This window comes from Janthinobacterium sp. GW458P, assembly GCF_002127585.1.
Taxonomy (GTDB): domain Bacteria; phylum Pseudomonadota; class Gammaproteobacteria; order Burkholderiales; family Burkholderiaceae_D; genus Janthinobacterium.
In genome coordinates this window covers 1-55,084 of record NZ_NEGZ01000017.1, presented here as the reverse complement: position 1 = coordinate 55,084, position 55,084 = coordinate 1, and the positions used below count along the sequence as shown (strand labels likewise).

At 64.4% G+C, this 55,084-nt stretch carries 55 protein-coding genes (1 of these 55 cut by a window edge); 27 read left to right on the top strand and 28 right to left on the bottom strand.

Features of this window, described 5'->3' with window-relative positions; all coding sequences use genetic code 11:
* A protein-coding gene (locus CBW50_RS12350; protein ID WP_216356347.1) for an MFS transporter crosses the window boundary here: on the bottom strand, positions 1–621 show its 5' portion. The gene continues 525 nt to the left of window position 1, outside the view; 621 of the gene's 1,146 nt are visible here — the first part of the coding sequence; the start codon lies at positions 619–621; its stop codon lies off the left edge, out of view.
* A gap of 256 nt (positions 622–877) precedes the next feature.
* Between CBW50_RS12350 and CBW50_RS12345 the strand changes: the two genes are divergently transcribed.
* Both CBW50_RS12345 and CBW50_RS12340 read left to right on the top strand, forming a co-directional pair.
* Positions 878–1,495, top strand: a complete 618-nt coding sequence (locus CBW50_RS12345) for a TetR/AcrR family transcriptional regulator (protein ID WP_086145825.1) — start codon at positions 878–880, stop codon at positions 1,493–1,495.
* Between the two features lie 112 nt (positions 1,496–1,607).
* Complete coding sequence (locus CBW50_RS12340; protein WP_139842487.1) at positions 1,608–2,105, top strand: hypothetical protein; 498 nt, start codon at positions 1,608–1,610, stop codon at positions 2,103–2,105.
* Positions 2,106–2,178: 73 nt separating this feature from the next.
* Here the strand turns inward: CBW50_RS12340 and CBW50_RS12335 are convergent, their stop codons facing one another.
* Both CBW50_RS12335 and CBW50_RS12330 read right to left on the bottom strand, forming a co-directional pair.
* The gene (locus CBW50_RS12335; protein WP_086145823.1) at positions 2,179–2,655 is read right to left on the bottom strand and encodes a GNAT family N-acetyltransferase; all 477 of its coding nucleotides are present in this window, start codon (positions 2,653–2,655) and stop codon (positions 2,179–2,181) included.
* Between the two features lie 49 nt (positions 2,656–2,704).
* Positions 2,705–3,364 carry a hypothetical protein gene (locus CBW50_RS12330; protein WP_086145822.1) on the bottom strand — a complete coding sequence of 220 codons (660 nt, stop codon included), beginning with the start codon at positions 3,362–3,364 and terminating at the stop codon, positions 2,705–2,707.
* 164 nt (positions 3,365–3,528) lie between these two features.
* Between CBW50_RS12330 and CBW50_RS12325 the strand changes: the two genes are divergently transcribed.
* Positions 3,529–4,185 carry a tetratricopeptide repeat protein gene (locus CBW50_RS12325; protein WP_086145821.1) on the top strand — a complete coding sequence of 219 codons (657 nt, stop codon included), beginning with the start codon at positions 3,529–3,531 and terminating at the stop codon, positions 4,183–4,185.
* Positions 4,186–4,359: 174 nt separating this feature from the next.
* Entirely contained in the window at positions 4,360–5,103 is a 744-nt protein-coding gene (locus CBW50_RS12320) for a hypothetical protein (protein WP_139842486.1), read from the top strand.
* Positions 5,104–5,128: 25 nt separating this feature from the next.
* On the opposite strand, the gene CBW50_RS12315 is transcribed toward CBW50_RS12320, so the two are convergent.
* From CBW50_RS12315 to CBW50_RS12290, 6 genes are all read right to left on the bottom strand, one after another.
* Positions 5,129–6,100: a ribonuclease Z gene (locus CBW50_RS12315; RefSeq protein WP_086145856.1), complete on the bottom strand. Its 972-nt coding sequence runs from the start codon at positions 6,098–6,100 to the stop codon at positions 5,129–5,131.
* Positions 6,101–6,147: 47 nt separating this feature from the next.
* Positions 6,148–6,930: a formate dehydrogenase accessory sulfurtransferase FdhD gene (fdhD, locus tag CBW50_RS12310; RefSeq protein ID WP_226936222.1), complete on the bottom strand. Its 783-nt coding sequence runs from the start codon at positions 6,928–6,930 to the stop codon at positions 6,148–6,150.
* A 63-nt stretch (positions 6,931–6,993) separates the two neighbouring features.
* Positions 6,994–7,914, bottom strand: coding sequence for a bestrophin family protein (locus CBW50_RS12305; protein WP_086145818.1), 921 nt, complete (start codon positions 7,912–7,914; stop codon positions 6,994–6,996).
* Positions 7,915–7,927: 13 nt separating this feature from the next.
* Positions 7,928–8,908 (bottom strand): cytochrome d ubiquinol oxidase subunit II, encoded by a 981-nt coding sequence (locus CBW50_RS12300; protein ID WP_086145817.1) that lies wholly within the window; start codon positions 8,906–8,908, stop codon positions 7,928–7,930.
* Between the two features lie 30 nt (positions 8,909–8,938).
* Positions 8,939–10,318: a cytochrome ubiquinol oxidase subunit I gene (locus CBW50_RS12295; protein ID WP_086145816.1), complete on the bottom strand. Its 1,380-nt coding sequence runs from the start codon at positions 10,316–10,318 to the stop codon at positions 8,939–8,941.
* A gap of 13 nt (positions 10,319–10,331) precedes the next feature.
* Positions 10,332–12,644: an FdhF/YdeP family oxidoreductase gene (locus tag CBW50_RS12290; RefSeq protein WP_086145815.1), complete on the bottom strand. Its 2,313-nt coding sequence runs from the start codon at positions 12,642–12,644 to the stop codon at positions 10,332–10,334.
* Between the two features lie 197 nt (positions 12,645–12,841).
* On the opposite strand from CBW50_RS12290, the gene CBW50_RS12285 reads away from it, so the two are divergent.
* Complete coding sequence (locus tag CBW50_RS12285) at positions 12,842–13,117, top strand: helix-turn-helix domain-containing protein (protein WP_086145814.1); 276 nt, start codon at positions 12,842–12,844, stop codon at positions 13,115–13,117.
* Positions 13,118–13,219: 102 nt separating this feature from the next.
* Positions 13,220–14,317, top strand: coding sequence for a GTP 3',8-cyclase MoaA (moaA, locus tag CBW50_RS12280; RefSeq protein ID WP_086145813.1), 1,098 nt, complete (start codon positions 13,220–13,222; stop codon positions 14,315–14,317).
* A 5-nt stretch (positions 14,318–14,322) separates the two neighbouring features.
* Here the strand turns inward: moaA and CBW50_RS12275 are convergent, their stop codons facing one another.
* Entirely contained in the window at positions 14,323–15,744 is a 1,422-nt protein-coding gene (locus CBW50_RS12275; RefSeq protein WP_086145812.1) for a PLP-dependent aminotransferase family protein, read from the bottom strand.
* Positions 15,745–15,890: 146 nt separating this feature from the next.
* On the opposite strand from CBW50_RS12275, the gene CBW50_RS12270 reads away from it, so the two are divergent.
* Together CBW50_RS12270 and msbA are read left to right on the top strand one after the other, a co-directional pair.
* Positions 15,891–16,610, top strand: a complete 720-nt coding sequence (locus tag CBW50_RS12270; protein ID WP_086145811.1) for a hypothetical protein — start codon at positions 15,891–15,893, stop codon at positions 16,608–16,610.
* A gap of 108 nt (positions 16,611–16,718) precedes the next feature.
* Complete coding sequence (gene msbA / locus CBW50_RS12265) at positions 16,719–18,554, top strand: lipid A export permease/ATP-binding protein MsbA (protein ID WP_086145810.1); 1,836 nt, start codon at positions 16,719–16,721, stop codon at positions 18,552–18,554.
* A gap of 4 nt (positions 18,555–18,558) precedes the next feature.
* Here the strand turns inward: msbA and CBW50_RS12260 are convergent, their stop codons facing one another.
* Positions 18,559–18,954 (bottom strand): hypothetical protein, encoded by a 396-nt coding sequence (locus tag CBW50_RS12260; RefSeq protein WP_086145809.1) that lies wholly within the window; start codon positions 18,952–18,954, stop codon positions 18,559–18,561.
* Positions 18,955–19,031: 77 nt separating this feature from the next.
* Here CBW50_RS12260 and CBW50_RS12255 point away from each other — a divergent pair, with 77 nt between their 5' ends.
* The 4 genes from CBW50_RS12255 to CBW50_RS12240 all read left to right on the top strand — a co-directional run bounded on the left by CBW50_RS12255 (position 19,032) and on the right by CBW50_RS12240 (position 22,473).
* Positions 19,032–20,165, top strand: coding sequence for a toxin-antitoxin system YwqK family antitoxin (locus CBW50_RS12255; RefSeq protein ID WP_086145808.1), 1,134 nt, complete (start codon positions 19,032–19,034; stop codon positions 20,163–20,165).
* An 8-nt stretch (positions 20,166–20,173) separates the two neighbouring features.
* Positions 20,174–21,001, top strand: a complete 828-nt coding sequence (locus CBW50_RS12250; protein WP_086145807.1) for a toxin-antitoxin system YwqK family antitoxin — start codon at positions 20,174–20,176, stop codon at positions 20,999–21,001.
* Positions 21,002–21,087: 86 nt separating this feature from the next.
* On the top strand, positions 21,088–21,576 hold the full coding sequence (locus tag CBW50_RS12245) for a MarR family winged helix-turn-helix transcriptional regulator (protein ID WP_253251930.1): 489 nt from the start codon (positions 21,088–21,090) through the stop codon (positions 21,574–21,576).
* Positions 21,577–21,648: 72 nt separating this feature from the next.
* Entirely contained in the window at positions 21,649–22,473 is an 825-nt protein-coding gene (locus CBW50_RS12240) for a toxin-antitoxin system YwqK family antitoxin (RefSeq protein ID WP_086145806.1), read from the top strand.
* Here the strand turns inward: CBW50_RS12240 and CBW50_RS12235 are convergent.
* Both CBW50_RS12235 and CBW50_RS12230 read right to left on the bottom strand, forming a co-directional pair.
* Positions 22,470–23,792, bottom strand: a complete 1,323-nt coding sequence (locus CBW50_RS12235) for a chloride channel protein (RefSeq protein WP_086145805.1) — start codon at positions 23,790–23,792, stop codon at positions 22,470–22,472. The two genes, CBW50_RS12240 and CBW50_RS12235, sit on opposite strands and share 4 nt — an antisense overlap.
* A gap of 77 nt (positions 23,793–23,869) precedes the next feature.
* Positions 23,870–24,796, bottom strand: coding sequence for a LysR family transcriptional regulator (locus CBW50_RS12230; protein ID WP_226936206.1), 927 nt, complete (start codon positions 24,794–24,796; stop codon positions 23,870–23,872).
* 95 nt (positions 24,797–24,891) lie between these two features.
* Here CBW50_RS12230 and CBW50_RS12225 point away from each other — a divergent pair, with 95 nt between their 5' ends.
* Positions 24,892–25,905 carry a zinc-binding alcohol dehydrogenase family protein gene (locus CBW50_RS12225; RefSeq protein WP_086145804.1) on the top strand — a complete coding sequence of 338 codons (1,014 nt, stop codon included), beginning with the start codon at positions 24,892–24,894 and terminating at the stop codon, positions 25,903–25,905.
* A gap of 3 nt (positions 25,906–25,908) precedes the next feature.
* On the opposite strand, the gene nhaR is transcribed toward CBW50_RS12225, so the two are convergent.
* Positions 25,909–26,808, bottom strand: coding sequence for a transcriptional activator NhaR (gene nhaR / locus CBW50_RS12220; RefSeq protein WP_076570497.1), 900 nt, complete (start codon positions 26,806–26,808; stop codon positions 25,909–25,911).
* Positions 26,809–26,964: 156 nt separating this feature from the next.
* Here nhaR and CBW50_RS12215 point away from each other — a divergent pair, with 156 nt between their 5' ends.
* Together CBW50_RS12215 and CBW50_RS12210 are read left to right on the top strand one after the other, a co-directional pair.
* Positions 26,965–27,924: a TerC family protein gene (locus CBW50_RS12215; protein WP_086145803.1), complete on the top strand. Its 960-nt coding sequence runs from the start codon at positions 26,965–26,967 to the stop codon at positions 27,922–27,924.
* Between the two features lie 63 nt (positions 27,925–27,987).
* A complete protein-coding gene (locus CBW50_RS12210; protein ID WP_226936208.1) occupies positions 27,988–28,389 on the top strand; it encodes a TerB family tellurite resistance protein in 402 nt (133 codons plus the stop codon).
* On the opposite strand, the gene CBW50_RS12205 is transcribed toward CBW50_RS12210, so the two are convergent.
* Complete coding sequence (locus tag CBW50_RS12205; RefSeq protein ID WP_086145802.1) at positions 28,390–28,743, bottom strand: YnfA family protein; 354 nt, start codon at positions 28,741–28,743, stop codon at positions 28,390–28,392.
* Between the two features lie 90 nt (positions 28,744–28,833).
* Here CBW50_RS12205 and CBW50_RS12200 point away from each other — a divergent pair, with 90 nt between their 5' ends.
* Positions 28,834–30,102, top strand: a complete 1,269-nt coding sequence (locus CBW50_RS12200) for a glycerate kinase (protein WP_086145801.1) — start codon at positions 28,834–28,836, stop codon at positions 30,100–30,102.
* Here the strand turns inward: CBW50_RS12200 and CBW50_RS12195 are convergent, their stop codons facing one another.
* Positions 30,103–31,119, bottom strand: a complete 1,017-nt coding sequence (locus CBW50_RS12195) for a zinc-binding alcohol dehydrogenase family protein (protein WP_086145800.1) — start codon at positions 31,117–31,119, stop codon at positions 30,103–30,105.
* Between the two features lie 95 nt (positions 31,120–31,214).
* Between CBW50_RS12195 and CBW50_RS12190 the strand changes: the two genes are divergently transcribed.
* The 4 genes from CBW50_RS12190 (at position 31,215) to CBW50_RS12175 (ending at position 36,150) form a co-directional block, all read left to right on the top strand.
* Positions 31,215–32,117: a LysR family transcriptional regulator gene (locus CBW50_RS12190; RefSeq protein WP_086145799.1), complete on the top strand. Its 903-nt coding sequence runs from the start codon at positions 31,215–31,217 to the stop codon at positions 32,115–32,117.
* Positions 32,118–32,216: 99 nt separating this feature from the next.
* The gene (locus tag CBW50_RS12185) at positions 32,217–33,761 is read left to right on the top strand and encodes a DUF1800 domain-containing protein (protein WP_086145798.1); all 1,545 of its coding nucleotides are present in this window, start codon (positions 32,217–32,219) and stop codon (positions 33,759–33,761) included.
* A gap of 20 nt (positions 33,762–33,781) precedes the next feature.
* The gene (locus CBW50_RS12180) at positions 33,782–34,972 is read left to right on the top strand and encodes a DUF1501 domain-containing protein (protein WP_086145797.1); all 1,191 of its coding nucleotides are present in this window, start codon (positions 33,782–33,784) and stop codon (positions 34,970–34,972) included.
* A gap of 89 nt (positions 34,973–35,061) precedes the next feature.
* The gene (locus CBW50_RS12175; RefSeq protein WP_086145796.1) at positions 35,062–36,150 is read left to right on the top strand and encodes an AI-2E family transporter; all 1,089 of its coding nucleotides are present in this window, start codon (positions 35,062–35,064) and stop codon (positions 36,148–36,150) included.
* A 107-nt stretch (positions 36,151–36,257) separates the two neighbouring features.
* Here CBW50_RS12175 and CBW50_RS12170 read toward each other — a convergent pair whose 3' ends face one another.
* Positions 36,258–36,482, bottom strand: coding sequence for a hypothetical protein (locus tag CBW50_RS12170; RefSeq protein WP_010396348.1), 225 nt, complete (start codon positions 36,480–36,482; stop codon positions 36,258–36,260).
* A 146-nt stretch (positions 36,483–36,628) separates the two neighbouring features.
* On the opposite strand from CBW50_RS12170, the gene CBW50_RS12165 reads away from it, so the two are divergent.
* The 3 genes from CBW50_RS12165 to CBW50_RS12155 are packed head-to-tail and all read left to right on the top strand — an operon-like array spanning position 36,629 to position 39,123.
* A complete protein-coding gene (locus tag CBW50_RS12165; RefSeq protein WP_319017214.1) occupies positions 36,629–37,381 on the top strand; it encodes a phosphatase PAP2 family protein in 753 nt (250 codons plus the stop codon).
* An 11-nt stretch (positions 37,382–37,392) separates the two neighbouring features.
* Positions 37,393–38,301, top strand: coding sequence for a diacylglycerol kinase family protein (locus tag CBW50_RS12160; protein ID WP_086145851.1), 909 nt, complete (start codon positions 37,393–37,395; stop codon positions 38,299–38,301).
* Between the two features lie 3 nt (positions 38,302–38,304).
* Positions 38,305–39,123 carry a metallophosphoesterase gene (locus CBW50_RS12155; protein ID WP_086145795.1) on the top strand — a complete coding sequence of 273 codons (819 nt, stop codon included), beginning with the start codon at positions 38,305–38,307 and terminating at the stop codon, positions 39,121–39,123.
* A 1-nt stretch (position 39,124) separates the two neighbouring features.
* Here CBW50_RS12155 and CBW50_RS12150 read toward each other — a convergent pair whose 3' ends face one another.
* The 3 genes from CBW50_RS12150 to CBW50_RS12140 are packed head-to-tail and all read right to left on the bottom strand — an operon-like array spanning position 39,125 to position 43,067.
* Complete coding sequence (locus tag CBW50_RS12150; RefSeq protein ID WP_086145794.1) at positions 39,125–39,553, bottom strand: hypothetical protein; 429 nt, start codon at positions 39,551–39,553, stop codon at positions 39,125–39,127.
* 14 nt (positions 39,554–39,567) lie between these two features.
* Positions 39,568–40,959 carry a cardiolipin synthase gene (gene cls / locus CBW50_RS12145; RefSeq protein ID WP_086145793.1) on the bottom strand — a complete coding sequence of 464 codons (1,392 nt, stop codon included), beginning with the start codon at positions 40,957–40,959 and terminating at the stop codon, positions 39,568–39,570.
* The gene (locus CBW50_RS12140) at positions 40,956–43,067 is read right to left on the bottom strand and encodes a site-specific recombinase (RefSeq protein ID WP_086145850.1); all 2,112 of its coding nucleotides are present in this window, start codon (positions 43,065–43,067) and stop codon (positions 40,956–40,958) included. The genes cls and CBW50_RS12140 overlap by 4 nt, the downstream gene beginning before the upstream one ends.
* Before the next feature lie 355 nt (positions 43,068–43,422).
* On the opposite strand from CBW50_RS12140, the gene CBW50_RS12135 reads away from it, so the two are divergent.
* Entirely contained in the window at positions 43,423–44,496 is a 1,074-nt protein-coding gene (locus tag CBW50_RS12135) for a porin (RefSeq protein WP_319017216.1), read from the top strand.
* On the opposite strand, the gene CBW50_RS12130 is transcribed toward CBW50_RS12135, so the two are convergent.
* The 3 genes from CBW50_RS12130 to CBW50_RS12120 form a co-directional block, all read right to left on the bottom strand.
* Complete coding sequence (locus CBW50_RS12130; protein WP_086145849.1) at positions 44,484–45,062, bottom strand: DUF3617 domain-containing protein; 579 nt, start codon at positions 45,060–45,062, stop codon at positions 44,484–44,486. The genes CBW50_RS12135 and CBW50_RS12130 overlap by 13 nt on opposite strands.
* Before the next feature lie 67 nt (positions 45,063–45,129).
* The gene (locus CBW50_RS12125; RefSeq protein WP_086145791.1) at positions 45,130–46,677 is read right to left on the bottom strand and encodes a TerC family protein; all 1,548 of its coding nucleotides are present in this window, start codon (positions 46,675–46,677) and stop codon (positions 45,130–45,132) included.
* An 82-nt stretch (positions 46,678–46,759) separates the two neighbouring features.
* Entirely contained in the window at positions 46,760–47,038 is a 279-nt protein-coding gene (locus CBW50_RS12120) for a hypothetical protein (protein WP_086145790.1), read from the bottom strand.
* A gap of 277 nt (positions 47,039–47,315) precedes the next feature.
* Between CBW50_RS12120 and CBW50_RS12115 the strand changes: the two genes are divergently transcribed.
* Both CBW50_RS12115 and CBW50_RS12110 read left to right on the top strand, forming a co-directional pair.
* Positions 47,316–50,144, top strand: a complete 2,829-nt coding sequence (locus CBW50_RS12115; protein ID WP_086145789.1) for a pitrilysin family protein — start codon at positions 47,316–47,318, stop codon at positions 50,142–50,144.
* Between the two features lie 384 nt (positions 50,145–50,528).
* Positions 50,529–51,071: a GNAT family N-acetyltransferase gene (locus CBW50_RS12110; protein ID WP_172404747.1), complete on the top strand. Its 543-nt coding sequence runs from the start codon at positions 50,529–50,531 to the stop codon at positions 51,069–51,071.
* A 166-nt stretch (positions 51,072–51,237) separates the two neighbouring features.
* Here CBW50_RS12110 and CBW50_RS12105 read toward each other — a convergent pair whose 3' ends face one another.
* The 4 genes from CBW50_RS12105 to CBW50_RS12095 form a co-directional block, all read right to left on the bottom strand.
* Complete coding sequence (locus tag CBW50_RS12105; RefSeq protein ID WP_086145787.1) at positions 51,238–51,918, bottom strand: OmpA family protein; 681 nt, start codon at positions 51,916–51,918, stop codon at positions 51,238–51,240.
* 142 nt (positions 51,919–52,060) lie between these two features.
* A complete protein-coding gene (locus tag CBW50_RS28825; protein ID WP_121670992.1) occupies positions 52,061–52,207 on the bottom strand; it encodes a lmo0937 family membrane protein in 147 nt (48 codons plus the stop codon).
* 187 nt (positions 52,208–52,394) lie between these two features.
* Positions 52,395–52,667, bottom strand: coding sequence for a hypothetical protein (locus CBW50_RS12100; RefSeq protein ID WP_086145786.1), 273 nt, complete (start codon positions 52,665–52,667; stop codon positions 52,395–52,397).
* Between the two features lie 167 nt (positions 52,668–52,834).
* Entirely contained in the window at positions 52,835–53,497 is a 663-nt protein-coding gene (locus CBW50_RS12095) for a glycine zipper 2TM domain-containing protein (RefSeq protein ID WP_086145785.1), read from the bottom strand.
* 200 nt (positions 53,498–53,697) lie between these two features.
* Between CBW50_RS12095 and CBW50_RS12090 the strand changes: the two genes are divergently transcribed.
* Positions 53,698–54,462: a Crp/Fnr family transcriptional regulator gene (locus CBW50_RS12090; RefSeq protein WP_086145784.1), complete on the top strand. Its 765-nt coding sequence runs from the start codon at positions 53,698–53,700 to the stop codon at positions 54,460–54,462.
* Between the two features lie 96 nt (positions 54,463–54,558).
* Here CBW50_RS12090 and CBW50_RS12085 read toward each other — a convergent pair whose 3' ends face one another.
* Positions 54,559–54,777 carry an osmotically-inducible lipoprotein OsmB gene (locus CBW50_RS12085; protein ID WP_086145783.1) on the bottom strand — a complete coding sequence of 73 codons (219 nt, stop codon included), beginning with the start codon at positions 54,775–54,777 and terminating at the stop codon, positions 54,559–54,561.
* Positions 54,778–55,084: the final 307 nt, after the last annotated feature.

Here is a 55,084-nt window from a genome sequence, read left to right as displayed (position 1 = left end):
GTTGTGCGCCAGCATCCAGGCGATGACGACGGCCAGCACGGGGCGCACGCCCGGCGTCGTGAAGACGCGGCGCAGGGGCATGCGCTCATGCGCGGACTGGCCCGGGTAGTCCGGCACTTTGGCCAGCACCCACCCGATCAGGATGACTGTCAGGGCGGAAATGATCCAGATGGCGGCGCGCCAGCCGACCAATGAACCGAGCAAGGTGCCCAGCGGCACGCCCAGGGACAGGGCGACGGGCGCGCCCACCATGGCCAGCGCCAGGGCGCGGCCTTGCTGCTGCGGCGCCACCATGCGCCGCGCATAGCCAGCCAGCAAGCTCCACGCCAGCCCGGCCGCCATGCCGGCAAAGAAGCGGGCCGCCAGGGTCAGCCAGTAGTGCGAGGACAGGGCCGTGACGGTATTGAATACGAGAAAGCCAATGATGGTCAGCAGCAGCACGTTGCGGCGGCGCCAGCCGCGCGTGGCGATGGTCAGCGGTATGGCCGCCAGCAGGGAACCGAGCGCATAGGCCGTGACCATTTGTCCGGCCAGCGCGGCGCTGATGCCGAGCCCCGCGCTGATCTGCGGCAGCAGGCCGGCAGGCAAGGTTTCCGTGACGATGCAGATGAAACCCGTCATGGCCAGGGCTAATAAACCCGAAACGGGGAGGCGGTCGGCCAGCGCGGGGCTGGCTCCGTTGGTGAGTGTGGCGTGATTCAAAGCAACGATCCTTGGAAGTGTGACGAGATAGCCGGGCGCAGGAGTGCCCCTGACCGCCGTGGCGGCATATATGTATCGATCGGTATAAATATAGGCGATGGCGTGCCGCGTTGTCAATGACTTCTGTATCGAGTAGTATGTAAGTGGTAAATAAGGAGATGAGAAGGAGCGAAGGATGGCGCAAATGGGACGGCCGCGCACGTTCGACCGGCAGGCAGCCGTCGAGCAGGCCATGTTTTTATTCTGGCAGCAAGGGTATGAATCGACGTCCTTGAGCCAGCTCAAGGCGAGCCTGGGCGGCGGCATTTCCGCGCCCAGCTTTTATGCGGCGTTCGGCTCGAAGGAAGCGCTGTTCCGCGAAGCGGCGCAATGCTATCTGGACACCTTTGCGCGCGTGACGGAGTGTTTGTGGGACGACGGCCTGGCGCCGCGCGCGGCCATCGAGCAGGCCTTGCGCCAGTCGGCCCGCATGCAGTCCGAGCCGGGCCACCCGCCCGGCTGCATGGTGGCGCTTGGCTGCATGAGCGCGCCGACGGCCGAACATGCGGCCGTGGCCGCACCGCTCACCGCTTCGCGCGCGCGCACCCGCGCCGGCTTCGTGCATTGCGTCGAGCGGGGCATGGCTAGCGGCGAATTGCCCGCTGCTACGCATGCGGCGGCGCTGGCGGCCGTGTTCGACAGTTTTTTATCGGGCGTGGCTATCCAGGCCCGCGACGGCGTGAGTTACGCCGTGTTTGACGCCGCCATTACGCAGATCCTGCGCGTGTGGGATGCCAATCGCGGTGTTGAATAGCCGGCTGATTCATCAGACGCTTGCCGGGTATGATCTATTGCATTGATTGATAAATATTTCCACAGGGAAATTTTTGAAATTATAATATGGACATACTTTTAATGGAGTGTCCATGTTGTCTCAATTCAAAAAAACTGTATTGGCATCAACCTTGTTTTATATCGCTGGCGTATCGGCAACGTATGCGGCGGAAGAAAAGCAATATCTGATCTCGGCCAAGCCCGGCAAGGAAGTATGCGTCGCGGATGAGGCCAGCAAGTCGCAGGTATGCGTTGCAGGCGGTAATTTTTCGCATGATGTGTATAGCTTGAAAATCGATGGAAGCACGGTACTCAAAGGTATCGATGACCAGCTTTCCGTGGGATTGGCTGGTAATTACCAGAATCGGGCCATCGCCTTTGTTTGCGAAGCCCAGAACATATTCCCTAAAGAAACCCCGGAAGCAACGCTGGCGGAAGTGCAAAGACTGATGCCCAATTCGCCGCCGGAAAGAATCAAGACGATTGCGGGCCTGCTTGGGCCAGGTCCGATGGGAATGGAGATCGGCAGATTGTGCAAGGCCAGCAGCAATGGCCAAGCGTTCATCACCGTGCAAGTGATGTTCGACTGATCTGACTGCCAACTGCGGCGGCGCAGCCAGGCTGCGGCAGCATGGCCGGGCCTGCGCCGCACTTGCTTGTCACTTATGTCTCTGTGTTGAACATAAACTCCAGCACGTCGTCGCCATACTTGTCCGTCTCGCCCGTCGCCGTCCAGCCCAGGTAGCGGTAAAAGCCGTACGAGCGCGAGGCCGGGTCGCTGGAGCAGCCGAGGAACAGCCGCTGGTGGCCCTGGGCGCGCAGGTCCGCCATGACCCGGTCCAGCAGGGTCTTGCCGATGCCTTGCCCTTCAAATTGCGGCAGCAGGGCCAGGACGACGATTTCGCCCGTGTCGCGCGCGCCAAAGCAGTAGCCGGCCAGCTGGCCGTCGTCATGGCAGACGTGGCCGGGCAGGCTGCCCGAGCGCATCATGTCCGCCCAGGAATCGGCCGTGATGCCCACTTCCGCCAGGCGTTCTTTGGAAACGGCGTTTTCCCGCGTCTTGCCGCGCAAGGCGATGAAGGCCGGCGTGTCTTCTTCCCTGGCGGCATGGAAGGTAATGGAGGCTGGATGTGTCGTCATGTGTTTTATTTATAGTGCCGTATCAATGGCAAGTTAAGGTGGGGCAAGCTCACTCCCAGGGTTTGCGCATGATTTGTCCATGGCGCCGCCAGTCGTAGGCTTTGGTATGTTCGATGGCCTGCTGGTCGGAATTGCCGCTATCGATGATTTCGTCTTTCATCAGGATCAAGTCATTCTTTTCATTCAAGCCATATTCGCGATAACGCTCGCAATCCTGTGCGCGCCGGGCGATAGTGATTAATCCACCGGCCCGCCACGCATAGCTGTCTTCATAAAAGCATTGCGCCGCGCAGCCGCAATTGGCGATGCCGCCTTCGATTCTTTGCTCGGCGATGCTGATATCGAGATTCGGAATCGCGGATAAGTCTTTGTTGAAACTGTATTGTTTTGCCTGCGTATCCCACAGCCACACGTCGGAACAGCGGATGCGTCCCTGGCTATCCGTATAACCGGTGACCCACAGGTCGGCATGGCCGTCGAAATTCATGTCCAGCAGCAGCGCGTGCAAATTGCCCATGCCGCTGCTGCTGCAACTGCCATTGAGCCACTGCTTGCCGGTTTTCAGCCGGTAAGTCTGTTTTTCATCGTGATTGACATAGCGGATATCGGCCGCTTGCCGCACTGTTCCTGTCGCGGCTTTGTCCAGATGCAGCGTGCCGCCATAAGCGGAGGTGGAAAGCAGGGATAAAAGCAAAGCAATCAGTTTCATGGAGATATACTTGAACTGGCACTGTTCTGATGCCGGGATTAAATCGTGCAGTCAATGATCATAACGCAGGATCCGGGCAATGCGCCACACCGTTCCCCTATCGTGCATTCTGTGCGGAACAGTGCTGTGTACAATGCCAGAAATCCCCCAGTTAAGGAATCTTTATGACCGTTTCCACCGCATCCTTGAATGAAGCGGGCATACTCGCTTATAACGATGGCCATTATGCCGAGGCATTCCGGCAATTCGACGCCGCCGCCGCGGCCGGCGATCCCGCGGGACAGCATTTATTGGCCAGCCTGTATTACCAGGGCCATGGCGTCGAACAGGACGTGCCGAAAGCGGTGGAACTGTTCACGGCGGCCGCGCAGGCGGGCTTTCCGCCGTCGCTGGCCAATTTGGCCCTGATGTATGCGAGCGGCGATGGCGTCACGCAAGACATGGCGCAATCGCTGGCGTACGGGCGCCAGGCGGCCGAGGCGGGCGATGGCCAGTCGCAATTCAACCTGGCGCAGGCTTACCGCAAGGGTGTTGATGTAACGCAAGACTACGCCGAGGCGGCGTTCTGGTACAAGCAGGCGGCCGAGGCCGGCTCCCTGTCGGCGCAGAATGAATACGGCTTGCTGTACGCGCAAGGGCAGGGCGTGGAGCTCGATTATGTGCAGGCGTATGCGTGGATCGCCATGCCGGCCGAGGCGGGCAGCGCGCAATCGATCAAGAACCGCGACCAGCTGCTGGAAATTCTCACGCCGTCACAGCAGCAGGCGGCGCGCCTGCTGGCGGCCGAATACGCGGCGCAGTACGGCACCGATCCGCATTAATTCCTATTGTGGCCACAGCATTATTCTACTTCCCGTCAGTTCATTTATTATTCAATAAATATTTCCGCTGAGAAATTTTTACATTTACAATATAGCGATGGCGTGCCCGGCATGGGCAGGCCGGCAAGGCGAAGTCGCGCATGCGGGCCGATCACTATATAAAAGATGGATAATATGACTGTGCTGAAAGAGGGCGGTGGTTTCCGGTTCTCGATATTGATGCTGCTGCTGCTTCCCTATGTTCTGCTGTATTGCGCGGCGGGCAAGGAAGACCGGCTGCCATTGGCCGCGCTTACGGCGGCCGCGACCTGCCTGCTGTCGCTGGCGGCACATTTGTACCGCAATCGTATCGCCATCCTGGAAGGCATTGCGGGATCGTTGCTGCTGATCGGGATATTGATGCTGTGCGCCTTCATTCCCGTCGTCGGCTGGATCGCCGATGTCCTGTTGATACTGTATGCCTTGGCCAGCGTCCTGGCGGCATTGCAGGTATTGCTGCCGATCGCTTTCAAGGCAGCCTTGATACTTGTCGTGTTTATCGCCGCGCTGGCGCCGGAAATCCACCATCCCCTGTTTAGCCCGCTCGCGTATGGCGTGTTCTGTCTTTTCCTGACGGCGTGGCTGTCACGCAAAAGCGATCCGTTCAGCGAATTGCTGCTGTTATTCGCCTCGCTGCCCCTGCTGGCCATCGTGATCGCATCGCTGGGCAAAATGTTCAGATCGGGTTTTTCGGTGACAAGGAATGTGAAAGTCGGCCAGCATGTGAGCGGCTATACCACGCAAGCGGGCGTGAATGTGGCCGACTACACGCGCATGGTGACAAAGAGCGTGACCACCGCCACGACATCCGTGAATGCCACGGCGGTGGCCGTCAATACGGCGGCAGGCAAAGCGGCCGAACGGACGGACGCGGAATAGCGCCCGCGTCCGGGCTACGCGCCGCTCATTTGCTGCGCGGCGTCTCGGGTTTGCTCAGCACGCCCGCCGCGTCGAGTTCATAGCTGTCGAAATCGCGCGCCAGGAACAGTTCGCCCGAGTAATGCAGCCGGGCTTCCGCTTCCAGCTCGGCCATGCCTTCCGCATTGTGATAGCGGGCGCTGAAGTGGGTGAGGATCAAATGCGGCAGGCGGACGGATTCGGCGAATTGCGCCACGCGCTGCACGGAGCTGTGCGTGGGGCCGGGCCCCACCTTTTGCAGCATGGCTTCCGTGTAGGTGGCTTCATGCACGAGCAGCTGCGCGTCCGTGCAGGCATCCGTCAGCAACGCCGGCGTGTCGTTGTCGCCGCCGATGACCACGGCGGCGCGTTGCGTTTCCGTCTGGCGGAAAGCGGCGGCGCGCAAGACCGTGCCGTCGTCGAGCAGCGCATCCTGGCCCGCCTGCAATAAGCCCCAGGCGGGGCCGGGCGGCACGCCCGCCGCCTGCAGTGCCGCCTTGTCCAGCTTCCATCTGCTCGTTTCCAGCGCGAAACGATAACCGACGCTCGGCGCGCGGTGCGACAGCGCATGGCGCGAGACGGTCAAGCCCGCTTCCTGGTGGACTACTTGCGCGCTGTCCACGTCGATGTGGATCAGCGGATACGTCAGGAACAGTTCCGTGTGCAGCAGGGTCGCGTCGATCCACGCCTTGATGGCGGCCGGGGCGATCAGCAGCAGGGGCTTCTTGCGCCCCGTCATCGAAGCGCTGGCCAGCAGGCCCGGCAGGCCATAGCTGTGGTCGCCATGCACGTGGCTGATGCAGATGCCCACCAGGTCGTGCACGGACAGGGGCAGGCGCTGCAGCCGGTGCTGCGTCGCTTCGCCGCAATCGATCATCCACCAGTCGCGGTTGTGCGTCGTTTGCAGGGCCAGCGACGTGACGTTGCGGTGGCGCGTGGGCACGCCGGATGACGTGCCGAGAAAAGTCAGTTTGAACATGCCCGCATTATGCGGCAAGGCTTGCCCGTTTGCCAATGCTGCTGGCTTCATCCTGCCGGCGGCACGGCGTCGGCCGTGTAGTCGACAAAGCCGTCGCGGCGGCAAAAGCTGGCCAGCTGCATGCCGGCCTGGCGCGCGATGCGGATGGCCAGCGAGGTGGGCGCCGAGATGGTGGCGACGAGGCCGATATGCATGCGCGCCGACTTGCGCACCAGTTCATAGCTGGCGCGGCTCGACAGGAAGACGAAGCCGTCGTGCATGGCGATGCGGTGCAGCGCCAGGTAGCCGATCAGTTTATCGAGGCCGTTATGCCGGCCCACGTTCTCGAACACTTTTACCACCGCGCCCTCGGCCGTGCACCAGGCGGCCGCGTGCACGCCGCCCGTCTTGTGCATCAGCTCCTGCCAGGGCAGCAGTTCGCGCGCGGCGCGTCCGAGGATGGCGCTGCTGGCGACCAGCGGCGGCAGCGGCCGCGTGATCTTTTCCGGCACCAGGTCCAGCAGGGCCAGGCTTTCGATGCCGCACACGCCGCAGCCCGTGCGCCCCGTCAGCGCGCGGCGGCGGGCCTTGAGCTTGATCAAATCCGGCTGCGCGATGGTCAGCCGCACTTCCGCGCTGTCCGCGCCGCAGCACACGTCGAGGTCGTAGATGTCGCGCACGCTGCCGACGATGCCTTCGGTCAGGGTAAAGCCGACGGCGAATTCCTCGAGGTCGCGCGGCGTGGCCATCATCACGGCGTGGGCGATGCCGTTGTAGACGAGGGCCACGGGATACTCCTCGGCCACCATGTCGCGGCCCGCCGTGGCCACGCTCGCCTGGTGGCGCACCATGGGAACGTCCAGGTAGCCGTCGCGTTCGATGGTCGTCGTGTCAAAGTCCATGCTGTTCTCCGGTTAATCGATCTGATAGCGGGGGCAGGGCCGTATCGAGGGCGGCAGCGGCTCGCCGTTCAATTCCAGCAGCGAGCGTTCCGTTTCCCGCGTCATGGCGTTCAGGGCCAGGCAGCTGGGGGCCAGGCCGAACGGTTCGGCGATCTGCTGCGCGATGGCTTCCAGCGCGAACAGGGGGTAGGCAACGAAGACGGAAATGAGGGGCGTGGCCACGCCGATGGCGTCCACCAGGCCCAGCGGCAGCAAGAAGCAGTACATATAGACGGTGCGGTGCACCAGCACGCCGTACGGATACGGAATCGGCGTGTTCTTGATGCGCTCGCAGCCTGCCACCGTGGCGGCCAGGTCGTTGAGCTGGGTGTCGAGCATCCACAGCAGCTGCGTCTGGCCCGGCTGGCGCTGCACGGCCTCGTGCAGCATGGCCCGGACCGAATGGAGCACGGCGACGGGCTTGAAGTTAATGCCCTGCAAGCGCTGCACGTCGCCGGCCGGCAGGTAGCGCGCCAGGTCTTCCAGCGGGTCCGTCTGGCGCAGCTGGTGCTTGAGCGCGTAGACGAAGGCGATCAGGCGGCGCAGCAGCAACTGGTGGTCCAGGCCGCTTGTTTCCTGCGGCAAATACGTGAGCGCCTGCGAAGCGAGGGCCCGCGCGGCGATCAGCAATTGCCCCCAGATATGCCGCGCCTCGACGAAGCGCGCATAGCTGGCGTTGTTGCGAAAGCCGAGGAAGATCGCCAGGCTGATGCCGACCATGGGAAACGGCGCCGTATCGAGCGGAATTTTGACGCCGAAGATGCGGCCGTCCGTCAGCAAGGCCAGCGAACTGACGACCAGCATCAGCAGCAGTTGCGGGATGATGGCTTGCAGCACCGAGCCGTTCCAGACGAACAGCATGCGGAACCAGTTGGTGGTAGGCCGAATGATCATGATCTGATGCCGATCAATGATTGCGGGGCACGACTTTGCCCTCGAAGACGTAGTATTGGAACAGGTTGTAGCCGACCATGATCGGCAGCATGGAACCCATGCCGATCAGCATGAAGATCAGGGTCGGCTCGTCTGATGCGGCCGCCGCGATGCTCAGCTTGCCCGGCACCAGGTCGGGGAAGAAGCTGATGGCCAGGCCCGCGAACGAGGCCAGGAACAGCACGATGGCGCCGCGGAACGGTCCGCGCACGCCGTTCACATGCACGGCCCACAGGATGTAGATAAAAGCGCTGGCGGCGACGGCGGCCAGGGCCAGCAGCACGCCGAACACGCCCGGCTGCGCCCAGCGGTCGTGGCCGATGGCGCTGAAGACCATGGTGCCGGCCGACAGCACGATGGCGGCCGCGACCGTCGCCAGCACGCTGGTGGTCGCGTAGCGGCGCGCAGCCGCTTCCAGCCTGCCGCCCGTCTTCTTGATCAGGTAAGTGCTGCCCAGCAGGCAGTACCCGGCCACCACGCCCAGCGCCGTGCAGGCCGTGAAAACCGCACTCAGCGGGCCCGGCTGCAAGCCCGTGATGACCTTGCCCAGCACCACGCCCTGCGCCACGGCGGCCAGCAGGCTGCCCGCGCCGAAGACCAGGTCCCACAGGCGCTTGTTGCCGGCGGCATGGCGGAACTCGATCGAGGCGCCGCGCATGATCAGGCTGGCAATCAGCAGCATGATGGGGATGTACAGCCCTTCCAGCAGGGTGGCGTAGGCGCCGGGAAACGCGCCGAACAGGGCGCCGCCCACCACCACCAGCCAGGTTTCATTGGCGTCCCACACGTGGGCGATCGACTGGAAGATCAGGTTGCGTTCCTGCTCGCGGCGCGTGAACAGGCTGAGGATGCCCACGCCCAGGTCGAAGCCGTCCGTGACCACGTAAAACACCAGCATCAGGCCGATCAAGCCGAACCAGGCGTTGCCCAGCATGGCGTGCGAATTGATATCCATTACTTACTCCTTGATTGATGGGGGCGCATCTCAATACCCCGCGGCATGGGCGGTGTCCGGCAGCGGCAGCGCCACGTCCGGGCCTTGCTGCAGCCATTTCCTGGCAAACACAAAGAAGGTGACAAACAGCACGATGTAAAACACATAGAACATCAGCATGCTGCCGGCCACGGCATGGGCCGCCACGTCGGAGACGGCGTCGCGCGTGCGCAGCAAGCCGTACACGACCCATGGCTGGCGTCCCACTTCGCGCACGATCCAGCCGCACTCGACGGCGATGTAGGGCAGCGGTATCGTCAGCACCCAGGCCAGCAGCAGCTTGCGCTGGCGCAAAAACGCGTCCACCCGTGCGCCCGCCTTGCGCCAGGCCACGAAGGTCCAGAACGCCAGCAGCACGAACCACATGCCGATGCCGGCCATGGCGCGAAACGCGTAGTACAGCAGCGGCAGCATGGGCGGCTGGTCTGCGCGGGCGATGTCGGCCAGGCCCGTGATCTTGCCAGTGGCGCTATGCGTGGCGATCACGCTGAGCATGCCGGGCACTTCGAGCGACCAGTCGTTCTTCTGCTCCGCCTGGTTGGGCCAGGCCAGCAGGGACCAGGCGGCCCCTTCGCCATCGCGGTTCGTGTGCCAGTGGCCTTCGATGGCCGCGCCCTTGGCGGGCTGGGTCTTGAAGACGTCGACGCCGCTCGAGTCGCCCAGCCACACTTGCAACGGTGCGATGACCAGCAGCAGCATCAGCGCCAGCTTGAACGAGCGGGCGAAGAAGGCCGGTTCGCGGCGCTTGAACATATACCAGGCGGAAATGCCCGCGATGACGATCAAGCCCGTTTCCACGGCGGCCACCCACATATGGCCCACGGCCCAGGCCATGTCGGGATTGAAGATGGCGGCCACGTAATCGGTGACGATGATCTTGCCGTCAAGCACGCGCACGCCGGCCGGCGTCTGCATCCAGGAATTGGCGACCATGATCCAGAACGAGGAAATGCTCGACCCCAGCGCCACCATGCCGGTGGCAAACAGGTGCACGCCCTTCGGTACGCGGCCCCAGCCGAACATCATGACGCCGATGAAGCCCGCTTCCAGCATGAAGGCCATGGCGCCCTCGAAACCGAGGATGTTGCCGATGAACTGGCCGGAATGGTGGGAAAACGGCGCCCAGTTGGTGCCGAACTGGAATTCCAGGGGAATGCCGCTGACGACGCCGACGGCAAAGTTGAGCACCAGCAGCTTGCTCCAGAAGCGCGCGTGGCGGTAGTAGACGGGGTCGCTGGTGCGCAGCCACAGCGCCTCGACGACGAACAGGAACAGCGACAGGCTGATCGTCAAGATGGGCCACAGGATGTGGAAGATGGCCGTCATCGCAAATTGCGCGCGCGACAGGTCCAGGGTATCGAAACCGAACATGGGGTGCTCCTGATCAGCCGAGGGCGGCCGAAGGCGCCAGCAGCACGGGGATGGATTTGAAGGTCGGCGTGCGCGAACCGTGGCCCACGCTGTCGAGCGGCACCAGCGGATTGGTTTCCGGGTAGTAGGCGCCGATGCAGCCGCGCGGAATGTCGTACTCGACCAGCAGGAAGCGGTCGGCGCGGCGTGCTATGCCGTCATGCCACACGCCGATCAGGTCGACCCAGTCGCCGGCCGCAAAGCCCAGCATGGCCAGGTCGTCCTTGTTGATGAAAACGACCCTGCGCTGGCCGAACACGCCGCGGTAGCGGTCATCCATGGCGTAGATCGTCGTGTTGTACTGGTCGTGCGAACGCGTGGTCATCAGCACCATCAGGCGTTCGCCATATTGCTGGCGAGCGCGGTGGATCGGCGTATCGAGCTCGACGGCGTTGACGAGGAATTGCGCCTTGCCGCTTGCCGTCTTCCACACGCGTTCGCGCGAGGCGATTTCCAGGTGGAAGCCGCCCGGTTTGGCCACGCGCAAGTTGTAGTCGAAAAAATCGTCGAATACTTGCTCGATGGAATCGCGGATCAGCGCATAGTTGCCGGCATAGCGCAGCCAGTCGATCTTCTCGCTGCCCAGGGTCGCCTGCGCCATGCCGGCCACGATGGCGATTTCCGAGCGCAGATCGGGCGAGGCGGGCTGGTTCATGCCGAACGAGATGTGCACCATGCTCATCGAGTCTTCCACCGTCACGCCTTGCGCCACGCCTTGCTGCACGTCGATTTCCGTGCGGCCCAGGGTCGGCAGGATCAGCGCATCCTTGCCGTGCACCAGATGGCTGCGGTTGAGCTTGGTGGCGATGTGGACCGTCAGGTCGCACGACCGGAGCGCGTCCCAGGTGCGCGGCGTGTCCGGCGTGGCCATCGAGAAATTGCCGCCCAGGGCGACGAACACTTTGACCTTTTTCTCCAGCATGGCTTCGATGGTGCCGACGGCGTCGTAGCCGTGGTGGCGCGGCGGTTCAAAACCGAAGACCAGGCCCAGGCGGTCGAGGAATTCCTTGCTCGGCTGTTCCTCGATGCCCATGGTGCGGTCGCCCTGCACGTTCGAGTGGCCGCGCACGGGGCACAGGCCCGCGCCGCGCTTGCCGATATTGCCGCGCATCATCATCAAGTTCGACAGGATCTGCACGGTGGCCAGCGAATTCTTGTGCTGCGTCACGCCCATGCCCCAGGTGGCGATGACGGCCTTGCCTTTGATATAGATCTGCGTCAATTCCTCGATCTTGTCGCGCGCCACGCCCGATTCGGCCAGCAGCAAGTCCCAGCTTTCCGCGCGCAGGTCGGCGGCGAAGGCGTCGAAGCCGCGCGTGTGCTCGGCGATGAAGGCGCAGTCGAGCACGCGCTCCTGGCCGTGGGCGATGGCTTCGTCATCGAGCTCGACGACGCGCTTGGCCATGGCCTTGATCAGCGCAAAGTCGCCGCCCAGTGTCGGGCAGATGAACAGCGAACAGATGTTCGTGCTGCCGCCCGTCAGCATTTCCAGCGGATGCTGCGGGCTGGTGAAACGCTCCAGGCCCCGTTCGTGCAGCGGGTTGATGGAGACGATGGTGGCGCCGCGGCGCGACGCTTCGCGCAATTCGCCCAGCATGCGCGGGTGGTTGGTGGCCGGGTTCTGGCCGAACAGCAGCAGGGTGTCCGCATGCTCGAAATCGTCCAGCAGCACCGTGCCCTTGCCGATGCCGACCGTTTCCGGCAAGCCGCGGCTCGTCGCTTCGTGGCACAGGTTGGAGCAGTCGGGGAAATTATTCGTGCCGTAGGCGCGCACGAACAGCTGATACAAAAAGGCCGCTTCGTTGCTGGCGCGGCCAGACGTGTAGAAGGCGGCCTGGTCCGGGTCGTCCAGCGCGTGCAGGTGGCGCGCCACCAGGGCATACGCATCGTCCCAGGCAATGGCCCGGTATTTGTCGCTGGCCGCGTCGTACACCATGGGATCCGTCAAGCGGCCATGTTGTTCCAGATCATAGTCCGACTGCGCCATCAGCTCGGTGACCGTGTGTTCCTGGAAAAACTCGGGGCGCACGCGCTTGCTCGTCGATTCGGCGGCCACGGCCTTGACGCCGTTTTCGCAGAATTCAAACGTGGACGCGTGTTCGCGGTCTGGCCAGGCGCAGCCGGGGCAGTCGAAGCCGTCGGGCTGGTTTTGCTCGAACAGCGAACGGTAGTTGCCTGCGCTGACTTTTTCCTTGAACAGGTTGATGGCCACGTATTTGAGTGCTCCCCAGCCGGCCGCGGCATGGGTGTAGGGCGCGATGCGCGCGTCGGACTTTGGCTTGCTCATGATGACTCTCCTGATGATATGCGATGGGACAATCACATGGTAGGGGCGGCGGGCCGCCCCGTAGGCGCACAGTTCCGGACAAAAAAACAGAGTACAGATGGGGCGCGGGCGATTTGCGTCGCGCCGGCAAGGTCCCTGATTTATGATGCAAACGAGGGCAGTGCAGCGTGCATGCCGGATCGTGAACGGGGTAGAACATGGAGCAAGAAGACGGAATCGACGCGGCGCTGATAGCGTTGCTGGCGCTGCTGTGGCAGGCGCGCCAGGAAGCGCCCGGGAAACCGTGGTCGCTGGCCAAGCTGGCCAAGCGGGCAGGGGTACAGATGAGCACTTTGTTGCGCCAGCTCAATGCGCTGTCCAGCGCGGGACTGGTGACACTCGCCACGGCGGAGAGCGGCGGCGGCAGCGCATCCTTGAGCGCGGCGGGCGCCGAGCTGTGCGCCAGCGTCTTTGCTGCACCGTCAGCGGATTAGATCGCGTCTGTACTCTATCGCCCGGCGCCGGACTGTACCTCCTGGCCTGCCCCCATTCGCCCTATGCTACGTCCTGACGTATGCCTATCGAGGGGAAGCACCATGAACACCATCCTGTATCCGCAGCCGGCGCTCCGGCAGCCAGACCATATTGAACCGTGCGTGGACATGCTGGGCCGCCCCCTGACGGACTTGCGCATTTCCGTCATCGACCAGTGCAACTTCCGCTGCACGTATTGCATGCCGGCCGAACTGTACCCCGGCGATTACCCGTTCCTGCCTTCGAGCGAGCGCTTGTCTTTCGAGCAGATCGAAACGATGGCGCGCGCCTTCGTGCGCCTGGGCGTCGATAAAATCCGCATCACGGGCGGCGAGCCGCTGCTGCGCAAGAACCTGGAACAGCTGATCGAGCGCCTGGCGCGGCTCGCCACGCCGGACGGGCGCGCCGTGAGCATCGCGCTGACGACGAATGGCAGCTTGCTGGCGGCCAAGGCGCGCTCGCTGAAGGAGGCTGGCCTGGAGCGGGTCACGGTCAGCCTCGACAGCCTGGACAACGGCATTTTCCAGCGCATGAACGGCGTCGATTTTCCTGTCGAGAAAGTGCTGCACGGCATAGCGGTGGCGCAAGCCGTGGGTTTGCACCCCGTGAAGGTCAACATGGTCGTGCAGAAAGGCGTCAACGACAGCCAGATCGTGCCGCTGGCGCGCCATTTCCGCCACACGGGCGTGATCCTGCGCCTGATCGAATTCATGGACGTGGGCGGCATCGGCGCCTGGTCGCGCACGCATGTCGTCCCGTCGGATGAAGCGCGCGCGCTGATCGCGGCAGCATTTCCCCTTGTGGCGCTGGGCGAAGGCAAGCCGATCTCGCACGAGACGGCCAGCCGCTACAGTTATCTCGACGGCGGCGGCGAAGTGGGCTTCATTTCCAGCGTGTCGCAGCCGTTCTGCGGCGACTGCAGCCGCGTGCGCGTCTCGTCGGACGGCAAGCTGTTTACCTGCCTGTTCGCCCAGGACGGCCTGGCCCTGCGGCCCCACCTTGATCCTGCGCAAGGCCCGGGCGGGCTGGAAGCGCTGTTGCGCCGGCACTGGCAGCGCCGTGGCGACCGCTACTCGGAAGTGCGCGGCGCACTGGCCCAGGCCGGCGGCGGCCAGCGCAAGCAGTATCGCACCGTGCGCATGTCGCTGGTGGGCGGATGATGGGTTTATAAAAACTCGGTGATCAGTTTACCGAGCAGAATAATGGCCTGTTCCACGCCCGCGTTCCACGGATAGCTGTAGTTGAGGCGGATGCAATGCCTGTAGGCCTGGCTGACGGAAAACATGCGTCCCGGTCCCACGGTGATCTTGCATTCCAGCGCGCGCCGGTACAGCTGCATGGCGTCGACCTTGCCCGGCAACTCCACCCACAGCACATAGCCGCCCTGCGGTTGCGAGACTTTGGTGCCGGCAGGAAAGAAGCGCTGCACGGCGGCGGCCATGATGCGCGCCTGCTGGGCATAGGCCTTGCGGATGCGGCGCAGATGCTGTTCGTAGCCGTCGTTCTGCAGGTATTCGGCGATGGCCAGCTGCGGGAACGAGGAGGTGGTGAGCGTGTTGAGGAATTTGAGTTCCTCCACCTTGCCGCGGTAGCGTCCGGCCAGGGCCCAGCCCACGCGCTGCGCGGCGCTGAGGCTCTTGGAAAACGAGGAACAGTGCAGCACCAGGCCCTTGCGGTCGAACGATTTGAGCGAGGACGGGTGGGCGTCGCCGTAATACAGTTCGTTGTAGACGCCGTTTTCGATGGCGGGCACGTCGTGCTGCTCCAGCAGCTGGACCAGGGCCCGCTTGCGCTGGTCCGACATCTGGAAACCCAGCGGATTCTGGAAGTTCGGCATCACCATGACGGCGGCGATCGCTTGCCGGGCCATGATGTCGGCCAGCGCTTCGATGCAGATGCCGTCATACGGATCGGTGGACACCTCCACCACCTTCATGCCCAGCCGCTCGACGGCCAGCAGCATGGCGTAGAAGGTGGGCGATTCGACGGCGATGGTGTCGCCCGGCCTGGCCACGGCTTGCAGGCACAGGTTGATCGCTTCCGTGGCGCCCACGGTGACGATGATTTCGTCGGGATCGACGGCCAGGCCGTTTTCCAGGTAGCGGCGGGCGATTTCGCGTATCAGTTGCGGGTTGCCCGGCGGCAGGTCGTCCGTCACGCTCCAGTCGCGGTTGCGGCGCGCCACGGCGCTCGCGTACTGGTTGATGCGTTCCCACGGGAACAGCGAAGGATCGGGGTAGGGCGAGCCCAGCGGTATCGCCTCGTGCAAGCCGATCGAGCGCAGCGTCGACAGCACCAGGCGGCTCACGTGCACTTCGGCCGGCACGGTGCTCGGCTGCGAGGCCTGCATGCACAGGCCGGCAGCTTCGCCGTCGCCGGCGCGGGGCCGCACGAAGTAGCCGGACTGGGGCCGGCTTTCGATCACGCCCATGCTTTCCAGCTTGACGTAGGCGCGCAGCACCGTGGTGATGCTCAGCTTGTGCTGCTGGCTGGTCTGGCGCACCGAGGGGATGCGTTCGCCGGGCAAGAGCACGCCTTGGGCGACCAGTTGCTCGATGTCGCCGACGAGCTTTTCATACAGTTTCATGCGATGTTGTCCAGTGGTTCAGATCTTGCTCTACGTCATTGCATTATCGTTTAATTCATGCGGGCGCGCCCCTGGTTTGTTGCAATTTATCACTATTGGTATGGAAAGTGGTGCTTTGAATAAGCTTGCATGCCTTTGTTGTTGAAATGAAAGAGCCATTCGGGCAGAGCTGGTTTAAGATCACGGTGAAGACGCAAGAGCAAAGACGCGACGGCTATTGCGCAGCGCATGCGGGCCGCCAGCAGTTCGGCCGCGACATCGCGGTGACCATGGGCATGCTGCGGCAAATGTCTGGCGTGGGCGAGGACGGCGTTGCCAGTACGCACAGGCCGCCCGATTTTTCCACGGCGCTGTCGTCGGCGATCTGTTTCCTGCCCAGTCTCGACGCCTTGCAGAAAATGGACATTTCGCCTGCGGACCCTGGCCAGGCCCGCTTGCCCGTACAATTGCCCCTTATTTACTTTCTTACCAGGAGTCTTCCGATGCGTATCCCTACCAAACCACTGTTTTCCGCCCTGATCCTCGGCAGCGCCGTCCTGTGCGCCTCCGCTTCGGCCGTCGGCCTGGGTTTCCTGGCCGATACGCCGATGGCTTACCTGAACAAGAATGACAAGCCCGTCTTCGTGAAAGCCGTCACTGACGTCCTGAACGAGAAAAAGGATGGCGAAACGGTGCAATGGAGCAATGAAGGCTTGCGCAATTCCGTGCGCATCGCCGCCGAGATCACGGCCAGCGACACGCAAAAGACGGACGCGCAAACGTGCCGCAAGGTGCAGGTAGGCTTGAGCGCCAAGGGCCAGGAACAGACCCTGAAGCTGAAAGTGTGCCAGGCCGGCACTGCCGCCTGGAAAGTGGCGAAGAGCTGATCGCCCGTGCCTTTCCTTGCCGGTCCTGCGCCGGCAAGGCGACGACTTTCTCATAGCTAAGTCTGGCAGCGGTTAGAATCACGCTTTACCCTCACTTTTGTCACCTGCATGCAGCAAAGCCGCCTTCTGTTTTTCCGCCTGGCCAGTCAGTTTCGCCGCTACGGCGCCATCGTTGCCGCCACCTTGCTGGCCGTGGGCGTCGCGTCCGCCACCGATGTATTGCTGATCCGCCAGTTGCAAAACGTCGTCGACGCCATGCGCACGACGGCTAGCACGCAGGTCGCGCCCGTATCCGGCGTGATGGGCATGCTGCAGGGCTGGGTCGACCGTTTTCTGCCGGCGCAGGCGGGGCAGGTGGATATCTGGGTGATCCCCGCCACCATCCTGGGCCTGGCCGTGCTGCGCATGGTGTCCAGTTTTGCCGGCGACTACGGTTCCGTCTGGCTATCGAGCCGCGTGCAGGCCGATTTGCGCGAAAAGATGTTCGCCACCATCATGCGCCTGCCCAGCCGTTTTTTCGACACCACCACCACCAGCCTGACGCAGTCGCGCGTGGCCTTCGACGCCAGCCAGGTGTCGCAGGCGGGCTTGAACGTGCTCAATGTGATGGTGCGCGATTCCGTCGCCACCATCGGCTACCTGATTTTATTGTTCAGCATCGACGTGAAACTGGCCGTGTTCTGCATGGCGTCGATGCCCATCGTGGCCGTCGTCGTGACCCTGGCGGGGCGCCGCATGCGCCACCTGAGCAAGAGTTCGCAGCAAGCCGTGGGCGAACTCACTTCCGTGCTCGACGAAAGCATAGGCGGCCAGCGCGTGGTGAAAATCTTCGGCGGCCAGGATTACGAGCAGGCGCGCTTCGTCGACGTCGTCAAGCGCAACCGCCAACTGGCCGTCAAGCATGCTGCCACCTCGGCCATGAATTCCGGCTTCATCATGATGCTCGTCGGCATTACCCTGTCGTCCGTGATCTACTTCGCCATGCTGCGCGCGCAAAGCGGCGCCATCACGCCGGGCGCTTTTGTTGCCTTCATGGGCGCGCTGATGGCGATGCAGTCGCCGATCAAGAATTTGACGAAAATCAATGAGCCGCTGCAGCGGGGCCTGGCGGCGGCCGAGTCCGTCTTCGGCCTGATCGACACGCCGCTGGAGCCGGACCCGGGCAGCATCGCCCCGGCGGCCGTGCAGGGCAATCTGTCCCTGCAGAACGTGCACTTCCGCTACAACAGCGACGATCCCGATGCGCCCACGGCCTTGAGCGATATCACGCTCGACATCCGCGCCGGCGAAACGGTGGCCCTGGTGGGCGGCTCGGGCGGCGGCAAGACGACCTTGCTGGGCCTGCTGCCGCGCTTCTATGACGTCAGCGGCGGCCGGATTTTGCTCGACGGCGTAGACTTGCGCGACTACGCGCTGCTGGCCCTGCGGCGCCAGTTCGCCCTCGTCAGCCAGGATGTGATTTTGTTCAACGACACGATGGCGGCCAATATCGCCTACGGCGACCCGGCCCCGGACCAGGACAGAATCGAAGCGTCGGCGCGCGCCGCCTACGCCCACGACTTCATCATGCAGTTGCCGCAAGGCTACGAAACCCAGGCGGGCCAGAACGGTTCGCGCCTGTCGGGCGGGCAACGCCAGCGCCTGGCCATCGCGCGCGCCCTGTACAAGGATGCGCCGATCCTGCTGCTGGACGAAGCGACCAGCGCGCTGGACACGGAATCGGAGCGTTCCGTGCAGGCGGCGCTGGAAGTGCTGATGCGCAACCGCACCACCATCGTCATCGCCCACAGGCTGTCCACCATCGAAAGCGCCGACCGCATCGTCGTCATGCAGGGCGGCCGCCTGGTCGAGTCGGGCAGCCATGCCGACCTGCTGCGGCAGGGCGGCGCGTATGCGCGGTTGCATGCGAGCCAGTTGTCGCCCGTCAAGGATGGCGCGGCCTAGACCCTTAGAACACGTGAATTTCCTGTAATACCAGCCTGGCGCCCTCCACGCGAAAGGTGGCAGTCAGATCCGACCAAACGCCGTTCAGGGGCAGGGAATGGCGCGCTTCGGCGATCACCATGCCGCCATCCTGGCCGTCCGGGCGTTCGACGCAGCGCTCGTGCGGCGTGCCGCTGGCCAGCGCCGCCGGGGTGACCCGGTAGACCCGGCCATCCGCATACGGCTGCGGCGAACCATAGCCTTCGATCACAGCGCGCAGCAGCGCCGGCGTCCAGCCGTAATACGCGTCGTGCGCCGTGCGCGCATGGGCGCACGCGTAATCGCCGCGCGCGAGGTCGGCGATCCAGGCATCGATGATGTCCAGTATCTGGGTGTCGCTCGGGGCGGCTGGCAAGTGCATGGCTTTCTTTCGTGACGGGGGAAAACGTTGCTTTCCATTATGATGGCAGCCGCACAATATCATTGCAACGGAACACAATGCACACACCACAGACGACGCGCGCGGCACTGGCCGCACTGTTGGGCATGGCCCTGGCCTTGCCGCTGGCGGCACAGGAACAGCCGGCGGCGCAGTCGCCAGCGCCAACGCCAACCTTGCAGGAGGAAGACCACACCATGTATCTGGATGAAAATTTCATGCCCAGCAATCAGCGCCGCGCCGCGTATGCGCTGCGCACGCCGCCCGTGCGCGACGAGGCGCTGGGCGCCTGGCATGTGCGGCTCGAATTTCCCGACACGCCGGGCGTGCTGGCCTTTGAAACCTATGCCACGGACCTGGATTTGAGCCAGATCAAGTTCGTGCGTTTTCGCAAGTATTACTACGAAAATGGCCAGTTGCTGCGCGAAACCTACTTCAATGCCCAGGGCGAGGAGCTGCTGGGCGGCTGCGTGTACTTCGAGAATGGCCAGATCCAGCAGAAGGTGACGGCGCTGCCGAACGGGCGCGACAGCATCTCGGAAACGTATCACAAGAACGGCCAGCTGATGAGCCGCACGCTGTATCACGGCGACGAGATGGCCGATGGCGAGCACGTGTCGTATGGCGCGAATGGCGCCGTCAGCAACCGCTCGTACCGGCGCAATGGCCAGATGGATGGCCTGGAGGAATCGTTTTATGCCGATGGCAAGCTGTTCCGAAGGGGACGGCACGTCGATGGCAAGCGCGAGGGCGAGTTTGTCATGTATGCCGAGGACGGCAGCGTGCTGGCCCGGACCGTGTGGGTGCACGGCCAGCCCGACGGCTGGTCGTTTGAAAGCCATGGCAATGGCGTCGTGTCGAACAGGACGCTGTACCGGAAAGGTGCCGTGCTCAGCTTGCAAACGTGGGGCCCGAATGGCCGGCCCATTTTTGCGTGGCAGAAAGACGAGCAGGGGCGCGACCACGGCGACACGACGGACTGGCATGCCAACGGCGTGCGCGCCAGCGTGACGCCGTTTGTCGAGGGCCGGCGCCACGGCTTGCTGCAGACCTGGTACAGCGACGGCAGCCTGCGGCAGATCGTGCCTTACGAACACGGCAAGAAGCACGGCGTCGAGCGCCAATGGGACAAGACGGGCAAGCTGGTGCTGGAGCAGGCCTGGCACGATGGCCAGCCGGTGGCGGCGCAGTAGGGGGCCGCATGCCATATCGACTGACCATACGGACCCTGCGCCTGGCGCTGCTGGCGGCGCTCCTGACGGTGCTGCCGCTGGCGGCGCAGGCGCAAGCGCCGGCTGGCGGCACATCGTTCTATGACAGCGGCCGGCTCAAGCAAAAAGTGACCCTGCTGCCGAACGGGCGCGACCGCATTGCCGAGACCTACCATGAGAATGGCCAGCTGATGAACCGCATCCGCTACCACGGCCAGCAGATGGCCGATGGCGAGTATGTGTCGTATGGCCCGAATGGCAAGGTGAGCAGCCGCGCCTTCCTGAAGGGCGGCAGGATGCATGGGCTGCAGCAATTGTTTTACGCCGACGGCAAGCTGTTCCAGCGCAGTCATTTCATCCATGACCAGCAGGATGGCGAGGCCGTCACCCTGGCGCCCGATGGCAAGGTACTCGCCAGCATGATGTGGCGCAATGGCGAGCCCGACGGCTGGTCGTTTGAAAGCCATGACAATGGTCAATTGGCGCAGAAGGCGCTGTACCGCAAGGGCAAGCTGCTGCGCATGCAGAAGTGGGGCGCCAACGGCCAGCCGGCCATTGCCTGGCAACAGGATGCGCAGGGGCGCGAGCAGGGCGACCTGACGCAGTGGCATGACGACGGCGTGCGCGCCCAGGTCACGCCCATGCGCGACGGCCAGCGTCACGGCTTGCTGCAAAGCTGGTACGCCGACGGCAGCCTGCAGCAGCTCGTGCCGTATGTGCACGGCAAGAAGCACGGCGTCGAGCGCCAGTGGGACCCGTCCGGCAAGCTGGTGCTGGAACAGGCGTGGCAAGCCGGAGAGCCAGTGTCCATGCGCTAGGAGCCGCCCGCCTTTGCAGGTATCATGCAGGGATTCCGGTCCGCCAGCAGGCGCGATGCCGGATCTGATAACTGGAGGCAACGGTGGTGGAAGCGGAAGTATCGGCGATGGTCAAGGCGCAAAGCCTGGCCTTGCAAAACATGCGTGTCGTCATGCGCGCGGCGCAGCGGCACTCGGCGCAGATCGAGAAGCAGTGCGGCGTGTCGGGCGCGCAATTGTGGGTGATGCAGGAATTGCTGGAGCTGCCGGGGCTGCGCATGGGCGAACTGGCTGCCCGGATGTCCATCCACCAGACGACGGCCAGCAACCTGGTCGATGCGCTGGTGAAAAAAAGCTATGTGCGCAAGGCGCGCGACCAGCCCGACCAGCGCGTGGTCACGCTGACCCTGACGGCCGAAGGCCAGGCCGTCATCGCCGGCGCGCCCCAGCCGGCACGCGGCTTGCTGCCCAGCGCCCTGGGCCAGCTCGATGCCGACAGCCTGGCGCATCTGAACCGGGGCTTGAGGGCCTTGCTGGCCGTCGTCGCCCCCGATGACCGCAAGGCGGGGCTGCAGCCGTTTCCTTTCACCATGTAGGGCTAGCGTGTGGCTGGACCACACTGTTAGCCCTTATCATCGGCGCTATCGCAGCGTTGATGAAAGCATGCATTGAAGATACTCAATTCCGTTCTGCTGGCCGCCGTCCTGGCCGGTTCACCTGTTTCCATGGTCTATGCCTTGGCCTCCCCGGCCTTGCCTGCCGAGCCGTCGCCGGCCATCCTGTATTTCGACGCCGACTACCAAGCCGTCGAACGTGCCGCCGCCATCTACGAGCAGCGCGCGCCGCTGCGCCACGATGCGGCCCGCCAGGCCTGGCATTGGCAGCTGCATTTCGCGCAGCCGCCAGGCAAGCTGCACATGGATGCCTGGCTGCGCGACGCGGATACGACGCGGCTCAACTATGTTCATCAGCGCAGCGTGTATTTCGCCGATGGCCAGCTGGGCCTGCTCGAAGAGCGCAATGGCGAGGGCGATTTCGACGGCGTCAACGTCGCCTGGTACGCGGATGGCACGCTAAAAAGCCGCAAGGCTTACCGCGACGGCGAGTACGAGGGCTTGCATAGCCACTACCATGCAAATGGCCAACTGAGCCGTGAATTGCGCTACCAGGCGGGCCAGCCCGCCGATGGCGAGTACCTGAGCTTTGACGAGCAAGGCCAGGTCAGCAACCGCGCCCATTTTGCCGATGGCGTGCTGTCGGGCGAGGCGGAGGCGTTTCATCCGAATGGCCGGCTGGCCGAGCGGGGGACGTATCTGGACGGGCGGCGCACCGGCCTGCACCAGGCCTGGTGGCCGGACGGCCGCGAAAAATCGCACCTCCATTACGTGCATGGGGAAAAGCACGGCCTGGAGCGCAGCTGGGCCGAGGATGGCACGCGCACCGTTTGCGCATGGCAGGACGGCCGCTTGCTGCGCCCCTGCAGCCATTTCTAGTTCGGCGGCGCCGGCAGCCGCTGCAGCTGCAGCTGCGCCAGCGCCCCGTACAGCGGTTCGCTGAGCACGCGCGAGACGGTGCTGGCCACCACGGCGCAAGCCATCAGGCTGAGCACCATGCCGTGGCCGTCGACCATTTCCATGACAATGATGAACGCCGTCAGCGGCGCCTGCGTGGCGGCGGCCAGGAAACCCACCATGCCCAGCGCGATCAGGGCCGGTGCATGCGGATAGTGCAGCAATTGCGCAATGTCATGCCCGATGCCGGCGCCGATGGCCAGCGACGGCGCGAAGATGCCGGCCGGCACGCCCGACCACACGGTCAGCCACGTCGCCACGTATTTGAAGGCGACAAAGGCCGGCGCCGCATCGCTGGAACCTTCGAGCATGGCGCGCGTGGCCACGGTGCCGCTGCCGAAGGTGGCGCCGTGGCTGGCGATGCCGATGGCCGCCACCAGCAAACCGCAGGCGGCGGCGAACAGCACGGGCCGGTGCTTTCTCCACGCCGATAATTTTCCCAGCGGATTGCCCCGGGCGGAGGCCAATAGCAGGCGCGCGAACAGGCCGCCGGCCACGCCCGCCACCAGGGTCACCAGCAAGCCTGGCAGGGCCAGCGCCAGGCCGATGGGGCCGGGATGGATGATGCCGAAGTGGGTGGCGTTGCCGTGGATGGAGACGGCCATCATGCCTGCCAGCACGATGCCGGCGACAATCAAGCCGCTGTTGCGTTGCTCGGGCGAGCGCGACAGTTCTTCGATGGCGAACATGACGCCCGCCAGCGGCGTGTTGAAGGCGGCCGCGATGCCGGCCGCGCCACCGGCCACCAGCAGCGAATGGGCGCTCACCTGCGAGTGACGGGGCAGCCAGCGGCGCGCGGCCAGCATCACGCCGGCGGCGATCTGCACGGATGGCCCTTCGCGCCCCAGCGAGAGTCCGCCCAGCAAGCCGCCCGCCGTCAGGACGATTTTCGCGGCGCTGAGTTTCAGGGAGACGAACAAGGAGCGCTGCTCGGGCGCCACGGCCGGGTCCAGCGTGGCCATCACTTGCGGGATGCCGGAGCCGGCCGCGCCCATGGCGTAGCGGCGCGTCAGCCAGACGAGCAGGGCGGCGCAAGCGGGCGTCCACAGCAGGGCGAACCACCAGGCATTGCCGTTAAAAAAGAGAAAACAATCGAGCGCTGTTTCCGCCAGCCACGTAAAGCCCACGACGACGAGGCCCGCGACGGCGGCCATGCCGACGACGACGGCGCGCGACCACCACAGGCGCGGGTTGGCAAATTCATGCTTGAAGGCAGAGGGGATGTCGTGCAAGTGCTTCATTGCGGCAAGTCCAGGAAGGGGCGCGCAAGGCGTCGGGGAGGCTTGCCATTATAAGGCTATATTTGTCCAAATGTATTTTATGTGCCTGATCCGTGGGCAGCCGGCAACAAAAGGTCTGTTCCGGCCAGGAAATCGACGAGGGCCCGCACCTTCGGCGCCAGGTGCGGCCCGGACGGCCACAGCAGCCAGCAGCCGTGGGCCGGATGGCCGTCGAGCGCGTAGTCTCTCAGCACTTCGACCAGGCTGCCGTCGGCCAGCGCCGCCTGCACCGTACACTCGGGCAGCCAGGCGATGCCCCGGCCTTGCCGGGCGAAGTGCAGCCGCGCTTCCACGTTGTTGCACACCATCGACAGGGGCAAGTCCAGGGGCACCGCGCCGTCGTCCTGGCGCAGCTGCCACGCTTCGACCCTGCCGCTGTGGCGGAAGCGGTAGTGCAGGCAGGCGTGTTGTTGCAGATCAAGGGGGTGTTGCGGCGTGCCATGGCGCGCCAGGTAGGCGGGCGAGGCCACGAGGCAGGAGCGGAACTGGCCCAGCTTGCGGGCGGCCAGGCGCGAGTCGCGCGGCGCGCCGATGCGGATGACGGCGTCGAAGCCGTCGCCGACGACGTCGGCCAGCGCGTCGGAAAAATCGAGGTCCAGCGCGATGGCGGGGTGCAGTTGGGAAAATGCGGCCAGGGCGGGCAGGAACAGGCCGCCCAGTTCCGGCAAGCCCAGCCGCAGCCGTCCCTGTGGCGCGCGCTGGCCCGCCAGTTCCTCCTGCGCCGCCTGCATTTCCGCCAGGATGCGTTCGCTGCGCGCCAGGAAAAGCTTGCCTTCCGCCGTCAGGCTCAGCTGGCGCGTGCTGCGCTGGAACAGGCGCGCCCCCAGCCGCTGCTCGAGCCGCGCCAGGCTTTTGCTGACGGCCGATGGCGAAATGCCGGCCTGGCGCGCGGCCGCGACAAAGCTGCCCGCTTTGGCCAGTTGCACGAACAGGGCCACGCCCGAGAGATTATCGATATCTTGCATGATTCATGACAGTTTGGTCAGTAGTGAAACGCATTGAAGCATATTTTTCTTTCCCGTGGGGCTGCCTACCATGCAGATTTAGCTGGGAGCATGCAATGAAGATGATCGGTTTCAACAAGGGCAGCAGCGTGGACGAACAGGACGGCCTGTTCGATACGCAGGGCGAGATGCCCGTGCCCGGCCCCCGCGACGTGCTGGTGCGCGTGCGCGCCGTGGGCGTCAATCCGCTCGACACCAAGGTGCGGGCCGGGCTGGTCGCCGTGCCGCAAGCCGTCGCCACCCTGGGCTGGGATGCGGCCGGCGTCGTGCACGCGGTGGGCAGCGCCGTGACCCTGTTCGCGCCGGGGCAGGCCGTGTATTACGCGGGCTCGTTCGACCGCGCGGGTGCCAGCGCCGAATACCACCTGGTCGACGAGCGCATCGCCGCGCGCATGCCGGCTACGCTCGATTTTGCGCAGGCGGCGGCCGTGCCGCTGGCGGCGCTGACGGCGTGGCAGCTGCTGTTCGAGCGTTTTGCCATTGCGCCCGGCGACAGGCGGGAGCGGGGCAGCCTGCTGGTGCTGGGCGGCGCGGGCGGCGTCGGATCGATGCTGACCCAGCTGGCGCGCCGGCTGACGGGTTTTACCGTGATCGCCACGGCTTCGCGCGACGACAGCGCGGACTGGTGCCGCGCCATGGGCGCCCACCATGTGATCGACCATGCGCGGCCCATGCCGGAGCAGGTGGCGGCATTGCACGTCGCCCCCGTCACGCACATTGCCGCCCTGTCGCACACGGCGCGCCATGTTGCGGCCTTGACGCAGATCATCGCGCCGCACGGCAAGCTGGCCGTCATCGACGACCACGCTGTTTTCGATGCGGCGCCGCTGAAGGGCAAGAGCGTGTCGCTGCACTGGGAAATGGTGTTTACGCGGCCCCTGTACGCCACCGCCGACATGCAGGAACAGCACCGCATCCTGCAACGCGTGGCGGCGCTGCTGGACCAGGGCGTGCTGCGCTCTGCCCTGCGGCAGCGTTTGTCGCCGATGGACGCGGCCACCATGCGGCGCGCGCATGCGCTGCTGGAGAGTGGCGGGCAGCCGGGCAAGATCGTCGTCGGCGCCGCGTAGCGCCTAGACGAACAGCTCGTGGCGCGCGCTCTGGCTGATGGCGATGGTGGCCGGGTGGCTCAGGCGGCGCTCCGTGGTGATCGCATACACCTGCTCGACGAGGCTGTCGACCCGGCCCAGCGCCACCACGCCATGCTGTTCGCACACCTGGGGCGCGATCACGGTGGGGGCGAAGAACAGGCCGGCGCCGGACTGGCCGAAGGCCTGCATCATGGCGCTGTCGTCGAACTCGCCGACGATGCGCGGGTGCAGATTGTGCTCGCCCAGCCACTGCAGCAGGCGGCCGTAGATGGCGAAATCCTCGCCCGGCAGCAGCAGCGGCGCGCCGTCCAGGCAGCGGGGAAAGCCGCCTTCCAGCGTGGCGGCCAGCGCCGGCGTGCCGAACAGGGTCATGCCGCTTTCGCCCAGCAGGTGGTTGTAGCCGCGCACGCTCAAATGGGACGGCATGGGGCGGTCGGCGATGATCAGGTCCAGCCGGTGCACGGCCAGGTCCGCCAGCAGGCTGGCCAGCCGGCCTTCGCGGCAGATCATGCGCAGCGGCTCGGCCAGGCCCAGCGCCGGTTCGACGAGGCGGCAGGCGATCAGCTTCGATACGGAATCGGCGCAGCCGACGCGAAACGTGGTCGTCGCCGTGCGCGACTGGTCGCGCACGATTTCCAGCAATTCGTCGCCCGTGCTGAAGATCTCTTCCGCATGGCTGAGGATGCGCCTGCCCGTCTCCGTCAATTCCAGCTTGCGCCCGCTGCGGCGGAACAGTTCCACGCCCAGGGTGTCGGCAAAGTCGCTGAGCTGGCCGGAAATCGATTGCGGCGTCAGGTGCAGCTGCTCGGCCGCGCGGGCGATGCTGCCCGTCTTGGCCACCATCCAGAAATAGCGCAAGTGCTTGAAGTTGAGCGTGGACATCGTCGATCCTTGGTTGTTGCATCGAGTTTTTCGATGTATTTCTTCATTATATTCGATTTGTTCGATGTTTCAATTGCGCCTATGATGACTGCTCATTCATGCAAGGAGAGACATCATGTGCTGGCGTAGAGATAGAGGCAGTAGCGGAGGCCGCCGATGAACGGCCTGGAGAGCATTGCAACGGCGCCCATGTGGGCCGGCTTCATCGCTTTTGTATTGCTGATGCTGGCGCTCGATTTGTTCGTCTTCGGCGGCAACAAGGCGCACAAGGTCAGCGTCAAGGAAGCGGCGACATGGTCGCTCGTGTGGGTCAGCCTGGCCCTGCTGTTCAACGGCGGCCTGTGGTGGTACCTGAACGGCACGGCCGGACCCGAGATCGCCAGCCAGAAGGCGCTGGAGTTTTTCTCCGGCTACCTGATCGAGAAAGCGCTGTCGGTCGATAACGTGTTCGTGTTCCTGCTGATCTTCGGCGCCTTCCAGGTACCGATGCAGTACCAGCGCCGCGTGCTGATTTACGGCGTGCTGGGCGCGATCATCATGCGCGCCGTGATGATCATGGCCGGCGCCTGGGTGGTGAGCGAGTTCAGCTGGGTGCTGTACCTGTTTGGCGCCTTCCTGCTGGTGACGGGCTTCCGCATGCTGGTGGCGGCCGACGCCGAGCCGGACGTGGCGAACAACCCGGTGCTGCGTTTTGCCCGCCGCCACCTGCGGGTGGCCGACGGCGACCACGGCGAACGTTTCTTCGTGAACAAGGGCGGTTTGCGCTATGTCACGCCGCTGTTCCTGGTGCTGATCCTGATCGAGGTGACGGACCTGGTGTTCGCGGTCGACTCGATCCCGGCGATCTTCGCCATCACGACGGACCCGTTCATCGTCTTCACGTCGAACCTGTTCGCCATCATGGGCTTGCGCGCCTTGTACTTCCTGCTGGTGGACGTGGCTGACCGCTTCCATCTGCTCAAGTATGGCCTGGCGATGGTGCTCGTGTTCATCGGCGCAAAGATGCTGGTCATGCCGTGGTTCCACGTGCCGGTCGAAGCGTCGCTGCTGGTGGTGTTCGTGCTGATCGCGGCAAGCTGCCTGGCCAGCGTGTTTGCCACCCGCGGCAAAAAGTAAGCGGTACCGCGCGCCCCGCCACGGCGGGGGCGCGTTTCTTGAATAACAATGGAAGGAATGATCATGCGTACTTATGAAATCAATAGTCCCCAGGCAGCGGGCCGTATCCTGGCCCTGATGATGATCGTCGATGGCAACCTGGACAGCTCCGAACTGCAGGCCTTGCACGGCAGCAAGATCCTCGAACATATCGACTTGCCGCCCGCCGCTTTTCAACGGCTGCTGCAAGACCTGTGCGACGACATGCTGACCTCGACCGTGCATGGCGCCGTGCAGCTGGCCCATGGCGTGATCGACAGCCTGCTCGATGAAATCACGGACCCGGACCTGCGCCGCAAGCTGCTGCAAGCGATGTGGAAGATTGCCGACGCGGACGACTGGCTGGCCGATGGCGAAGCCGTGCTGCTGGCCCGCGCCGGCACGGCATGGTCGGCGGAAACGAACTTCCGCCAGCACGCGGCGTAATTACGCTGCCTTGTGCCCCATGGCAATGACGGCGGCGCCGGCCAGGGCCATGCCCACGCCGGCGATGTCGGTCCAGGCAGGCGTGACGCCGTCCACCAGCCACAGCCAGCCCAGCGCCGTGGCGATGTAGATGGCGCCATACGTGGCGTAGACCCGTCCGCTGGCGGCCGGATGCAGGGTCAGCAGCCACACGAAGACCAGCAGGCTGACAGCGGCCGGCAACAGCAGCCAGGCGCCGCCCTTGTTGCTCAGCCACAGCATGGGCAGGTAGCAGCCCAGCAGTTCGGCCACGGCCGTGACGGTAAACAGCCCGAAGGTGCGGGCAAGACTGGTCCATTCGATGGCGTCGCTCATGGTGTTCCTGTGATGTGGTGAAGACGCCATTCTAGCCGCCGGGCGGCGCCGTCCCTGCTATGATCGGGTTCGGATACCGGAGGACACACCATGACGACGACCCCAGCGCCGCGCGCCTTGCTGCAAGCCATGTTTCACGCCGCCATCGCAGCGGCCCAGCCGTCGCACTGCGTGCCGCCCCATCTGCCGCCCGCGCCCAAGGGACGCTTGATCGTCATCGGCGCCGGCAAGGCCTCGGCCGCCATGGCGCAGGCCGTCGAACAGCACTGGCCGGGGCCGCTGTCCGGCCTCGTCGTCACGCGCTACGGCTATGCCGTGCCCTGCGCACGCATCGAGATCGCGGAAGCGTCGCACCCCGTGCCGGATGCGGCCGGCATGCAGGCGGCGCGGCGCATGCTGGAATTAGTTGGCAACTTGCAGGCGGACGACACGGTGCTGTGCCTGATCTCCGGCGGCGGCTCCTCGCTGCTGGCCTTGCCCCTGGACGGCATCACCCTGGAAGACAAGCAAGCCTTGAACCGGGCGCTGCTGGCGTCCGGCGCCACCATCGGCGAAATGAATTGCGTGCGCCGCCATTTGTCCGCCATCAAGGGCGGCCGGCTGGCGGCCGCCTGCCATCCGGCGCAAGTGGTGACCTTGGCGATTTCCGACGTGCCCGGCGACAAGCTGGGCGATATCGCCTCCGGCCCCACGGTGGGCGACGCGACGACGTGCGAGGACGCGCTGGCCATCGTGCGCCGCTATGGCATGGACTTGCCGGAGAGCATAAGAGCAACGCTGGAAAGCGGGCGCGGCGAATCCGTGAAAGCCGATGACCCGCGCCTGGCGCGCACGCGCACGACCCTGGTCGCCACGCCGCAGATGGCCCTGGAAGCGGCCGCCGCCGTGGCGCGCGCGGCCGGCGTCACGCCGTATATATTGGGCGACAGCCTGGAAGGCGAGGCGCGCGACGTGGGCAAGGTCATGGCCGGCATCGCGCTGCAAGCGGCCATGCGGGGCCAGCCGTTTCCCGCCCCGTGCGTGCTGCTGTCGGGCGGCGAAACGACGGTCACCGTGCGCGGCAACGGCCGCGGCGGGCGCAACGTGGAATTTTTGCTGGCGCTGGGCATCGCGCTGGACGGGCAAGCGGGCATCCATGCGCTGGCCGGCGACACGGATGGCGTCGACGGCCAGGAAGAGATCGCCGGCGCGCTTCTGGCGCCCGACACCCTGCAACGCGCCTGGGCGCTGGGCATCAAGCCCCGCGACAGCCTCGACAACAACGATGGCCACGGCTTCTTCCAGGCGCTGGGAGACGCCGTGATCACGGGCCCGACATTGACGAATGTCAATGATTTCCGGGCCATTTTGATTACCTGATCAGTTAAAACCTTCCAGGACGATTTTTCCCTTCGCCGTATTGCTCTCCAGCAGGGCATGCGCGCGTTTCAAATTCGCCGCATTGATCGTGCCGAAGCGCTCGGCCACGGTGCTCCTGATGACGCCCGCGTCCACCAGCTGCGCCAGTTCCTCCAGCAAGGCGTGCTGCTGGATCATGTCCGCCGTCTGGAACAGCGAACGGGTAAACATCAGTTCCCAGTGCAGGGACACGCTCTTGCCCTTGAACTTGCGCACGTCGATGTGCTCGGGATCGTCGATCAGGGCAAATTTCCCCTGCGGCGCGATCAGTTCGACGATTTGCTCGAAATGCCTGTCGGTCTGGTTCAGGCTGATGACGTAATCGACGGGCGGCAAGCCCAGGCGCGTGATTTCGGCGGCCAGCGGCAGGCTGTGGTCGATCACGTGGTGGGCGCCCAGTTCCTGCACCCAGGCCGCCGTCTCGGGACGCGAGGCCGTGCCGATGATGGTGACGCCCGTCAATTGCCGGGCCAGCTGCACCAGCACGGAACCGACGCCGCCGGCCGCGCCGATCACCAGCAGCGACTTGCCGCTCAGGCTCTTGTCGCGGCTGAGCTGCAGGCGGTCGAACAGCAATTCCCAGGCCGTGATCGCCGTGAGCGGCAGGGCGGCGGCCGCGGCGAAGTCCAGGCTGGCCGGCATGTGGCCGACGATGCGCTCGTCGACCAATTGAAATTCGCTGTTGCTGCCGGGGCGGTTGATGGCGCCCGCGTACCAGACCTTGTCTCCCACCTGGAACAGGGTGACGTCGGGACCGACGGCGGTGACGACGCCGGCCGCATCCCAGCCCAGCACTTCGGGCTGGCCGTCCTTCGGCGCGCGGTTCCTGCGCACCTTGGCGTCGACGGGGTTGACGGAGATGGCCTTGACGGCGACGAGCAGGTCGCGTCCCGTGGCGACGGGCACGGGCAGAGCGATGTCGAGCAGGGCGTCGGCATCCGTGATGGGCAGGCTGTGGCGGTAGGCGATGGCTTTCATGTGCTTCCTCGTTGAGTGGATACCGTATGATGGTCGTATTGTCGCCCTGGAAAAAGGGGGCGCGTACCGAAACACTTTCAAAGGAATGTTGAAAATTGCTGCGACTCGATGACTTGCAGGTGTTTGTGCGCACGGCCGACCGGGGCAGTTTGTCGGCGGCCGCGCGCGAGATCGGCATCTCGCCCGCGCTGGCCAGCGCCGCCGTCAAGCGCCTGGAAGGGGAGCTGGGCTTGCGCCTGCTGGCCCGCACGACCCGTTCGCTGAGCCTGACGGCGGAAGGCGCGCAGTACCTGGAACACGCGCGCGAAGCCTTGCGCCTGCTGCGCGCGGGCCACGACGCACTGCTGGCGGGCAAGGACAGTTTCGGCGGAACCTTGAAAATTGCCATGCCCTCCGACCTGGGCCGCAACCTGATGCTGGGCTGGCTGGACGAATTCCAGGCGCGCCACCCGAAGCTGCATTACCAGCTCAGCGTCAGCGACCGGGTGGCCGACATGGTGCGCCAGCAAGTCGACGTGGCCATCCGCTATGGCCTGCAGGATGATTCGAGCATGATCGCCATGCCGATCGCGCCCGCCAATGACCGCGTGCTGGTGGCTTCGCCCGCCTACCTGCACGAGCATGGGACCTTGCTGGCGCTGGGGGACTTGCCGCAGCACAATTGCCTGCGCTTCGCGCTGGAAGACGGCTTGCACGACCGCTGGACTTTTTACCGCCTGCCCCAGCGCGAGCAGGTGACGATTTCCGTCAGCGGCAACCGCAGCGCCGACGACGCCGACCTCGTGCGGCGCTGGGCCGTGGCCGGCCTGGGCATCGCCTACAAATCGCGGCTCGACGTGGCCGGCGACGTGGCCGCCGGGCGCTTGCTGGCCTTGCTGCCCGAAGTGGCGGGCGAGGCCACGCCCTTGCACCTCGTGTGCATGCACCGGGCGCAGGTGACGCCGCTGGTGCTGCAGCTGCGCGATTTCCTGCGCGACAAGTGTGCGGAGTTGCTATAAGGTAATGTTTCTTTACAACTCGTTGCAAATGGCAATCATGCGCGGGTCAACGAGGGCGTACTCTCATGCATTCTGGTTGAAACCGCCTGAAGGATCGCCATGCCCCCCAACCGATTATTGCCGACCACCCTGATTTCCCTGCTGTTGCTGGCCGGCTGCGCCGCGACGGAACCCGCCGTACAGGCCGATCATCGCGTGCCGGCCAGTTCCGCGCAGGACATTGCCATGCTGGCACGGGTCAGCTGGGGCGTGAACGCGGGCAGCGTGCGCCAGCTGCAGGCGCAAGGCTGGAACGCCTGGCTGCAGGCGCAGTTGCATCCAAGAAAATCAGCCTTGCCGCCCGCCGTGCAGGCGCAGATCGACGCCATGACCATCAGCCAGGTGCCGCTCGACCAGCTCGTCATGTCCGTGGAGCAAAAGCGCAAGGCGTCGGCCGGCGTGATGGACGACATGGTGAAGCAGCAGGCGCAAAAGGAGTATCAGCAGGAACTGAACCGCCTGGCGCGCGAGGCGGCCACGCGCTCGCTGCTGCTCGACGTGTATGCGCCGAACCAGCTGCAGCAGCAACTGAGCTGGTTCTGGCTCAACCATTTCAGCGTGCACCAGGGCAAGCACAACTTGCGCGCCATGGTCGGCGATTACGAGGCGAACGCCATCGCCCCGCATGTTTTGGGGAAATTTCGCGACTTGCTGGGCGCCACGGTCCACCACCCGGCCATGCTGCGCTACCTGGACAATGAAGCCAACGCGGCCAACCGCATCAATGAAAACTATGCGCGCGAGCTGATGGAATTGCACACCCTGGGCGTGAACGGCGGCTACAGCCAGAAGGACGTGCAGGAACTGGCGCGCATCCTGACGGGCGTAGGCGTGAACCTGGGGCCGGACACGCCGAAAGTGAAGCCGGCGCTGCAATCGCAATACGTGCGCCGGGGCTTGTTCGAGTTCAATCCGAACCGCCACGACTACGGCGACAAGCAATTCCTCGGGCAAACCGTGAAGGGCAGGGGCCTGGCCGAGCTCGATGAAGCGCTGGATCGCCTGAGCCGCAGTCCCGCCACCGCGCACTTTATCAGCGGCAAGCTGGCCCAGTACTTCGTCGGCGACAATCCGCCCGAAGCGCTGGTGGCGCGCATGGCGGCCACCTTCCGGCAAAGCGACGGCATGATCGCCGATGTGCTGCAGACCATGTTCAGCAGTCCCGAGTTCAGGCAGTCGCTGGGCAAGAAATTCAAGGACCCCATGCATTACGTGGTGTCGGCCGTGCGCCTCAGCTACGACGACAAACCCATCCTCAACGCCGGTCCCATGCTGAGCTGGCTCGCGCGCATGGGCCAGCCCCTGTACGGGCGCCAGACGCCCGATGGCTATCCGCTGACGGACGCTTCCTGGGCCAGCCCCGGCCAGATGACGACGCGCTTCGATATCGCCCGCACCATCGCCTCGGGCAGCGCCGGCCTGTTCAGGACGGAGGGCCCGCAGCCGCAGGAAAAAGCGGCGTTCCCCCAGCTGGCCAGCGCCCTGTATTACCAGTCGCTGCAGCCAACGTTGAGTCCCGCCACGCGCCAGGCCCTGGAGCAGGCTGGCTCGCCGCAGGAGTGGAACACCTTTTTGCTGTCTTCGCCAGAAATGATGCACCGCTAAGTTGAAACCGGAGGATAGCCATGAACCGTCGTGACCTGTTGAAAGCCCTGGCCGCCGCGCCCTTGCTCACCCATGCGGGCAGCCTGCTGGCCGCGCCCGCCACGGATGCGAAGCTGCTGTTCGTCTTCCTGCGCGGCGGCTATGACGCGAACAACCTGCTGGTGCCCATCGGCAGCGATTTTTACTATGCATCGCGGCCGAATATCGCCATCGCGAAACCGGGCGCGGACAACGGCGCGCTGGCGCTCAACAGCGACTGGGCCCTGCATCCCGCCTTGCGCGACAGCATTTATCCTATGTTCAACGGCGGCGAGGCGGCCTTCGTCCCGTTTGCCGGCACGACGGATTTGACGCGCAGCCATTTCGAGACGCAGGACAGCATCGAGCTGGGGCAGGAGATCGGCGGGCGGCGCGACTTCCGCTCGGGCTTTTTGAACCGCCTCGTGCAGACCTTAAACAGCGGCAAGGCCAGCCCGGCCATCGCCTTCACGGACCAGCTGCCCCTGATCTTCCAGGGCGGCGTGCAAGTGCCGAACATGGGGCTGCGCGCGCTGGGCAAGTCCGGCATTGATGCGCGTCAAAGCCAGGTCATCGCCGCCATGTACAAGGGCACGCCCTTGCAGCAGCAGGTGGCCGCCGGCTTCGTCGTGCGCGACGATGTCGCCAGGGAACTGACGGGAGAAATGCAGGCGGCCAACCGCAATGCCATCAGTACCAAGGGTTTTGAACTGGAGGCGCAGCGCATCGCCCGCTTGATGCAGGACAAATACAACATCGGTTTCGTCGACGTGGGCGGCTGGGATACGCACGTGGGGCAGGGCGGCGCCAGCGGCTATCTTGCCGGGCGCTTCGATGAGCTGGGACGGGGGCTGGCCGCGTTTTCGCAGGAAATGGGCGGCGCCTGGCGCCATACCGTGGTCGTCGTCGTCAGCGAATTTGGCCGCACCTTCCGCGAAAACGGCAACCGCGGCACGGACCATGGCCACGGCAGCGTGTTCTGGGTGCTCGGTGGCGGGATCAAGGGCAAGCAGGTGGCGGGCGAGCAGGTGGCGATTTCGCAGGCAAACCTGTTCCAGAACCGCGACATGCCCGTGCTGAACGAATACCGGGCCGTGCTGGGCGGCTTGCTGCGCCGCACCTTCGGCTTGACGCCGGCGCAACTCGACCACGTATTTGCCGGCGTGAAACCGGCGGAGCTGGGCCTCGTGTAAATCGGCGAATCGCCGTGTTACGCTACGCCTGCGCATGTGGCGCATAGCGAATACTGGCTGCCCATGGCGCCGGGCACGAATGGAGTGGCATGAACGATACCCAGCGCGACATCGTCAGCGCAGGCTTTTCCCTGGCCCTGATCGCCGTGACGGCCTTCGTCATGCAGCGTTTCTTTTTGCCGCTCGTGTGGGCCGGCATCCTGTGCGTGGCCACCTGGCCCCTGTACCTGCGCGTGCGCGCGGCGCTGGGCCAGCGCCCCATCGTGGCGGCGGCCGTGCTGACCCTGGCGTTCGCCTGCATCTTCATCATCCCCGTGCTGTTCGGCGTGGCGCAGGCGGCGCGCGAAGTGCCCGTGCTGGCCAACTTCGTCGTCCATGCGAATACGGACGGCTTGCCCGTGCCGGACTGGGTGCCGCACATTCCCCTGGCCGGCAGCGCCATCGGCGACTGGTGGCAAGCCACCTTGAGCCAGCCCCATGGCCTTGGCCACTTTTTTGCGGGCAGCGCCGTGGGCGGCTTTCATTCCGCCCGCGACATGCTGAAAGTCCTCGGCGCCGACGTCTTCCACCGCCTGGTCGACTTCGGCCTGGCCTTTTTATGCCTGTTTTTCTTCTACAAGGATGGCGAAGCGCTGACGCGCCAGATCACGGCCATCGGCAGCCATTTTTTGCGGCCCGAGCGGTGGGGACGCTATGCGCAAAAGATCCCCACGGCCATCCGCGCCACAGTCAACGGCCTGGTGCTGGTGGGCCTGGCCGAAGGCGTGCTGATCGGCATCGCCTATGCGATTGCCGGCTTGCCGTCACCGGCCCTGTGGGCGTTCGCCACTGGTATTTTGGCCATCATCCCGTTCGGCGCGCCGCTCGCTTACCTGTGCGCGGCCGCCTTGCTGGTGTTCCAGGGCAATGTGGGCGCCGCCATCGGCGTGGCCGCCTGGGGCACCGTGGTGCTGTTCGTGGCCGACCATTTCGTGCGGCCAGGCATGATCGGCAACGCCACCCGCCTGCCCTTCCTGGCCGTGCTGTTCGGCATTCTGGGCGGCGTGGAAACGCTGGGCCTCGTGGGCCTGTTCATCGGCCCCGTCGTGATGGTGCTGTTCGTGACCCTGTGGTACGAGGCGAATGTGTTTGACGGTAAAACACCTGCCAGCCCGGCCGCACCGGAACGCACGCAGTAATGAGGGGTCGGCCAGCGTTGCCGCTGGCCGGTACTGGCGCGCTCCCGGCGTGGCCGGACAGAGCTGACTTTAGAACAGGGTGCAAGCACCATGCTTTAAAGGCATTCTTAATGCGCCTTGGATAGAATGAGGAGCCAACGGCGCATCAGCAGCACTTCAACATAGCCCGGCTCGATGCCCGTACCGCACTCGATCAAGGGATTGACGGTGTAGTAGCGCTTGCGGAAGTCGCGGCAGACGAGGATTTCGCGCTTGCCCATGCGGACGAGGAAAGAGCTTGGGGCGTATTCCAGGCCGAACCGTGAGCCAAAACCGCTATTCAATGTTGCCATGACAATTCCTTTGAGGGAGATGTGTTGAACGAGTCATCAGAATAGCATAACTACTGTATGAAAACACAGCTACTGTATGAATAAACAGTATTTTTTTACTGGTGTGGTTTTTTTGATCATCACGCCTGATTTGAGGAGCAAGTAGTTTGCAAGAGAAAAATGACATGGGCATGACCACGGGCTGGACCCTGAAACTGCGCCGCTTCGTCGAGGCGCGCCTGTCGCCCGAAGGCGAACTGGGCCTGCATATGACGGTCGGCGTGGCGCTGATGCTGGTGGCCATCGTGGTCTTCCACGAGATCGCCGAAGCCGTGATGGGCATGGCCCGGATTACGGTGATCGACCTGCAGGTGGCGCAGTGGTTCAACCGGCACGCCGTGCCGTGGATTACCAGCTGCCTGCTGCTCGTTACGCACCTGCATGGCGTGATCGGCGCCATCACCCTGGCTACCTTGCTGGGCTGGTATCTGCACCGCAAGGGCGCCAATTACTGGCTGTTTACCCTGGTCATCACCATGCCGGGCGTCATGTTTTTGAACCTGCTGTTAAAGTACATTTTTGTCCGCGCGCGGCCCAGCTTTGACGAGCCCATCCTGCAGACGGCCTTGAGCACGTACAGCTTTCCCAGTGGCCATACGGCCACGTCGACAGCCTTGTACGGCTTGCTGGCCGCCTACCTGATTTGCCAGACGGCACCTGGCGCCTGGGGCCGGCGCATCGCCATCGCGCTGGGGGCATTCCTGATGGCGGCGCTCGTCGGCTTCAGCCGCATCTACCTGGGCGCGCATTACCTGAGCGATGTGCTGGCGGCCATGGCGGAAAGCTATGGCTGGCTGGCCATCTGCATCGCGGGCGTGTCGACCCTGCGCCGCCGCCGGCATATCCGGCAAACCACATAAGGGGAACGATCCTGAGCAAAATCGCCGTCATCATCAACGCGGGCGCCGGCTGCGGCTACGCGCCGGACTGGGCGCAGCAGCTCGAAGCGCAATTCCTGGCCGTGGGCCTCGACGCCGCCGTCACCCTGGCGCAAAGCGGGGCCGAGATGATCGCCACGGCCGGGCAAGCCCTGCGCGATGGCGCGCCCATCGTCGTGGCCGGCGGCGGCGACGGCACCATCAACGCCGTCGCTTCCGTTGTCGTGGGCAGCGGCACGGCGTTTGGCGTCTTGCCGCTGGGTACCTTGAACCATTTCGCCAAGGATCTGAATATTCCCCTCACGCTGGAGGCGGCGATTGCCAACGTGGCGCGGGGCGTGCCCGTGAAGGTCGACGTGGGCGAAGTCAACGGCCGCATCTTCCTGAACAATTCCAGCCTGGGCCTGTATCCCGACATCGTGCGCGACCGCGAAAAGCAGCAGCGCCGGCTGGGACGGGGCAAGTGGCTGGCCTTCAGCTGGGCGCTGGTAGCCGCCTTGCGCCGCTATCCCTTTCTCGGCGTGCAGCTGAAGCTCAACGACGCCGTGCATGCGCGGCGCACGCCCTTCGTCTTCATCGGCAATAATGAATACCTGATGGAAGGCTTGAATATCGGCGAGCGCGAACGGCTCGATGGCGGCCAGCTGAGCCTGTACGTGGCGCAGCGTCCGGGCCGCCTGGGCCTCGTGCGCCTGGCCCTGCATGCGCTGTTCGGCAAGTTGTCGCAGGCCAAGGACTTCGACGTGCTGACGGCCACCGACCTGGAGATCGCCACGCACCACCGCCGCCTGCGCGTGGCCACCGATGGCGAAGTGACCGTCATGAATACGCCGCTGCGCTACCGCATCCGTCCCGCCGCGCTGGACGTGCTCGTTCCCGCGCCGGCGCCAGCCCAGGAGTAGGCCATGCGTACCCTCGTGCATTTGTCCGATTTGCATTTTGGCAAGGTCGATGCGGCCCTGCTGGCGCCCTTGCGCGCGCTGGTCGAGCGCCTGGAGCCGGACGTGGTGGTGGTCTCGGGCGACCTCACGCAGCGGGCCCGCAGCGTGCAATTCCAGCAGGCGCGGCAATTCCTCGACAGCTTGCCGGGGCCGCAGATCGTCGTGCCGGGCAACCATGACGTGCCCTTGTATAACGTTTTTTCCCGCTTCCTGACGCCGCTGGTGAAATACCAGCGCCATGTGACGGACGATTTGTCGCCCGAATACGTGGACGAGGAAATCGCCGTGCTGGGCATCAATACGGCCCGCTCGATGACGTTCAAGGATGGCCGCATCAGCCATGAGCAGATCGATTTCCTGCGTGAACGCCTGGGCCGCTTGCCGCCCGGTTTGACGCGCGTCATTGTCACGCATCATCCATTTGACTTGCCCGAGCACTTCGACGAGGATGACCTGGTGGACCGCGCGCCGCTGGCGCTGCAGATGTTTTCCGAATGCGGCGTGGATTTATTGCTGGCCGGGCATCTGCATGCCAGCGTGGCGGGCAACACGGCCGAGCGCTACAAGATCGATGGCTACGCGGCCCTGATGGTGCAGGCGGGCACGGCCACGTCCACGCGGGGCCGGGGCGAGTCGAACTCGTTCAATGTCATCCGCATCGAAGACAGCTGCATCCGGGTCGAGCGCTACAGCTGGAGTGACGGGAAGGGCGACTTTGAAAAGGTCAGCACGGAAGCGTTCGCGCGCCAGGGCGGGGTGTGGGCCAGCTTGCGGCCGTTGTAGGCTAAGGGCGTGCCTGGGACCACAGGTCGCATGGCACATTGCTGGTGAAAAAGCTCATCCACACTTGCTTGACAGCGGGATCGTCCGTGACAAAGCGCTTTTTCCGGGTATCGAAAAAGAACGGCCCCATGAAGATCAGGCCATCGTCCGTCTCGTCCAGATGGGAAAAATCGATGCTGCCGTCAAACACGATCGGCGAACGGTACACGTGTCCGGGGTGGGCGATGTCGGTCAGGCGCACATACCCCTTCTCGAACAGCGTGAAGATGCCGGCCGCCGAGACCGATTCGATCTTGTACTTGCCGGAGGCACTGACGACGGGTGCGGTGCCGGCGCGGTGGATGATGCTCCAGGCCGAGACGGCCACGCTGGCGCCGAGCAGCAAGCCCAGCGCCAGCGAGAGGCAGCACAGCCATTTCAGCAAACGCATCGGGACCGCTCCGCTTACAGCCAGTAATTCATGAAACGGGCCGCCCATTCCTTCATGCGGTCGGAAATCGGCCGCGTTTCCCATTTCGCCTTGGTAATTTCTTGCGAATCGCGCAAGTCTTCCTGGAAGGCGTTTTCCATTTCGCGCCCGAAGCTGTCGCCCAGCACGATCACGTTCAGCTCGCTGTTATGCAAAAAGCTGCGCATGTCGATGTTGGTCGAGCCCACGGTCGACCAGGCGCCGTCGATGACTGCCGTCTTGGCGTGCAGCACGGCCAGTTTCAAATGAAAGATGCGGATGCCGCCGGCCAGCAGCTGGTCGTACAGCGCGTGTCCCGCATGGAACACGAGGCCGCTGTCGGATACGCCGGGCAGCACCACGGTCACGTCCACGCCCCGCTTGGCGGCCGCCACCAGCGCGTCGACCGTCTGCTGGTCGGGCACGAAATAGGCGGACGTGATGTGGATCGATTTTTTTGCCTCCTGGATGGCCAGGATGTAGGCCTTGTAGATTTCAAAGCCGCCGTCCGGCTCGCTGGCCACGACGCGCACCAGCTTGTCGCCCACTTCGGACAGCACGGGGAAATAATTGGCGTCCGGCAAGTCGGCCTGGTCCTGCTGGGCCCAGGTGCGGATGAACAGCCACTGGAAGGCGGCCACGGCCGGGCCTTCCACTTTCACGTGGGTATCGCGCCAGCCTACGTCGCTCTTGTCGGCGGACTTGTTCCTGGAGCGGAACAGCGAGCTTTTCGCGTAGGTATCGCTGATATTAATGCCGCCCGTAAACGCCGTCTTGCCGTCGACGATCAGCACCTTGCGGTGGTCGCGGTTGTTGATCTTCCAGTCGTCGCCCTTGAGCTTGGCGGGGTTGACGGGGTTGAAGGCCACCAGGTGCACGCCGGCCGCGCGCATGCGCTCGAAGAACGCCTGCGGCACGCCGATGGTGCCCACGCTGTCGTAGATGACGTTGACCGTCACGCCCGCTTGCTGCTTTTCGATCAGCATGTCGGCAAATTTCAGGCCCAGCGGGTCCTGGTCGAAGATATAGGTTTCCAGGTTGATGCTGGTCTTCGCTTCGCTGATGGCCTGGAACATGGCGGCCATGGTTTGCGGGCCGTCAAACAGCAGGGTCACCTTGTTGCCCTTGATCAAAGGCACGCCCGTGGCCGCCTCTTCCAGCGCGGCCTGGGTCTTCAAGTCCATGCCGGACCTGGCCCAGCGCTTGTTGAGCAGGGCGGCCCGGCTGTTGACGTCCAGCACGGCGCCCTTGCCCGTGATCACCTTGGGCTTGGCCACGGGGGCCAAAGTGGTATTGAGATTCTTAACGTTTGGCAACGCGGCGCATGCAGCCAGGGTCCAGCACAGCAGGAGGGCGGTGAGGCAGGGTTGCAAGCGCCGAGCGGTCATTTTTGAGCCTTGGTCGTGGGTGACAGGTTTGCCGAGTCATCGGCCAGTGCCAGTGGCGGCGGGTTTTTCGAGCCGAAGAAGAAGACGATGGGCGAGCGCAGGAAGCGCTTGCCCAGGATCTTCAGCAATTGCATGCCGTGCTTGAAGCGCACCTGGCGCGAGCGCAGGGCCACCCACAGGGCCAGGCCGAAGCTGACCAGCAGGTTGGCCGTGCCGATGGCGAAGATGCCCGACAACGACTTGACGGCCAGCTGCCAGCTCATATTGTGATCGAGTCCCACCAGCGCTGTCGCAAAGTTGGCGGCCGAGAAGGTGATGTGACGTATATCAATCGGCAAGCCGATCAAAAAGCCCAGGGTGCCGATGGAACCGAGCAGGATGCCGAAATAGAAGTTCCCCATCAGGCCGCCCAGGTTGTTTTCCAGGTACAGGCCCAGCCGCTGCAAGCGATCCTGGCCGATGACGCGGCCCAGGCCGCGCAATTGCGCGATGCGCTGCGCCCAGCGCGTGTACAGGGCCTGGTTGTCGTAGTAGCCGGAAATCAGGCCGGCCACGAACAGGCACACGCCGGCGATCATGGCGTAAAAGATGGCGGGGCTGCCGATGGGGTCTATGTCGTGCAGCAAGTGCATGGCCTTTTCCGGCGTCACCAGGTTGTGCCCCGTGATCGCCTTGTAGCCGAGCGCGATCAGCCATGCCGTGGGGATGGCCGTGGCCAGGTTGCCCAGCACGGCCATGTTTTGCGTGCGGAAGACCTTGTTGATCAGTTCGGCCATGCTGTCGAGGTCGATATTCCGGCCATCCTTGCTGTGCAGGCCGGCGGCGATGCGCGAGGCCGTCATGGCCGGCTGCTTGGTGGCCACCGTGAAGTGCAGCAAATGGATGAACATGAAGCCGATCGAGTAATTCATGCTGAACATGAACGCTTCGACCAGCGGCGCCGAGCGCAAATACGACATCAATATCTTGAACAGGGCCATGAAGCCGATGATGATGCCCGCGCCCGCCGACGAGAGGAACATGGCGCCCATCTCGCGGCGGTTTTCCGCGATGTAGTGCTCGCCCGTGCGGCTGGCGTTTTCCGTCACATTGCGCGCCAGCAAGTTGATATTGTCGGAGAACAGGTCGCTGACCTTGTACTTATGGTTGTGCGCGCGTATCAGTTCCAGCGCCAGTCCCACGGCGCCCGCGCGGCGGCGGCTGACCGGTTGCGGGTGCAGCAAGTCCTGCGTGGCGTCCACCGTGATGGCGTCGATGTCCACGTTGCCCGAGGCCGGCAGCTCGCCGCTCGTGTCGACGAGGAACAGCAGCTTGCGCAGGCGGTCGATGCTCTGCGCCAGCGCCACCAGCAGATAGGTGAGGGGAATGCTGGTGCCCTGGTACAGGGCCTTCTTGCGGATCTTGGCGATGACGGCGTCGCACTGGTCCAGCATCACCAGCAAATGGCGCGCGTCCTCGATATGCTCGATGTCGCCTTGCAGCAAATTCGTGTAGGCGTCCAGGTAGGCGTTTACTTCCGTGTTCTGCACCATGAACGGCGACTGGAATACTTCAATTTCGCTGTGGAAACGCGTCAGTTCCGGCTCCAGGCCCATGGCGCAGACGCGGTAGGACAGCGTGCGGATGGCGTCGAGCATGCCGGGCAGCATGATATTACCGTCGCCGACGGCCAGTTCGATATCGTCGCTGGTGAGCACGTCGAACAGCTCCAGCCAGTCCGTGGCGGGCACGTTGCTGATCCACAAATAATCGGTCTTCAGGTACAGCACCTGGTCGAGTGCGTCGTTCAGGTATTCGTCGCCGAGGGCGGGCGGCAGCATGCGGTAGGCGATGCGGCGTTTCAATTCGGTGAAAAAGCCGCTGTTCGACAGCACGCCGATGTCCGTGTACAGGCTGGCGTGGCGGCGCGCGGCCAGCACGCGCAGCACGTATTCGTGCAGGGCGCGGGCCTGGGCGGGATTACCTTTGAGAAGCTGGCGCAGGGTGCGCACGTTGGCGATCGCGGTAGCGCTGTCGTGGGGGCGCTTGGGACGCAGAGAGTTGAACAATTCCACCAGCAAGTCGATATTGCTGGAGTTGGGGTCTATGCGTTCGAGGATAGCTAGCATGCAGAAAAAACGGGCGAGCCGCTGTCGGTAAAACCAGTAGTGTACTGCCTGCGTCAAATCCAGCAACGTTCGCCACCGAACATTGCTTCACGGCAGGGCCTGTTTTTGACCTTATTGTGCAGCAATTGCCATGGATCATGCTCACCCTTGCGTGTTGTCAGTATCCGACTCTTTTCCCAGGGCTAAGCTGAAGTTTCTGTTGTACAACGCACAGATTGCTGGACAAAAAGCGAGGATAAGGTAACACTAAGATCAGACACCGAGCGCATGTCCTGATCAATACCCGGCAGTTTCAACTCACGTTACCGAGATATTTATCATGAAGACCTCGTATTTTGCGCTTGCTGTGATAGGGATGGGGCCACTCGCGCTGGGCGCAGCGGCCCAGGCCGCCGATGGCGCGGGCAGCGCCGCATCCAGTAACATTGCCGTGTATGGCGTGCTCGATGCGGGCATCGTGGCCGAACGGGGCTGTGCCGCCAATTGCGCCGCCACCAGGGTCTCGGGCGGCGTCGCGTCTGGCTCGCGCCTGGGCGTGCAGGGCCGCGAAGCGCTGGGCAACGACGTCTCCGCCGTGTTTACGCTGGAAGCGGGCATCCAGAACGACACGGGCCAGTCGGAAGACGGGCGCCTGTTCGGCCGCCAGGCCTACGTGGGCCTGGACAGCCGCCTGGGCGCGCTGACCCTGGGCCGCCAGTACAACCTGCAATACCTGGCCCTTACCGACGTGGCCGACCCGTTCAAGGGCGGCATGGCCGGCAGCGCCGGCAACCTGGCCGGCTACAGCGTGAAACGCTACGACAATACCGTCAAATATGTGACGCCCGCCTTGCGCGGCGTGACGGCCAGCGCCATCTACAGTTTCGGCGAGTCGCCCTACAGCAGCGCCAACAACCGCGCATATGGCGCCACCCTCGGCTATTCGGCCGGCGCCGTGAACGTGAGCGTGTCGCACCAGCGCAAGAACAATTTCATCCTCGCTTCCGGCACCTTGCCCGCCATCGACATGTCTTCCCGCAACACCCTGATCGCGGCGAATGTCGACCTGAAAGTGGCCACCGCCTTTGCCGCCGTGGGCGTCAACAAGGGCTATGGCAGTTCGCCGTGGGACCCCAGCAATGCCTACAGTTCGCTGGCCCTGTCGATGTCGTCCTCGGACAGCCGCGACACCCTGCTGGGCGTGTCCGTGCCCGCGGGCGGCTTCAAGCTGCTGGCGTCCTGGGTGCACAAGGATGACCGCGACCTGGCCAACCGCGACGCCACGCAGGTGGCCGTCGGCCTCACGTATTCGCTGTCAAGGCGCAGCGATTTCTATGCGTCCTACGCGAAAATCCACAACAAGAACGGCGCCCGCTACACGGTGGGCAACGCCAGCGACGCCGGACGCGGCGATGCGGCATTCAACCTGGGCTTCCGTCACGGTTTCTGACCGGCCGCGGCGGATGGGGCAGGGCAGCTTGCCCCCAGCCATTTGCCGTTGCTCGTCACATTCACCTGTTCCGGCGCGCCGCGCGCGCTGGTCGTCACCGCCAGCTGCATGCTGAAAGCCTGGTCGCCCGTAAACATCACCTTGCCTTCGCCGCTCGATTTCGGGTTCGCGCAGCTGAACGACACTTGCATGCCACCGGCGATGTCCTTGTTCCTTGAGGTGCAATCGCCGGGCTGGCCCGTGGGAATCTGCTTGCGCGCGGCCATCTCCGGCGTCACGCAGGCCGTCACGCGCACGGCGCCGTCGGCGCCCACGCTGGGCATGGCCATGCCGCGGCTGGCGGCCATGCTTTCGAGCTGCTTGCGTTGATCGGGGGGAAGGTTGCCCAGTTGCTGCAACACCATGGACATGGCGTTGTCGGTGGCGGCGTCGGGCGAGGCCATCTTGCTGTCGACTTGCCACAGGCCGGGCTTGATGGTGGTCGACGGCGTGGCGGCCTGGGCGCCGGCCTGGGCGCCCAAGGCGGCGCAAGCGAGCAGGGTCAGGCGTAGCAGGGGTGATTTCATCTTGGCGTCTCCGGAAAAGGCAGACCCCAGCATACGGCATGGCAAGCGCGGCACGCTTGCCATTGTGTTACAAACTGTGATCGGGCTCGATGCGGCGCACGTCCACGCAGGCGATGCGGCGCTCGTCGGCCTCGACGATTTCATAGCGCAGATCGCCAAGTTCCAGCACTTCGCCCACGGCCGGCATGTTTTCAAAGTGCGCCAGCAGGAAGCCGGCCAGCGAGTTGTACTCGCCGTCTTCGCTGACGAGCGATGCCGTCTCGAACACCTGCTCCAGGTAATGCAGGTCCGTGGCGCCGTCGATGCGCCAGTGGCCGGGGCCCAGCACTTCCACGTCGGGCTGCTCGTCCTCGTCGGGGAATTCGCCGGCGATGGCTTCGAGGATGTCGATCGGCGTGAGCACGCCCTGCACCGTGCCGAACTCGTCGACCACCAGGACCAGCTGGCCGCGCGAGCGTTTCAGGGTTTCCATGGCTTTCAGCACGCCGGCCGCTTCCGGCACGACGATGGCTTCGCGCATGCTGGCCGGGTCGATTTTGCCGTGCGAGACGAGATCCTCGATCAGGTCCTTGCTGCGGGCGATGCCGACCACGTTGTCGAGGTCGTCATTGCACACAGGAATCATGCTGTGCGGCGTATCGCGCAGCAATTTGAGCATCTTTTCGCTGCTGTCGTTCAGGTTCACCCACGAGACGTCGCCGCGCGGCGTCATGACGGAGCGGATCGAGCGTTCGGCCAGGGTCAGCACGCCGCTGACCATGTTGCGCTCTTCCACGCCGAAGGCGGAGACGTCGGGCAGCTCCTTGACTTCGTGCTCCTCGGCCGCCTCGCGGCCCTTGCGCCCGCCCAGCAGGCTCAATACGGCTTGCGCCGTGCGGTCGCGCAGCGGGGCGTTCGACTGCAGCTTGAGGATGTTGCGGCGCGCCAGCTGGTTGAAGAACTCGATGACGATGGAGAAGCCGATGGCCGCGTACAGATAACCTTTCGGGATGTGGAAGCCGAGGCCTTCGGCCACCAGGGACAGGCCGATCATCAGTAAAAAGCTCAGGCACAGCACGACGACGGTGGGGTGGGCGTTGACGAAGCGCGTCAGCACTTTCGAGGCCAGCATCATGACGACGATGGAAATGACGACGGCGGCCATCATCACGTACAGGTTTTCCACCATGCCGACGGCCGTGATGACGGCGTCGAGCGAGAAGACGGCGTCGAGCACGACGATCTGCGCCACCACCAGGCCGAAGCCGGCGTAGACTTTCGGGCCCGTCTGGGCGTGCGTGACGCCTTCGAGGCGTTCGTGCAGCTCGGTGGTGGCCTTGAACAGCAGGAACAGGCCGCCGACGAGCAGGATCAGGTCCCGCCCCGAGAACGAGAAGGTCCAGATGGCAAACAAGGGCGTGGTCAGGGTGACCAGCCAGGAAATCAGCGACAACAGGCCCAGGCGCATGACGAGGGCCAGCGTCAGGCCCAGCACGCGCGCCTTGTCGCGCTGGTGCGGCGGCAGCTTTTCGGCCAGGATGGCGATGAAGATCAGGTTGTCGATACCCAGTACGATTTCCAGTACGACCAGCGTCAGCAGGCCGACCCAGATTGTCGGGTCAAATAACCATTCCATGTGTGTAACCTTGTAAAGTTAAATCAAAATAAAGCTTGCCTAGAGGCAACCTGCCCCAGGCCTGAATGCGATGCGTGCGGCGCTATCCGTGGCGGACGCGCGGCGGCCGGGTGGCCGTCCGCACGTCCGCTTCGGCAAGTGCACCCGGTCCCGCTTGCCAAATGATGGCGCAAAACGGCGCCTCCAGGCGCGGGTTCGGGTACGGCGTGACGGGGTCGTTGTCGCACTCTTCCAAGGCGCAGCTGTCGCCGGGCAGGCCCGCATGGGCGCTGGCGTCGTGGCCATGCATGTCGGAGGCGGGCGTGGCGAAGACGCCGGCCGCAATTGCTTGCTGGAATGGGGAAGGGCTGGCGTAGGCCATGCTGGCAAACGCCTGGGGCAAAGCGATGAAAACAAAAAGGCAGAGCAGGACGAGAGCTCGTCTCATATACAGGCAGATAGTTCTGGAACCGTGGAGTATAACACGCGCATATAACCGCTCCATGACAGGTACTTGCGTAACTGATAAGTATGCCGTAAATTGCGAGAGCAATCATTTCCCTGGGCGGCGAAGACGCAGCGCGGGTCCATGGCAATTTTTGCGCCCGTATCGTATTGCGCTTGCGCATCTTTAAACGTAGTGTTACCAGGAATCCGCCTTGAAACCAATTACTGCCCTCCTGCTTGCCGCCGGCATCCTGTCGCCTTCGCTGGCATTCGCCGCCACCCCCGTGGAAGCGGCCCCGACCCAGAAAACCGGCAAGCTCGCCGCCGCCGTCAAAGTCACCTCCGTCGAAGGCATTACCGAATACCGGCTGGCCAACGGCTTGCGCGTGCTGCTGTTCCCGGACGCCAGCAAGCCTACGCTCACCACCAACATCGTCTACCTGGTCGGCTCGCGCCATGAAAACTATGGCGAAACGGGCATGGCCCACTTGCTCGAGCACCTGCTGTTCAAGCCCAGCGCCAACTTCGGCGTCAGGAAGGGCACGAAAACCCCGGTCGAGATCCTGAACTCGACGGGCGCGCAGTTCAACGGCACCACCTGGTACGACCGCACCAATTACTACGCCACCTTCCCCGCCAACGACGACAACCTGCGCCAGATGCTGGCGATGGAAGCGGACCGCATGGTCAACGCGGCCATCGACCAGAACGACCTGTGGAACCCGAAGACGCAGAAGGGCGAGATGACGGTCGTGCGCAACGAGTTCGAGATGGGCGAGAGCGACCCGATCGGCGTAACCAGCGAACGCATCCAGGCCATCGCCTATGACTGGCACAACTACGGCAAGTCGACCATCGGCGCCCGTTCCGACATCGAGCAGGTCAACATTCCCCGCCTGCGCGCGTTTTATCATAAATATTATCAGCCTGATAATGCCGTGCTGATGGTGGCGGGCCGCTTCGATGAAGCCAAGGTCTTGAAGCAGATCAATGATTTGTTCGGCAAGATCCCGAAACCGACGCGCGTGATCGAACCGACTTATACGGCTGAACCCGTGCAGGATGGCGAACGCGCCGTGACGGTGCGCCGCAGCGGCGGCACGCAGTTCGTCGGCGCCGGCTACCACGTGGCGCCGTCCGGCAACCCGGACGCCGTCGCCATCGAGGTGCTCGGCCATGTGCTGACGGACGCGCCCGCCGGCCGCCTGCACAAGGCGCTGGTGGAAACCAAGCTGGCCAGCAAGATCGAATACAACTCGGTGAGCAACCTGGAACCGGGCTACAACCTGTTCGGCGCGCTCGTGCCCGTCGATGGCAACCTGGACGCGGCGCAAGCGGCCATGCTGAAAGTGCTGGAAGAGCTGAAATCGCAGCCGATCACGGATGCGGAAGTGGCGCGCGTCAAGCAACAGCTGAACAAGCAGGTGGAACTGATCACCTCGAACACGGCGCGCATGACGATCGCCCTGACGGAGTCGCTGGCGGCCGGCGACTGGCGCCTGTTCTTCCTGCAGCGCGACCAGCTCGACAAGCTGACGACGGCGCAGGTGCAGGCGGCGGCCGAGAAATACCTGAAGAGCTCGAACCGCACCCTGGGCCGTTTCATCCCCACCGATGCGCCGGACCGCACCGTCGTGCCGGCCTACGCCGACGTGGCGCCGCAGCTGGCCGGCTACACGGGCCGCGCCGTCGTGGCGCAGGGCGAAGCGTTCGACCCGAGCCCGGACAATATCGAGGCGCGCACCCAGCGCTTCACCTTGCCGAACGGCTTGAAAGGCGCCTTGCTGCCGAAGAAAACCAAGGGCGGCAACGTCAGCGTCGTGTTGAAATTGCAGATCGGCAGCGAAGACAGTCTGCGCGGCAAGGGGCAAGTGGGCAGCTACACGGCCAATCTGCTGTCGCGCGGCACGGATAAACTGTCGCGCCAGGAAGTGAAGGACAAGTTCGACCAGCTGGGCATGCAAGTGGCCATCTCGGGCGGCGCCGAAGGCGTGACCGCCATGCTGACGGGCAAGCGCGAGAACTTGCCGGCCGCCATGGACCTGCTGGCGCAAGTGCTGCAAAAGCCGGCCCTGAACGAGACGGAATTCCTGGAATTGCAGCGCGAGCGCGTGGGCCGCGCCGAGCAGGAATTGCCTGAGCCGCAGCCGCTGGCCGTGAACGCCTTCCGCCGCCTGCTCGACGCCACGCCGGAAGGCCATGTGCGCCACGTGGCCACCCTGCCGGCCGAGCTGGCGCAATGGAAAGCCATCAAGGTTTCCGATGTGAAAGCCTTCCATGGCGCCTACTATGGCGCGTCGAACGCCACCTTTGCCGCCGTGGGCGACTTCGACCCGGCCGCGCTGAAGGCGCAAGTGGCCAGCCTGTACGGCAGCTGGAAGGCGCAGCAGCCGTATGTGCGCATTCCCGACGCCGTCAAGCCCGTCAGTGGCGAGAAAGTCACGCTGGAAACACCGGACAAGGCCAACAGCGTGCTGTTCGCCATCCAGCCGATTCCCCTCAAGGATGACGCCGCCAGCTATCCGGCCTTGCTGATGGCCAACCACATGCTCGGCGGCGGCGCCTTGCGCAGCCGCCTGGCCGACCGCATCCGCCAGAAGGAAGGCCTGTCGTACGGCGTCGGCTCGCAAGTGTCCGTGCCGTCGCGCGAGCCGGCCGGCTACTGGATGGCCTACGCCATCAGCGCGCCGCAAAACACCGTCAAGGTGGAAGCGGCCCTGCGCGAGGAAATCGCCAAGGCGCTGGCCGACGGCTTCACGCAGGAGGAACTGGCCGAAGCGAAGAAGGGCTGGCTGCAATCGCAGGAAGTGGGCCGCACGCAGGACAGCGGCCTGGCGCGCGAACTGGCCGGCTACCTTGCCGAAGAGCGCACCATGGCCTATGACAAGGACCTGGAAGCGAAGGTATCCGCCCTGACCCTGGCGCAAGTGAACCAGGCCTTGCGCGAGCACCTGAAGCCAGCGGCCGTGTCGGTGGTGACGGCGGGCGATTTTGCCAAGGTGGCCAAGGAAGGCGGCGCCAAGGCGGGCACGGCCAGGTAAAGCGCCGCGCATGAAGAAATAGCCGGCACTCCGCATGCCCCCGGCAAGCTGGACGCCAGCTTGCCGGGGGCAATGCCAGCACGGGCCGGCCGCTGTCGATGGCGAGAGGGCAGGCTTCGTCGAAGACTGTCCTGGTGGCCTCCCTGGAACGCCACGCCGCGGAGGCGAAATGATCTCCCTGCATGGTCCTGCATCCGCGCGCTGTCAATACATGGCGGATAAGCTTGCCAAACGCACCTCCCGGCAAAAAATGCGCGCAGTGATCGCCTCGCGGCGATCGCCCGCAGAACTGGCCGCGGCCCCGCAGGCGCTGTGCCCCACGGCTGACGCACATCCATGCTGTTGATTTTTTTACAAATTACTGAACCGTACCGAGGATTGTCAATGTTACTGTCTCTGCCAGAGGTATTGCGCACGCCAAGGCTCACCTTGCGCAAGCCGCGCACATCCGACAGCGCCGTTATTTTTGATGCGTATGCTCAAGATACTGACGTCGTCCGCTATATGGTCTGGCGGCCGCACCGCGCCATCGCCGACACGGAAGCCTTTATTGCATATTGCATACAGGAATGGGATAGCGGGCGTAGCCGTCCCTACGTCCTGGCCCGTCAGGGCAAGGAGGACCAGGCTATCGGCATGCTGGAAGCCAGCTTGCATGATCACATGATCGATATCGGATACGTTTTGCAACGCAAGGATTGGGGCGCCGGTTTCATGTCCGAGGCCGTCCATGCCGTGAGCGAGGCCGCGCTGGCGCTGCCGCACTGTTTTCGCGTCCAGGCAAGCTGTGATACAGAAAATCGTGCCTCGGCGCGCACCCTGGAAAAGGCCGGGTTTGTGCTTGAAGGAAAGCTTGCGCGACACTTGGTCCTGCCAAATCTTGCCGAGGAACCCAGACAATGCCTGCTGTACGCCCGCTGCAGGTAAACTGCCGGCCAGACGGGCGCCGGGCCCGGACGGGACTTCTCCGCCTCCGCAGGCGTCCATGTCCCGCGCATCAAGGCGGCGTCACGCCCAAATGACAAGGGCCGGGTTCTGTCGGATACAGAGCCCGGCCCTGAACCGCATGGTGTCAGTTCATCTTGGCGGAAGTTTAGCGTGGCGCCAATTCCGCTACATAGATTTCCACGCGGCGATTGCGTGCGCGTCCCGATGCATCCGCGTTCGAGGCGATCGGCTCGCGGGCGCCGCGGCCTTCCGTGACGACGCGGGTGGGCGAGACGCCGCGCATGGACAGGTAGTCGCGCGTGTGGGCCGCGCGTTCCACCGACAGCGGTTCATTGATGGAATCGCTGCCCGTGCTGTCCGTGTGGCCGATGATGCTGACCGTGGTGTTCGGGTTTTCATTCAGGGTGGCGGCAAAGCGGTCGAGGATGGGGCGGAAGTTGCCCTTGATGTCGGCGCGGTTGGTGTCGAAGGAAATATCGCTGGGGATTTCCATTTTCAGGCGGTTGTCGGCCGTTTGCGACACTTGCACGCCCGTGCCTTGCGTGGCTTGCTCCATCGCGCGCTTCTGGTTTTCCATGCGGTTCGACCAGATATTGCCGACCACGGCACCCGCGGCCGCGCCCAGCAGGGCGCCGCCGGCCGTGCGGCCGCTGCTGCCGCCGCCGGTGGTGCCGCCGATCAGGGCGCCCAGGCCCGCGCCGATGCCCGCGCCCGTGGCCGTGCCGCGTTGCGTTGCGGACATATCCGCGCAGCCGGTGGCGGCCAGCGCGAGGACCAGCATGCCGATCAGGGATTTGGCGCCAGCGCCGTTTTTGAATGCTTTCATGGATTTTCTCCTTGTTTTGTTATTGGGACCTACCCAGAACTACCCGCACACGTTACTGCAAAATGGGCCGGCTTGCCAGCGCACGCAAAAAGGCGGCGCCCGTTTGCACGTGCACCGCCCGGCCTGTGCTGACGCTTGCGGGCTAGAGCCCGCGTCCGCTAATCAGGCGCAACAGGATCATGATCACGGCCACGACGAGCAGGATGTGAATGAAGCCGCCGATGGTATAGGATGTTACCAGGCCCAGCAGCCAAAGAATGATGAGTACTACTGCGATTGTGTAGAGCATGATGTGTCCTCCGTGAGTAGTGTGTGGATGGCGGCGCGGGCCTGTTTCCGGCTTGCAAGCAGGTAGCGGGCGGCGCTGCCATCGTTGTTTTGTCATTCGCGTTGCCCTGCATATCGCGCAACGTTGATGCCATGACTTATTGTCTACTTTGTTTCTGAAACTATCTGTACGCTGCCGTACACAAGCCTTATTTAGCCAGCTTATTTGCCGCGCCGCTGTCGCGCGCCAGCGCCGGGCCGGCATCCATGCCCGGCAGCCAGGCCAGCATGCCGGCCATGCCGACGGCGCCCGCCAGGCAGCTGAGCATGCCGCCGGTGAGCAGCAGCATGACGCCGAACACGGGCGCGCTGCCGGCCGCGGGCGCCAGGTCCAGCGCGCAAAAGCCCAGCGCGGTAGCGAGCATGCCGCCGCCGATAAAACCCAGCCAGATCCTGTTGCTGCCTGTCTTGTCGTGATTCATCGCATCTCCTTGAAGTGAGCACGGTTGAGATTTCCTGAGTGCATCATCTCGCGTCATGGGCAACTCATCTGTACGCCAACGAACATTGTCAAAAAGAAAACGCCCGGACGGGCCGGGCGTGTGTTTGTTTTGCAACTTGCGCTGGCGGCAAGGCCGCCGTGCCACGCTTAACCGAGCGCGCGCAAGCCGCCGTTGACGACGCGCACGCGGTCGCCCTGGCGCCAGTTCGGCGCGGCGCTCTGGTGCACGGTGCGCGTCTTGCCGTTATCGAGGCGCACGACGATGTTGTAGCTGCGCGTGGCGCGCACGCTGCCCTCGATCTGGTTGCCGGCCACGGCGCCGCCAACGGCGCCCAGCACGGTGGCCAGCTGCCTGCCGTGGCCGCCGCCGACCTGGTTGCCCAGCAAGCCGCCGACGACGGCCCCGCCGGCCGCGCCGACGCCGCTGCCTTCGGCGCGCGTATTGACTTCATGGATGGCTTCGATCACGCCGCAGTTGCTGCACACCTGCGGCGCCGGCGCGGCAGCATATTGCTGTGGCTGTGGCTGTGGCTGTGGCTGGCGCGCGGGAGCGGGCTGCTGCATGGGCTGTGGCTGCTGCGCCTGCTGCGGCAGGGCCGCCAGCGGCTGCATGGCGGCCGCCTGGTTCGGCTGGTTCGCCTGCAGGCTGGCCATCTGTTCGGCCGAGGTGCTCGCCGGCAGCGGCTGCGTGTCGCCCTGCGAGGCGGGCAGCCAGCCCATCAGGGCGGCCGTGCCGACGCCGCAGAACAGCAGGACGGCGACGGCGGCGGCCAGGACCAGCGGGTGGAGGGATTTGGTGGTGGTAGTCATGGAATGCTCCTTGGTTTTTTAAAATAATGAATCCGGTACTGCGTGTGTTCGGGCTGGCCAGGCCGGTATCGCAAGCCGGTGCAGTCAGTGTGCTGCGCCGCGTCCCGCGCTTCCGTGCGTCACCGTACATACAGGACCGGTGCCGCGCCGTACGCTAGGTAAAAATTATGTCGAGTTGTAACGACGACCAGGAAAAGGCAATGCCATCAATGACCGCCAGCTTGAACCTGTCCCGCGACACGGGCCGTACCGGCTTGAGCACGCCTGCCGCCAGCAACCGCTTGCTGGCCAGCCTGCCCGAGCCTGACCTGCGGCACCTGTCGGCGCTGTTCCACACCGTCACGGTCGAGGTGGGCGACGTGCTGTACGAACCTGGCCAGGCCATCGACTACATCTATTTTCCCGGCGACTGCCTGATTTCGCTGCTGGCCGTGGCGGAAGGCCGCATGACGCTCGAGGTGGGTTCCGTCGGCCGCGAAGGCGTGCTGGGCGCCTCCGTCGCGCTCGGGCATGACCTGGCGCAAGTGCGTGCCGTGGTGCAACGTTCCGGCACGGCCAGCCGCATCGCGCGGGCCGACTTCTGCGCCGAATTCGTCCGCCTCGATTCCCTGCAGCGCCTGCTGTACCGCTACACCGACACCCTGCTGGCGCAAGCCATCCAGATTGCCGTGTGCAGCCGCTTTCACGTGCTCGAAGCGCGCCTGGCCCGTTCGCTGCTGATCACGCGCGACCGCCTGCAGTCGGAAAAATTCCACCTGACCCACGAATTCCTCGCCCATACGCTGGGCGTGCGGCGGGTCGGCGTGACCAAGGCGGCCAGTGCGCTGCAACAGCAAAAACTCATCAGCTACAGTCGCGGCAACATCGAGATCCTCGATTCGGCGGGCCTGGAAGCCGTGTCCTGCCGCTGCTACGAACTGGTCAAGGATGCCGGCCCCATCGGCATGGCCAACGTCTTCGTCTAATTTCTTGAGAGTAATTTTTCAATAGCGGCAACGGCAGCCGGACGCAAAAAAGCGGGGCAGGCGCCTGCGCGCCCGCCCCGCTTTTCCGCCGGCCGGTTACTTCGGCTTGACCTGGTTGCCGATCACGCCGCCGACGGCGGCGCCGCCGACTGCGCCGACGGCGCTGCCGCCCGTCAGCACGGAGCCGGCAACGGCGCCGACACCGGCGCCGATGGCCGTGTTTTTATCCTGGTTGGACATGTTGGCGCAGGCGGTCAGGCTCAGCAGCAAGGTGGCGACGGAAGCGGTGGCGGCGAGTTTTTTGATGGTTTGCATGATAAATCTCCTATGAATTCGGACCTCGTGGCGCCGGCATGGTATGCGCGGGAAGGTCGTTCGTATCGCCACGTCTCGGGTGTTTCAGGCACGATCACAGAATAGAATTGTGGCAAGGCAGGGTCTGTTCGGCAACGCACATAGGGGTGTAACAATTGTAAAAGCGCCCAGCTGCCGCACCCATCAGCGGCTTTTGCGCGGCGTCTTGCCCGGTTTCGGCGCCACCGGCTGCGCGCGCGCGCGGGCCAGCAGCGCGGTGCATTCGCTGTCGTTGCCGGGGCCGGTGTTGACCAGCGGCAGCAGCGCC

Bases quoted from the DNA above. Each gene is read 5' to 3' on its own strand.
- CBW50_RS12195 (WP_086145800.1), bottom strand. From the start codon at position 31,119: ATGAAAGCCATCGCCTACCGCCACAGCCTGCCCATCACGGATGCCGAC.
- CBW50_RS12260 (WP_086145809.1), bottom strand. From the start codon at position 18,954: ATGCACTTGCCAGCCGCCCCGAGCGACACCCAGATACTGGACATCATC.
- CBW50_RS12180 (WP_086145797.1), top strand. From the start codon at position 33,782: ATGAACCGTCGTGACCTGTTGAAAGCCCTGGCCGCCGCGCCCTTGCTC.
- CBW50_RS12250 (WP_086145807.1), top strand. From the start codon at position 20,174: ATGCCATATCGACTGACCATACGGACCCTGCGCCTGGCGCTGCTGGCG.
- CBW50_RS12345 (WP_086145825.1), top strand. From the start codon at position 878: ATGGCGCAAATGGGACGGCCGCGCACGTTCGACCGGCAGGCAGCCGTC.
- CBW50_RS12185 (WP_086145798.1), top strand. From the start codon at position 32,217: ATGCCCCCCAACCGATTATTGCCGACCACCCTGATTTCCCTGCTGTTG.
- CBW50_RS12205 (WP_086145802.1), bottom strand. From the start codon at position 28,743: ATGAGCGACGCCATCGAATGGACCAGTCTTGCCCGCACCTTCGGGCTG.
- CBW50_RS12215 (WP_086145803.1), top strand. From the start codon at position 26,965: ATGAACGGCCTGGAGAGCATTGCAACGGCGCCCATGTGGGCCGGCTTC.
- CBW50_RS12150 (WP_086145794.1), bottom strand. From the start codon at position 39,553: ATGCGTTTGCTGAAATGGCTGTGCTGCCTCTCGCTGGCGCTGGGCTTG.
- CBW50_RS12175 (WP_086145796.1), top strand. From the start codon at position 35,062: ATGAACGATACCCAGCGCGACATCGTCAGCGCAGGCTTTTCCCTGGCC.
- CBW50_RS12105 (WP_086145787.1), bottom strand. From the start codon at position 51,918: ATGAAAGCATTCAAAAACGGCGCTGGCGCCAAATCCCTGATCGGCATG.
- CBW50_RS12340 (WP_139842487.1), top strand. From the start codon at position 1,608: ATGTTGTCTCAATTCAAAAAAACTGTATTGGCATCAACCTTGTTTTAT.
- CBW50_RS12155 (WP_086145795.1), top strand. From the start codon at position 38,305: ATGCGTACCCTCGTGCATTTGTCCGATTTGCATTTTGGCAAGGTCGAT.
- cls (WP_086145793.1), bottom strand. From the start codon at position 40,959: ATGACCGCTCGGCGCTTGCAACCCTGCCTCACCGCCCTCCTGCTGTGC.
- CBW50_RS12285 (WP_086145814.1), top strand. From the start codon at position 12,842: ATGGAGCAAGAAGACGGAATCGACGCGGCGCTGATAGCGTTGCTGGCG.
- CBW50_RS12140 (WP_086145850.1), bottom strand. From the start codon at position 43,067: ATGCTAGCTATCCTCGAACGCATAGACCCCAACTCCAGCAATATCGAC.
- CBW50_RS12200 (WP_086145801.1), top strand. From the start codon at position 28,834: ATGACGACGACCCCAGCGCCGCGCGCCTTGCTGCAAGCCATGTTTCAC.
- CBW50_RS12330 (WP_086145822.1), bottom strand. From the start codon at position 3,364: ATGAAACTGATTGCTTTGCTTTTATCCCTGCTTTCCACCTCCGCTTAT.
- CBW50_RS12130 (WP_086145849.1), bottom strand. From the start codon at position 45,062: ATGAAATCACCCCTGCTACGCCTGACCCTGCTCGCTTGCGCCGCCTTG.
- CBW50_RS12135 (WP_319017216.1), top strand. From the start codon at position 43,423: ATGGGGCCACTCGCGCTGGGCGCAGCGGCCCAGGCCGCCGATGGCGCG.
- CBW50_RS12110 (WP_172404747.1), top strand. From the start codon at position 50,529: ATGTTACTGTCTCTGCCAGAGGTATTGCGCACGCCAAGGCTCACCTTG.
- nhaR (WP_076570497.1), bottom strand. From the start codon at position 26,808: ATGTCCACGCTCAACTTCAAGCACTTGCGCTATTTCTGGATGGTGGCC.
- CBW50_RS12255 (WP_086145808.1), top strand. From the start codon at position 19,032: ATGCACACACCACAGACGACGCGCGCGGCACTGGCCGCACTGTTGGGC.
- moaA (WP_086145813.1), top strand. From the start codon at position 13,220: ATGAACACCATCCTGTATCCGCAGCCGGCGCTCCGGCAGCCAGACCAT.
- CBW50_RS12270 (WP_086145811.1), top strand. From the start codon at position 15,891: ATGAAAGAGCCATTCGGGCAGAGCTGGTTTAAGATCACGGTGAAGACG.
- CBW50_RS12290 (WP_086145815.1), bottom strand. From the start codon at position 12,644: ATGAGCAAGCCAAAGTCCGACGCGCGCATCGCGCCCTACACCCATGCC.
- CBW50_RS12235 (WP_086145805.1), bottom strand. From the start codon at position 23,792: ATGAAGCACTTGCACGACATCCCCTCTGCCTTCAAGCATGAATTTGCC.
- CBW50_RS12295 (WP_086145816.1), bottom strand. From the start codon at position 10,318: ATGTTCGGTTTCGATACCCTGGACCTGTCGCGCGCGCAATTTGCGATG.
- CBW50_RS12225 (WP_086145804.1), top strand. From the start codon at position 24,892: ATGAAGATGATCGGTTTCAACAAGGGCAGCAGCGTGGACGAACAGGAC.
- CBW50_RS12300 (WP_086145817.1), bottom strand. From the start codon at position 8,908: ATGGATATCAATTCGCACGCCATGCTGGGCAACGCCTGGTTCGGCTTG.
- CBW50_RS12095 (WP_086145785.1), bottom strand. From the start codon at position 53,497: ATGACTACCACCACCAAATCCCTCCACCCGCTGGTCCTGGCCGCCGCC.
- CBW50_RS12320 (WP_139842486.1), top strand. From the start codon at position 4,360: ATGACTGTGCTGAAAGAGGGCGGTGGTTTCCGGTTCTCGATATTGATG.
- CBW50_RS12125 (WP_086145791.1), bottom strand. From the start codon at position 46,677: ATGGAATGGTTATTTGACCCGACAATCTGGGTCGGCCTGCTGACGCTG.
- CBW50_RS12090 (WP_086145784.1), top strand. From the start codon at position 53,698: ATGCCATCAATGACCGCCAGCTTGAACCTGTCCCGCGACACGGGCCGT.
- CBW50_RS12100 (WP_086145786.1), bottom strand. From the start codon at position 52,667: ATGAATCACGACAAGACAGGCAGCAACAGGATCTGGCTGGGTTTTATC.
- fdhD (WP_226936222.1), bottom strand. From the start codon at position 6,930: ATGGTGCGCCACCAGGCGAGCGTGGCCACGGCGGGCCGCGACATGGTG.
- CBW50_RS12335 (WP_086145823.1), bottom strand. From the start codon at position 2,655: ATGACGACACATCCAGCCTCCATTACCTTCCATGCCGCCAGGGAAGAA.
- CBW50_RS12085 (WP_086145783.1), bottom strand. From the start codon at position 54,777: ATGCAAACCATCAAAAAACTCGCCGCCACCGCTTCCGTCGCCACCTTG.
- CBW50_RS12170 (WP_010396348.1), bottom strand. From the start codon at position 36,482: ATGGCAACATTGAATAGCGGTTTTGGCTCACGGTTCGGCCTGGAATAC.
- CBW50_RS12120 (WP_086145790.1), bottom strand. From the start codon at position 47,038: ATGGCCTACGCCAGCCCTTCCCCATTCCAGCAAGCAATTGCGGCCGGC.
- CBW50_RS12275 (WP_086145812.1), bottom strand. From the start codon at position 15,744: ATGAAACTGTATGAAAAGCTCGTCGGCGACATCGAGCAACTGGTCGCC.
- CBW50_RS12315 (WP_086145856.1), bottom strand. From the start codon at position 6,100: ATGTTCAAACTGACTTTTCTCGGCACGTCATCCGGCGTGCCCACGCGC.
- CBW50_RS12325 (WP_086145821.1), top strand. From the start codon at position 3,529: ATGACCGTTTCCACCGCATCCTTGAATGAAGCGGGCATACTCGCTTAT.
- msbA (WP_086145810.1), top strand. From the start codon at position 16,719: ATGCAGCAAAGCCGCCTTCTGTTTTTCCGCCTGGCCAGTCAGTTTCGC.
- CBW50_RS12210 (WP_226936208.1), top strand. From the start codon at position 27,988: ATGCGTACTTATGAAATCAATAGTCCCCAGGCAGCGGGCCGTATCCTG.
- CBW50_RS12305 (WP_086145818.1), bottom strand. From the start codon at position 7,914: ATGATCATTCGGCCTACCACCAACTGGTTCCGCATGCTGTTCGTCTGG.
- CBW50_RS28825 (WP_121670992.1), bottom strand. From the start codon at position 52,207: ATGCTCTACACAATCGCAGTAGTACTCATCATTCTTTGGCTGCTGGGC.
- CBW50_RS12230 (WP_226936206.1), bottom strand. From the start codon at position 24,796: ATGCAAGATATCGATAATCTCTCGGGCGTGGCCCTGTTCGTGCAACTG.